The organism is Magnetospira thiophila, assembly GCF_054657015.1.
Genome location: NZ_BAAHXF010000001.1, coordinates 732,896 through 787,247 on the forward strand (window position 1 = coordinate 732,896; position 54,352 = coordinate 787,247).

Here is a 54,352-nt window from a genome sequence, read left to right on the forward strand (position 1 = left end):
AGATGAAGGCAAGGGGAAAATCGTCGACTGGTTGTCGCACCGGGCCAACGTGGTGGTGCGCTTCCAGGGGGGGCACAACGCCGGGCATACCCTGGTCATCGACGGTGTGACCTACAAGCTGCACATGCTGCCCTCGGGCGTCGTGCGACCGGGCACCCTGTCGATCATCGGCAACGGTGTGGTGCTCGATCCGTGGAACCTGCTCAAGGAAATCGACGCCCTGCGCCAACAGGGCATCGAGCTGACCCCGGACAATCTGAAGGTGGCCGAGAACGCGCCACTGATCCTGCCGCTGCACCAGAACCTGGACATGGCGCGCGAGGAAGCCCTGGGCAAAGCCAAGATCGGCACCACCGGACGCGGCATCGGCCCGGCCTATGAGGACAAGGTGGCCCGTCGCGCCATCCGGCTCGGCGATCTGGCCGAGCCCTCGGTAATCGAGGAAAAAGTCGAACGGATGCTGTTCCACCACAACACCTTGTTGCGCGGTTGGGGCTTCCCGGAATTGGAAGCGCAGCCGATCATCGACAGCCTCAAGGAACTGGCCCCGAAGATCCTGCCCTATGCCGATACGGTCTGGAAGCGCCTCGACGAAGCGCGCAAGGCGGGCAAGCGGATTCTGTACGAAGGCGCGCAGGGCGTCCTGCTCGACATCGACCACGGCACCTATCCCTATGTCACCTCGTCCAACGTGGTGGCGGCGCAGGCGGCCACCGGCTCCGGCCAGGGTCCGGGGGCCATCGACTATGTGCTTGGCATCACCAAGGCCTACACCACCCGCGTCGGCTCCGGCCCGTTCCCGACGGAACTGGAGGACGACGACGGCAAGCGTCTCGGCGAACGCGGGCATGAATTCGGCACCACCACCGGACGGCCGCGCCGCTGCGGCTGGTTCGACGCGACGCTGGTCCGGCAGACGGTCAAGGTGTCGGGCATTACCGGCATCGCCCTGACCAAGCTCGACGTGCTCGACGGGTTCGCCGAACTGAAGGTCTGTATCGGCTATACCATCGACGGTGTGCCCTATGACCATCTGCCCGCCTGTCAGATCAAACAGGCCAAGGCCAAGCCCGTTTACGAGACCATCGAAGGCTGGGCCGAAAGCACCCAGGGCGCACGGTCGTGGGCCGATCTTCCGGCGCAGGCGATCAAATACATCCGCCGCATCGAGGAACTGATCGAGGCGCCGGTGGCCATGCTGTCGACCAGCCCGGAGCGCGAGGACACCATCTTGGTGCATGATCCTTTCGCCGATTAATTCGGTCGCAAGCACCCTGCCATTTGCATCCCTGCGCGTCGGCGGATAGGATCATCGGGCATGTTCCGTGCTCCGGAGGGATTTGAAGCGCATGGCCCAGTCGCCAACACCGTCACGAGACGCCGACGACAATGCCGCAAGAGAGAAGGAGGCCGCGCCGCCCGCCAAGGGAGGCGGCGCCGCCCCCAGTCTGCTCAAGGGTCAGTATCTGATTCACCACAACACGCCGCTAGCCGATTTCGACTGCCCCACCGCCAAGGCGTTCCTGGCCGAAGACCGTCGGGAACCGGACCGGGCGCTGTTTGCCCTCATCGTGCCGCCCAATCTCCCCGACCGGGCGGCACGCGCCGAAAGCCTGCGGGTGTCCGGATTGGCCGGCGTGATGAAACCGGTTGAATGGGGGCCGGTGGAATGGCCGCCCCTGGGTCAGGTCTGCATGGTGGTCGTCTATGCCCAGCCCTCCGGCGGGCGCGTCATGCCCATCGGCGAGAGCATCACGCCCTTTCAGGAAGTGCAGGTCCTTCAGGAAGTCGTCATCGCCCCGTTGCTCAACACCATTCGCGAATTGCACAGCATGGGCTTCACCCATCGCGCCCTGCGCCCGGACAACATGTTCTATGCCGATGGCAGCAAGAAAACCATTCTGGTCGGCGATTGTCTGACCACGCCGCCCGGCTACGACCAGCCGGTGCTGTTCGAGACCATCGAGCGCGGCATGTGTCAGCCTGCCGGACGGGGCATCGGGGATACGCGCGAAGATCTCTATGCCCTGGGCGTCACCCTGGTGCTGTTGCTGGTCGGCAGTAATCCCGTCGCCCGCTATTCGGACGTGGAACTGATTGAGCGCAAGATCAGTGACGGCTCCTACGCCACCTTGTGCGGCAACGAGCGCATTCCGGTCGGGCTGCTGGAAGTTCTGCGCGGGCTGCTCAGCGATGATCCGGTCGAAGCCTGGGGATTGGATGAACTGCAACACTGGATCGACGGCCGCCGCCAGTCGCCGATTCAGCGCAAGTCGGCCAAGAAAGCCGACCGCGGCTTTATCTTCGTGGAGCGCGAATACGACAATCTGCGCACCCTGGCCCACGCCTTTTTCCTCAATCAGGACGCCGCGTTGAAGGCCCTCAAGGACGGCCATGTGATCCGCTGGGTACGACGCAGTCTGGAAGATGCCGAAATGGCCGGCTACCTGGAACGCACCCTGGAAGACCTGGAAGCGTCAAAAGGTAATCGGGACTTGGCGGAAAGTGCCATGATCGCCAACATCTGCATCGCGCTCGACCCGGCGGCCCCGATCCGCTATCGCGACCTTTCCTTCATGCCCGAGGGAATCGGGCCGGTATTCGCCGCCGAGATGATGAAAAACGAGGTGGCCAAGGTCATTCAGGTCATCGCACGGGGTATCCACCGCAACTGGTTTCATGCACAGCACGCCTCGTCAGCCTTCGAGACCCGCATCAAGGCGATGGAAAAATGGCTGGCCTCCACAGATCTGGGCATGGGGCCGGAACGGGTCTTGTACGAATTCAACTTCACCCTGCCCTGCCAGAGTCCCCTGGTGGCGGGCCGCCATGTCACCGATCCGAAGATGCTCATGCGGGCGCTCGACGATCTGGCCAAGGACAAGAACCCCACCTCGCCCCCCCTGGACCGCCATGTGGTGGCCTTCATCGCCACCCATCTGGGAGACAAGGCGGAGCCGCATCTGGCGGTGATGGCCGATCCCGAGCCGGCCCGTCAGGTCCTGGGCATGCTGTCCCTGCTGGCCCAGGTGCAGTGGCGGACCGGCATCGAGACCCTGTACGGGTTGACCCGCTGGATGGGGACTCTGGTCGGTCCGGCGCTGGAGGCCTACCATTCACGCAAACTGCGCAGAGAGATCGAGCGGGATATTCCCAAACTGGTCCGCAAGGGCAGTCTGACCGAACTGTACAACCGCATCGAGGACCCTGAAGCGCGGACCATCGACAAGCGCGATTTCGAACTGGCCCGCAAGGAATTCCTGGTTGCCGAGGAAGAGGTCAACCGGGTGCAGAGCCGCGCCGTCGATCGCGCCGCCATGGAAGAAGCGGCGCAGCGGGTCGCCGCTGTGACGGCCGTCGTGGCAACCCTGTTCATTTCGGTTATGATCTTTCTGTCCAACCAGTAACGGAAGCCGAGACCCGCTCCATGGCCCAAAAAGGCACCGTCCGACCTGTTGCACCACAACAAAAGAGGAAAGGCCCGAACCTCATCGTGATGGCCATCCTGTTTGTGCTCATCGTGATGATCGCGCTGCCCTTGGTGCTGATTCTGCTGGTCGGCATGCTGCCCACCTGGGTGGCGATCTTTCTGGTCGACCGATCCAAAGAGAAATACTCATCGTTCTGCGTCGGGGGGCTGAATTTTTGCGGCACCCTGCCCTACCTGTTGGACGTCTGGTACGGGGCCAATACGCCCGTTGCCGCCGTCAAGATCCTGACCGACGTGTTCGCCATGCTGGTCATGTACGGTTCGGCGGCCCTGGGCTGGATCTTGTTCATGGTGGTGCCGCCGGTGGTCGCGGTGTTCCTGCAAGTGCTCAACGAGCGCAAAATCCAGCAGCTGCGGGCACAGCAGAAACAACTGGTCGATGAATGGGGCGACGAAGTGACCGAAGGCCCCAAGGGCAAGCACGACGCGGAGGAAGAAGAAGAGAAATCCTCCGCGCCGCCCGAAGCGCCCGCTTAGATTATGCCGGAACCGCCAGCCGCTGGCTGATCGCCGCGTTGTGTACCGCTTTCTGCACCTTCTCGAACGCCCGCACCTCGATCTGGCGCACCCGCTCGCGGGAGATGCCATAGTGCTGGCTCAGGTCCTCCAGGGTTGCCGGGGACTCGCGCAGGCGGCGTTCCTCGAAGATATGGCGTTCGCGGGTATTGAGCGCCGTCATCGCCGAATTCAGCAGCATCCGCCGTTCGTCCAGCTCTTCGCGCTGTCCCAGGGTGGTTTCCTGGTCCTCGCTGTCATCGACCAGCCAATCCTGCCACTCGCCTTCGCCTTCCTCGCGCACGGCGGCATTCAGGGAATGGTCCTGGCTGCTCATGCGGCGGTTCATGTTGACCACTTCGGTCTCCGAGACGCTCAGGCGTTCGGCGATCCTGGTCACCGTCTCCGGCATCAGGTCGCCCTCTTCGATGGCCTGCATCTGCCCCTTGAGCTTGCGCAGATTGAAGAACAGCTTCTTCTGGGCCGCCGTGGTGCCGATCTTGACCAGCGACCAGGAGTGCAGGATGTATTCCTGGATGGCGGCGCGAATCCACCACATGGCATAGGTCGCCAGCCGGAATCCCCGTTCCGGGTCGAACCGCTTGACCGCCTGCATCATGCCCACATTGCCCTCGGAGATCAGTTCCCCGACCGGCAGGCCATAACCGCGATAGCCCATGGCGATTTTGGCCACCAGACGCAAATGGCTGGTCACCATTTTTTCGGCGGCCTGATCATCTTCATGTTCCCGCCAACGCTTGGCGAGCATGTATTCCTCTTCCGGCTTCAGCATCGGAAACTTGCGAATCTGCTGCAAATAACGTGTCAGATTCCCCGACGGTGAGGTATCGAGACCCAAAGTCAAAGCGGACATGGCTTAATCTCCTAAACGCGACGGCACCCAAATTGCCGGTCGCGTGATAATCAATATCACGGACTGGAATCGACAATACCTCACTCAATTAGTCAAGTAAAGGATTTAGTTAATTTCGTCTAATGAGCACATTAATTCATTGATATCATTATGTATTAGAGATTCAAAATGTAGGATATCCCGGGTCACAGGATGGGTAAACCCGATCAAATATGCGTGAAGCGCCTGACGCCCCAGCCGCTGCTGCGCTGCGGCCAATGGCGGCGGCAGGCGGCGCGGCGTCCGACCATACAGAGGATCTCCGACCAAAGGATGCCCAGCCTGCGACAGGTGCACCCGAATCTGGTGGGTGCGCCCGGTGGCCAGGCGGCATTCGATCAGGGCCGCCCACATGCCCAGGGCGCGCACCACCCGATAACGGGTCAGCGCCGTTTTGCCGCCTTGTTCGAGCACTGCCATTTTTTTGCGGTTGTGGGGGCTGCGTCCGATATTGCCACTGAGTTCTCCTTGGCGCGGACTGGGCATTCCCCAGACCACGGCCATATAGGCTCGCTCCAGGCTATGGGCGGCGAATTGGCCGGCCAGCCCGGCGTGCGCCACCTCGGTCTTGGCGGCGACCATCAGGCCGCTGGTGTCCTTGTCCAGGCGATGCACGATACCCGGTCGCTGCACGCCCCCTATGCCGGTCAGGTCCGCCCCACAGTGGGCCAGCAGACCATTGACCAGGGTGCCGTCCCAATTGCCCGCCGCCGGATGCACCACCAGCCCGGCCGGTTTGTCGATGACGATCAGATGCTCATCCTCATAGACCACCACAAGATCCATGGGTTGGGCCTGGGGAATCGCCGCCTCGGCCGCCGGTACCGCCAGCACGTAGACCTCGCCCGATTTGACCTTGGCCGACGGGCTGCGGGCCGGGGTGCCGTTTTGCAGCCGCACCGCGTCCCCTTCGATCAGCGCCTTCAAGCGAGAGCGCGACACATCGGGCAGCGCCTCGGCCAGAAACCGGTCGAGGCGCGCACCGCCCTTGTCGTCGGGCACCGGCACAGTGTATGTGGTGGGCGGACTGTTCATAATTCACACACTGGACCGAACCATGCAGGCACTCAAGGCCCTGGTTGCCGGAATGGGCGTTCTCATCGTCATCGCCATGACCGTCATCGGCTATGGCATGATCAAAAAGGCCGAAGACCCGAACTTCAAGTTCTTCGAACTGGCCGCCGAGGCCCCCACGGCACCGCCCCCGCAGGAACTCCCGCTGGCCCCGTTCGGCGAAATATCCCTTGGCCTGCCCGAGGACTGCCAAATCCAATCGACGCAGATGCCGTCGAAGGCGCAGATGCTGGTCCTGGTGGGTCCGAGCGGTCCCTGCAACAAGGCGTTGCTGGTGGATCTCGCCTCGGGACGGGTCCTCGGCAGCCTGCGGGCCCGCTGAGACCATGTTGATCCTGCCCCCCGACCTGCGCCGCCAAATCGTCCGCGAGGCCGAGGCCGCCTATCCCGACGAATGCTGCGGATTGCTGGTCGGATCGAAAAAACCGGGCGGGCGGGTGCTGGTTCAACAGGTGGTACCGACGGCCAATGTGGCCGAGGAAGACACCCACGACCGCTTCGAGATTGATCCCCGGGTTCATATCCGGTTGTTGCGCGAGCTGCGCGGCGGGCCAACGACCGTTGTCGGCCATTATCATTCCCACCCCGACCATCCCGCCCAGCCCTCGGCCCAGGACCTGGAACGGGCCCATGATCCCGCCCTGATTTGGCTCATCGCCGCCGTCGCCAAGGGCCGCGTCGCCGCCCTGACCGCGCATCGGCTCGACCCCGAGAAAGCCACCTTCCGCCCCCTCGAACTGCACGATTGGGATGCCCCGGACAACGCCTGAAATGCCTTGACCCCGCATCCCCTTTCCCGTAAACAACGGGCCTTGCTCCAAGTCCCCTTCGTCTAGAGGCCTAGGACACCGCCCTCTCACGGCGGCAACAGGGGTTCGAATCCCCTAGGGGACGCCAAGTTTTTCAAATAGTTAGCTCGCCAATCGGCGGGCTTTTTTCGTTTGTACGGATATTATACGGAAAAGGCGTTACTCAAAGCACATGAAACGGCCATGCCTGTATGCCCCTGTAGGGTGTGGCAAAATTTGCCTTAATCTCAGCCCCCCCGTCGAAGGCCGCAACAACCAGATTCTTCTCCTGGTTCGAAAACAGCATCCGAAAAACACCCAGTTTTTTTGAAGGTCCCATAAAAAACGTTATTGGTCATTCTGCAAAGGTTCCTGGCAGACGAACCACTGACGGTGTACCATGCACCCATTGGGCAAGCATATTATGCGATATGGAGTAACGGCTGTGGACGACAATAGAGATTACTTAACAGTGCATGATTTGAAGGCATCTTGGAGGGCGTGCGTATGGGTGCGTGATTGGCTATTGAAAGAATTGAAAGACCAAAATTTATTGGATGACGTTTCGAATATTGAGAAAAAAGCATTCCACGCTGCAAGAAAACTACGTATCTCTCGCGGGGAAAGCTATTTTGATATTGAGAGAGACAAGACTTTTAATTACAACGATGAAGGCTATGATCCAGACGATACAGAAACTAAAGTAGATAAATACGAGCGAAAATCTCGCGAAGTTCACAGACAATTATTAGGTGAAAAACCTGAACGCGATCCATTAGATGAAATATCTGTTGGAAATTTAAAAGAAGCATACCATAAGGCTATTTTTCTGTTAATTGAATTAGGTATTGATTCTGAAACATACAGCATAGAAGAGGCTATTGGTAAACTTAAAAACGCAGCATCCATTGTTGATGGCATACTGAATTTGCCGAACACATTAAACAAATAGAAGTATATTTCTGAGAGTTAATTTGGTTCAGTTCGTGATGAATATATTAGGTAGAGGCTTTCATCTCTCTCCAAGTTAGGGATTTTCCGATACCGCCTTTAGCCATGCGGACACCTCGAAGAACCGTTTTTTGCCAATCTGAGGAGAACGATTTGGTCGTTGCGGTCCTTTCGCCGTAACCCCTCGACGAGCCTTTCAATTACCCACAAGTGTTTTTCCATTACCATATGCGGCTTCGAAGCCCATGACGAGGTCGGCGAGGCGGGAGAATCCCCGCCACAGGACGGTGGTTCCAGGCGGAGGGTCGTGTCGTCGGGCGAGGTAGCCGCCAAGGCGGGCGACGGCGACGATATAGAAATCGAGGTTACGCGCTTGGCCGGGGCGAGTGGCGGGCGCGGTGCGATCCAGGAGCGCCAATTCCGTGTCTGTGAAGACGGCCCGCGGCGTGCTCGCCGGTTCGGTACGGCGAAGCCACGTCATCCAGGAGATCCTCCAGGCCGTCACGCTGGCAAGCGCGATGCAATTGGCCAATCGGTCGGCAGTGCTGAGACGGATGTCTTCGATCCGGCATCCGGTAATGAATGTTGCAAGGGGAACCCTGCTTGATTTAATCCCACTCCCGACGCATTATTTTTCCTTTGTTTATGGATTTTGACGCCTTTACGTCCTGTCAAAACCCTGGCCAGTTAAATCCGGCTATTTTAACGGGGCGAACATTTTGGGTCGCTTGCAAAGGTGCTTCACTAGGCTCCAGTAATCAAGTGAGCCTGCACAAGTTTCAGCTCCCCCCTATGGTTAAATATATATGTGTACCCAATAGAGGGACCGTTTTGGGGTAAAATTCGTCTCTTTGGTGTTCAGTGAAGGGACCGTTTTGGGGTAGATGGTCCCCAACAGAGGGACCGTATTTTTTCTTCTCTGGTTGCCACCGGGCATATTCTTTCGTTGCAGGAGTTGTAAGGCCCAGTCCAACAGGCTCATTTGTTATCCGCCAAGTTGACGCCAGTCGTTCCGTCTTGACGTGAAAACTTCCTACAGACGTGCGGACAATCCAGCCTTTTTCCTGAAGCTCTTGTATTGCCTTTTCTGCCCGATTTTTACCGCACCCAAGAAGGTACGCTGCCCGGCGTACGGACATCCCAATATCGCCGTTATTCCCAGGGTAATAGACCATGCGGAATTCTAATAGCAAAGCCCGCCCATACACGGATAAAAAGCGCCATGCGGGAAGGTTCATTTCCCATTCGTACATAGAGGTGGCCTGGGAAATTCAGACAGGGGGTTAAGTGGATTTTCTGCCTGAGAGCGGCGATGATGCCGTTGATCGGGAGGAACCATGACGAAGCGTACACGGCGGAACCACACAGCGGCTTTCAAGGCGAAGGTGGCTTTGGCGGCGATCAAGGGAGACAAGACGCTGGCCGAGTTGGCGCAGCAGTTTGATGTGCATCCGAACCAGATCACGACCTGGCGAGGGCAATTGCTGGAGGGGGCATCGGGGGTTTTCGGCGCGAGCCGATCCCAGGCGACGGTGCCGGTTGATCTGAAGGAGTTGCATGCCAAGATCGGCCAATTGACGTTGGAGAATGATTTTTTGGCCGGTGCGCTCGACAAGGCCGGCATGTTGAGCGTAAAGCGATGATCGACCGTGACCATGCCCTGCCGCTGAAACGGCAGGCGGAGGTGCTGCGGCTTAGTCGCGCCAGCCTCTATTACCAGCCCCGACCGGTGTCTGCCGCCGATCTGGCCATCATGCGTCGGATCGACGCATTGCACCTGGACTTTCCGTTCGCAGGCAGCCGGATGCTGCGCGATTTCCTGCGCAACGAGGGCGTTGAGATCGGCCGCGATCATGTCATCACGCTGATGCGGCGCATGGGGATCGAGGCCTTGTACCGGCGACCAAACACGTCAAAACCAGCAGCGGGACACAAGATCTATCCGTACCTGCTGCGCGGCCTACCCATCCTGCGTCCCAATCAGGTATGGGCGATGGACATTACCTACATCCCCATGGCGCGGGGGTTCGTCTATCTCTGAGAGCTGGCCGGGATTGACGGTGGCCGATTTCCACCTGCTTGTGCGTCTGAAGGTCTTCAATACCGAGCAAATGAATCAGACCGTGTTTGCGTTTCTCAGAGGCTTTAATTTTGCGGTACAGATAATCGCTCCCGCCACGAGATGCCAACTGCATGGAACAGGGGAATCGATGATCAAGGTCTGCCTGCGCCTGAGTGAGGGCGTCAGCACCCCCTCGCCGAGCACCGCCTTCCCATCTTGATCGATATCCATGATCCTGCCCATGCGGACGATAGATGTCCGTTTAAGGATAGATGGACATCAATGGCATGACGGATTGGCGGTCAGGCAAGCGGCGTCGTTACAGTGACGCGTTCAAGCGACAGGTTGTGGCGGAGGCTTCGGCTGGCCGGATTTTACTCCGCCGTTGACATTCAGATCGGGCTCTTATGTCGACAATGATGACTATGAGTTGATTTTTATTCAAAAATTATCGATAGCACCCCAGAGTTACTTGATCCTTTCCATGAATTAGATCCCATAAGAACAACCTCAAAAGACTTATCATATGGATTCACACCCCACAAAATCTCGACATCATCTCCTGGAATCCAGTATTTCTCCTTTAAATACATTAATAATATTATTTCTTTAGCTTTTTTTATATTCGAATTGTCCTCACTATCAGATAGCACCCCATTTCTGTTGCAAGAAATATTGTGTTCTTCAACCGAACAACCGATATGTGAGATGAGACTTGAGGAGCGATCAACTCCAAAATAATTGATTGCTTTATTTCTTAACTCTACCGCAAAAGCCAGTCCAATTGGTGTTTCAAGGGACTTTATAGTAGATTTAATGGCCTTGCTTTGCAGTTTTTTCGAAATCCGTCCGCGAAACAGGACAAAAGACCTGCCATTCGGTTTTTTATAAGTTGTCCATGTACCTTCATCAAAAGCAGCATCAAAGACTTTACCAATGGGAGTTGTTCCGTATGATGCCAATTTTCCGCTACGGATAAGTTCGACATTGGAATCACTGCAACCAGTTATGAAAAACACCAGCATGAAAGGAACAATGATCATACACAGCTTTTGTGCCCTTAATAGCTTCTCGCTCGCCATTCTAGTTTTGAATTGGGCAGCCCCCGAAACAGGGTGATGAAAGTGACTGATCATGTTGCCTCCTACAGATGTTTTAACGAGAATAGAAAATTTTTGGTGATGTAAGTCATACCTACATACAAACCACGTCATAAATTGACGTTTCTTGGTTTGTCTAGTAAATGCTTGGGAGAGTGGAAATTGTCAGAGAAAGCCGAAACCATTTTCAAGCTGGCATTGCGTATGCAGAGCACCAGCGAAGGCTTAAGCCTGGAAGAAATCATGCGGGAATATGATGTTTCACGCCGAACTTCCGAACGCATGCGAGATGCCATTGAACGGATTTTCCCACAAATGGAAGAAGCGCCTTCGGTCGGTCGCATAAAGAAATGGCGCTTACCCTCGGGCACGCTGAATCGTTTAACCGCGTTCAGTGTTGTAGAGGTGCTGTCTTTAGAGAATGCGATCAGGCAAGCGGAAAGGGATGGGTATTTAGATCAAGCCGAGAACCTGATGACCTTGCTTAACAAAATCCAGTCGCTTCAGACAAAACAACAAAAGCTTGTGGCAGAGCCAGACCTCGAAGCATTGATGGCCGCAGAAGGTTACGCGCTGAGACCTGGCCCTCGCCCCATTTCAAGCCCGGAGACACTGAAAAAAATCCGCCATGGAATTTTAGCCAGCAGCAAGATCAGGATCAAATATCTATCTAGAGAGACGGGAAAAGTTACAACGCAGAAAATCTGCCCCTACGGTATTATTTATGGAAATAGAAATTATTTGGTGGCATTCAGCCTGAATCCCAACGTTTTTGACTATCGATTATACAGCTTATCAAACATTCAGCACATTGAGATTCTAGCGGATAGTTTTGTCCGTGATCCAGATTTTTCTTTAGAACAATATATGATGAATTCTTTTGGCGTTTTTCAGGAATCCCCCTTCAATGTTGTCTGGAAATTTTCGCCTCAAGCTGCAACGGATGCAAAAGAGTGGCGCTTTCATCCCACCCAAACCTTTGAGCATATGGCAGATGGTTCTCTGATCGTACGTTTCAAAGCGGGAGGCCGAAGAGAGATGGAGTGGCATCTTTACACCTGGGGGGATCAGGTTGAAAACCTAACCAATTACGATGCCCCCCTTCAAAGTTAAGTGAACGCCACAGGGTGATGATCAATTAATTCCGCAACCACTGGATCAGCAATCAGGCCAAGGATGGACTTCGCTACGAAGCCGGAGGAAAAGGAATTGGGGTCAGGTCCGCTTTCAAGTAAAGGGGGTGTCTGGGTTGCCCACAGTTCGTGACCGCCAACGCCATGGGCACGACACCCACCTCCTCGAACCATTGCCGGACAACTTTGTCCTGTCCTTTGTACGTGCCATTGTTCCCCCACGCGCAGACCATAGGCCCACCACAGGCGGAAACAAGCTTGGCAACAGATTGAACATGTTCCTTGTTGTCAGGGCCAACTGGATCAATGGCTGCCTTCATCGACTCCGGATCGGTTGCCCGATAGGCAAATATGTTGACGACGATCAATCCCCCAAATCCCCAAGAGCGTGCATAATTGATGCAGCGTCGAATGGTCGGATCATCTTCGATAGAGTCCGCCGTCGAAGGATTGAGCATCACGAATCCACATGTTTTTCCTTCCCCCCATTTTCGGGTAAGGCGGTAACGATATTGTTCGCAGTTGGACATTACAGCGTCGGAGTGAATCATCTTTGTAATCTCCCTTGGCGTTGCATGAGTTATCTCTAATATAAATATGTGTAATTATTCGAATGAGATCCTTATAGAGCGTGTTTTATTTTTTTTACGACTTATCCATAATGATCTTAGGCTTCTTCTAATCAAGGTTATCAATGATCGGAGTTGCCTTCTCATAATGAGAGTCGGCAACAAAGCGAAATCGCCCTGGAGGAAGATCGAAAGCACGAACGATTTGCGCTTTTTTCTCCTCATGCCTGAGCAGGTTCCTGGATCCGTAAATCACAAAAGTTTTCGATGGCTCGTGATAGAGAACCCGCCCTCTTTCAAAATCGGTGAACTCGTGCGGCAAAAGCTCTGGCCTTGTTCTTTGGAGATTCCGCCAGTGCTGGAAATGACCATTTGGAGTGTCCCTCCAACCTTCTATGGCCGCACAGGTGTCAAACGGTATGGACGAAGGCACGACAATACCGTCAATGATCCACCAAAGCCCAATCTGTGACCGCAAGGCCATGAATGCCTCCATCTGCTCTTTTCGCAACGCGGGTGCCTTCGAAGTTAAAGTTATATCATCATAGCACGTCATAAATTGACGTTATTATGGATTAAATTAAGAAGTGACTGCTAAGTAGAGAGCTGGCCGGGATTGTTCAGACAGTTTTTGGCGTTGGATAAGTGGAGCCTCTGCCGGTTGCCGTGTTGTATCGCCGATGCGGGGCCTCACGCAGGGAGGGCGTAGCCCGACTGGAGTGGGGCCCCGCATCGGCAGTGAACGTCATGCTGCCACCGCCTGGGGCTGGTTGTCAAAGTAGATCCTATCCGGCGGCACCCGACCGAGGCTCGAATGTGGCCTCTTGCCATTGTAGAAGTCAAAATAGCGGCCGAGCGAGGTCCGCGCCTCGCCAACGCTGTCGTAGGCCCGAAGATAGACCTCCTCGTACTTCACCGAGCGCCACAGCCGTTCGACAAAGACGTTATCCCGCCAAGCTCCTTTGCCATCCATGCTGAGGGCGATGCCGTTGTCCAGCAGCAGGCCGGTGAATGGGGCACTGGTGAACTGGCTGCCTTGGTCGGTGTTGAAGATCTCCGGCTTGCCATACTTGGCCAGCGCGTCTTCGACCGCTTCCAGACAGAAATCCACGGTCATGGTGATCGACACCCGCCAAGACAGAACCCGGCGGCTGCACCAGTCGAGCACCACACAGAGATAGACGAACCCCCGCGCCATGGGGATGTAGGTAATGTCCATCGCCCATACCTGATTGGGACGCAGGATGGGTAGGCCGCGCAGCAGGTACGGATAGATCTTGTGTCCCGCTGCTGGTTTTGACGTGTTTGGTCGCCGGTACAAGGCCTCGATCCCCATGCGCCGCATCAGCGTGATGACATGATCGCGGCCGATCTCAACGCCCTCGTTGCGCAGGAAATCGCGCAGCATCCGGCTGCCTGCGAACGGAAAGTCCAGGTGCAATGCGTCGATCCGACGCATGATGGCCAGATCGGCGGCAGACACCGGTCGGGGCTGGTAATAGAGGCTGGCGCGACTAAGCCGCAGCACCTCCGCCTGCCGTTTCAGCGGCAGGGCATGGTCACGGTCGATCATCGCTTTACGCTCAACATGCCGGCCTTGTCGAGCGCACCGGCCAAAAAATCATTCTCCAACGTCAATTGGCCGATCTTGGCATGCAACTCCTTCAGATCAACCGGCACCGTCGCCTGGGATCGGCTCGCGCCGAAAACCCCCGATGCCCCCTCCAGCAATTGCCCTCGCCAGGTCGTGATCTGGTTCGGATGCACATCAAACTGCTGCGCCAACTCGGCCAGCGTCTTGTCTCCCTTGATCGCCGCCAAAGCCACCTTCGCCTTGAAAGCCGCTGTGTGGTTCCGCCGTGTACGCTTCGTCATGGTTCCTCCCGATCAACGGCATCATCGCCGCTCTCAGGCAGAAAATCCACTTAACCCCCTGTCTGAATTTCCCAGGCCACCTCTGTAGTTCCGTTATAGATTAAAAAATATCTTGGAGGGCTGTGAAATGATTCAATCATTAGAAAGCATTCAGTGTGCGATTTACGACTTTTTAGAAACTGCCAATGGTGCCTTGGAAGCCAAAGATCGGATGTTCTATGGTGGCCATTTCTTGACTGGTCGCATTGAGCAACCGAAGTTTTTGTTTCTTGGGATTAACCCCGGATTTGGGGCGAACGATTGGCCCCAACGTCCTCTCTCCATCCCGCGCAATTCGTTTTCGCCGATTCCGTGCAAATTCGTTGATGAACACAAAGACGGTGCGCGTTTGGCCCAGAAAATCGTCGATGTCGCACTGCAAGGCTATGCGGATAAGTTGGAAACTTGCGCAGAATCCAGCCTGCGCTCTTTTTTTGCCACACCTGACGAACCCACACTGAATGGGCAGTTGGCTGCTCTTGCTGCCAAAGACCTGCATAAGGAACATGACCGGCTGATGACAGATGCAGTGAAGACCATTGTGGAGACGACAAATCCGAAGCATATCGTCTGCATAGGCATGACGGCCTTCAAGCGTTTCATGAACGTATTCGGCGGCAATCCGGCGGATGTCACGATGAAGAGCGCCAAATCAGCTTCCGGCAAGTCTGATCCCGTGTACTACAAGCACACCATGATTAATGACCGACCAGTGCATGGCCTACTCCACTTGTCCGGAGGTCATCCATCGAAAGTGATGATTGAAGACCTGAAGCAAATATTTTCAGCTCTGGGGTAGGCACCGCTTCCCTCGCCCCCCCCCGGACAACGGGGTACTCGTAAAGCCTCCTGTACATGTGGAGATAACCGCCGCCTGCCGAAGAATGTCACTCTCGATATGGATTCCAGCGTCAGCCCAACCTATGGCGACCAGGAGGGCACCTCCTTATCACCCGCTATTCCTTGTTCATCACAAGGGCGACCCGGAACAGTCCTCTCTGTGTCTCGGCAACGTGCACGAATGCGGCCCGACTCCCGCAGATGAAGCGGAAGCTCAAACGAAGATCGGCCATCGTCGCCACCATCGGCCACATGAACACTGAAGGCAGGCTTGCTCGACGCCACCTCCTGGGACAGGCCGTCGACGCCCTCAGCGCGCTGCTGGCCGCCGCCGGGCACAGCCTGCGCCTCATACTCAGCTCCATCGCGCATTTTTTTAGCATAAATCCTGGCCGCAGCCTCCGTGCAATCCGCATAAAGAGATACTTCCCTGAAACCTGACCGCATCGCAACATCAAGCGAATAGACTTTTTTCAGGACGAACAAAATACTGAGGCTGAAAACGTCAAAATATGACGCATGCCTCCGTTAATCATGTATGTCGTTCCAAACTTGTCACGTCACCTTCGAGAAATTGCAGGGGAATGCATGAACACCCAATTGAACAAAATTATTCCAAGGATTGCAGCATTTTATATCCAATATAATGATTTGGTCAAATTCATGTATTAACTAAATAAACTATCACATCAATGAAGTTTGTATATAATATACAACAATTTGAATTAATAATAGTTGGATAATATGGAAACAAATAATACGAATAACCCTAAAGAAACAACAGCACCATTTAAGTCAATTGATAAATTGATGCATAATATTATAAAGTCTTCTGCCATAGCATTTGACTCAAAATCAGAAAATTCTGGGTTTTTGAGTGGAATAAATTCTCTAGATAAGGTGCTACATGGTTTTAGAAAATCTGATTTTATAGTTATTGCGGGACAGTCACATGAATCGCACTCGGTGCTTGCTTATCAAGTTGGGCTGAAAGCTGCTCAAGAACATCAAGGGGAGAAATATAATAAAGAAGGAGCAGAAGTTGCAATTTTTTCATTGGCAAAAAACGCAGACAGTGTTCTTAGAAGATTTATTGCACTACAATCTGGGGTGTCGGAATTTAGGTATAGAGACGGCAATGTTTCTGCTATTGAGTATAATCAGGCTTTGCAAGCTGCATATTCCATACAAAACTTACCTATATTCATTAACGATGCCCCTAACCTAAGTGTTCATGATTTATGTGCGCAAGCCCGTAATATGAAAAAAGACAGGGATATTGGACTAATAATAATCGATCACTTAGATAGATTAATTGCGAATAATTGTGCCAATATTACATCTAAGGATCGGGAAACACATTTTGTTGCATGTGAATTAAAAGCTTTAGCGATTGATCTAAACTGTGCGGTTTTATCATTATTTAATACTACAACAACATTAGGAGCGATGTGCAATGAATGCTCAAAGAAAGAGAATGAAGAAAATATTACACATCTAATAGATACTGCTGATGTTCTATTGGTATTTCATTCTGCATATGAGCATTATAAACATTCTGGTCCAACACAAGATAGTTTGAATATGCGATACGAACGGTGGCATAACGGGTTGCAGAGCTTTGATGGCATAATAGAAGTAGATATTATAAAAAATAAACATGGGCAGATTGGTGGCATTGATGTTATGAGCAAAACAGGAATGGGACTTCACGATTTTAACCCATTTTCCCCAGATGGTACCGCATATTAGTAACCTGAAGTCGTTATTATGATATAAGAATCAAAGTATTATTTTCTATTTAGAGGTAATTCTATGGCCCACCTAATGGGTGAAAGCAAAAGCGGGGCTTTGCGGTTCGATTTTAACCGCCGCTCGCCTAAGGACGTAGTCCTCGATATGGATTCCAGCGTAAGCCCAACTTATGGCGACCAAGAGGACTCTGCTTATAACGGGCACTTCGGCTGTAGCTGCTATCCCCCGCTGTTCCCGTTCAACCACATGGGCGATCTAGAACGATGCCGCGTCCGCGGTGCCGACGGCTGGCGGGATGTCCTGGTGCAGGTGGTCGAACGCTACAAGGATCGGCAGGTTCGAATTTACGTTCGTGGCGACGCGGCGTTCGATTCGAGTAATTTGTACGAACACCTTGAATCTGAGGGTATTCTCTGCGCGATCTACCTGCCCGCCAACAAGGCTCTCCAGGAAAGCATCGCCCACCTTCTGATCCAACCGGTCGGCCGCCCGCCCAATCTTGTCCTCCGCTACTACGCCAGCTTCAGCTATCAGACGGGATCTAGGGACAGGAAACGCCGTGAGGTCCCAAGGTCGAATGGCATTTCGGCGACCTGTATCTTCGTGTCGGCTTCATCTTGACCAACCTGAGCCGTCCAGCCGAACGGGTCGTCGCCCTCTATAATCAGCGGGGCACGGCGGAACAGTGGATCAAGGAAGGCAAGAACGCCAACAGGTGGACCCGGCTGTCGTGCCGCAGGTTCCGCAACAACGAGGTCCGGCTCCAGTTTTATGCTCTGCCGTGCAATCTGTCCAATTTCATGCGTACCCTGGCCCTGCCTCAGGAAGTCGAACACTGGTCGCTGACGAAGTTGCGGGAGAAGTTTGTCAAGATTGGGGCCAAGCTCGTCTCTCATGGTAGGTACGTCACCTTCCAGAAGGCGGATGGCGAAGTGTGCCTGGGGCTAAGGAAATGGGGCGAATGGCTTGTCAAAGCCGAACCGGCGGTTGGAAACGTGTTTGGCCTGACCGAGTGACTATGCACACTTCCGGGATGGGCCACCCTTTTGAAAAATCATGACTAGATTCAGGGCTTTTGGGGAATATTGTATGAAAAGTGTTTCATCATGAGTAACAAAACATTGCTGAACCGTCGAAAATTTCTATCCCTTGCGCTCGGCGGGGCGACCATGGCACCTTTTTCCGTTGTAGTAACATGGGGATACAGCCGGGCAGCAAGGAAAATGGTGACTGGTTATCATGTCTGTGATGGCATACAGCTTTACGCAGTTGGACAAGGCGGCGACGATTTAGTTCAAAATCATCGGTTGGCCACAGAATCTAGCGGCTACAAGGGCCATACAAATATTGATGGGACCGCGTACGATATTTCGCTGGATCTGATTGTGATGGATGGGGAGGACGAGGATACAATTTCCACTGTGCGTACTTTGGTCGCGCATTTGAACAGCGAACGCCTCCACATCTTATTTGTGTCCGGAATGATGGGCAATATAGCTTTCGGTGATCTGAGCAAGCACGTTGATGCCGTTATCCAATGCCCTGTTGTGGAGCAGGGCCTTAATTGTCTTTCCATATCCTCTAGACGTGAACCCAACTTCCCAACCCTTGATGCGGCCTTTAGTCTAGTGGCACCGTTACTTTGGCCAGGTCTTATCGCCTACGATTTTGAAGACATGAAGCATGTCTTTGCGAGTCACAAGCTCTATACTGCTTTGCCAGTGCGGATAGATGCGCCGCATTTGAATTCAAGGCTCAACAAGCAAAATACAGGAGAGTGCATGCCGACAGTGTCACGACGCGGGCGTGCAGAAGGCATTCTGTCGATTCTGTCTGGCATGCATGACTGCAATGCCCTCTATCTAATTGATGCAGCGGCTTCTAACATTCAAAGACTCTTGAATATCGACTTGCGTTTTCCGCATGCATTCATCAAAGAGCAAGTGGGGTGGGGCGGTAGTTACTTGTTTAAACCCACCGACGCTGCAAGTTTGAGGTCAACTTGCTCTGTATGATGAGACGATAGCGTCCATTATTTTTAGCATTGACGGGTCCGTCGAGTTCCAATCTGTAAGCGTTATGGACGATGCGATCAAGGATAGCGTCGGCGAAAGTGGGCTCACTGATGACGTCATGCCACTTGTCGACCGGAAGTTGGCTGGTCATAAGGGTCGAAGCATCCTGGTATCGTTTCTCGACGATTTCCATGAGACCGCGGCGCTGGTCGGCATTGAGTTTTTCCGGCTCCCAATCGTCGAGGATCAATAAGTTTGGTTTTGTCAGGGCACGGAACAGGCGTGGGTAGCAACGCTCGTGCCCTTGTGAAAAATTTCGACACTACGTTCCGTGATTCGCGCCCAAAAGGTTTGTTTGATTAACGAATGGGGAACTGAGTAAAAATTCTTGGCAACCTCCACATGATAATCGACCCCCGAACAGGCCGAGGCCAAGGCCCTGCATGAGAAGCTGTATTTTTCGTTGTCTGGAGATAGGTAAGCGGTGTCCCGCTTACACGCCGGCCTGATAATTCCAGGGCAGCAATTCCTTGATGTGATTTTGCTTATGGCCGTTGACGATGGCTTTCAGCGTATGCTCGATGTAGGCGAAGGGGTTGATGCCGTTCAGCTTGCAGGTTTCGATGAGCGAGGCGATCGCCGCCCAGTTTTCGGCGCCCGCGTCGTGACCGGCGAAGAGAGCATTCTTGCGATTAAGGGTGATGGGCCGGATCGTCCGCTCGACGGTATTGGAATCCATTTCGACGCGACCGCATGACCATGCACTTTTTATTGGAGCAGCCCGAAGAAGCCGGACTGACCCGGGGACAGAAGCACAAACGGACAGGTGCCGATTACCTGAAGATGCTGCGCGGTTGGTCGTTCGATGCCGACAGCCGCGAGGGGGCGGTGCTGAAGGGCTGGGCGGAAAGCCGTTTTGGGCTGCTGCCGCGCCATCATCTGGAGCCCCTGGGCGACGGCCCCTCCCCCGCCCACCAGGCCTATTTGGCGGCCCGCGCCGAGGGGTTGTACAACACCAACGCCCTGGAAGCACAGCTCGATCTGTTGTTTCATTATTGTCAGTATGAACTGGCGCGGCGTGCGCCGCTGGCCCGGCACCTCACCTTGTATCGGGGCATCAACCGGCTCCAGGAGGCGGAAATCCTCGATGATCTGGACCGCCGTCACAAGGTCATGCTGTTCAACAATCTGAACTCCTTCACTGCCGATCTTGAGCGGGCCGACGAATTCGGCGACACCGTGTTATGTATCGAGGTGCCGGTGCCGAAGATCTTCTGTTATTCGGGCCTGCTGCCCGGTCGTTTGCGCGGTGAAAAGGAATTCATCGTCATCGGCGGGGCCTATGAGGTGGAGATTGTCAGCCTGTGAATTGTCGCCTTACCGACAAGCCGCACGTCTCCTAACCGCTTGATCTCCTGGCATTTGGCACTTGGACCGGTTCTTGCTTCTCAAGCCGAAAGGTTTGTGAAGCAACATGAGGATTCGATCCATGACCGATTTCGGCGACATTCTGACCGGCGTGCGCGATGGCGTTATTGTTCCCTATCTGGGGCCGGGGGTGCTTTCAGGGGTGACCGAGGTTGGCACCGGGCAGCCCATGCCCGCCGATTCCGACAGCCTGATCCTTGCCATGAACGACGGCAAGCCCATGGCCCCGCGTCTGATGTATGAATTCCCGCGCGCTGCCATGAGCCTGGAACTGAAAAAGGGTCGGACGTTCCTGACCAAGTTTTTCACCGAACTCTACGGCGAACGCCAATGGACCCGCAGCCCGGTGCATGACTGGCTGGCCGCCGTGCGTCCGCCCTATGTGATCGACGTCAACCGGGATACCCAGCTTCAGGATTCCTATGCCGACACGCCGCATTTGTTGATCCATGGCGTCGCCCGCATCAGCGGCACGGCCTTCCGCTATCGTCTGTATACCTACGACGGCACATCCTATACCGAAATCCTTCAGGAAGAGGCCGATACCAGTCTGCCGGTGCTGTTCAAGCCCATGGGCAGTCCGCGACCGGACGCCAACTACGTGGCCTCGGACGCCGACTATGTGGACTTCATCACCGAGTTGATGGGCGGTTTCGCCATTCCGAGTTTCCTCAAGCAGGATCGCCAGGGGAAAAAGTATCTGCTGCTCGGCCTGCCGCTGAACCGCGATACCGAACGGATGGTCTTATCGGACATGATCCATGGACATGCCGAGCCCACAGGCTGGGCCTTGATCCCGCACCCCACCGACAAGGAAAAACGTTTCTGCGCCAAACTGGGCCTGGAGGTGATTGAGTCCGATTGCGCCGCCCTGTTGGCCCAAATGGAACAGGCCGCATGAGGTTCCGTCCCTGTCGTGGCAAGTCCGCCTGCCGGGACGACGGCGAGGTCTGTCTGACCTGCGGCCGCAACCTGATTGAAGTGGAAAAGACCCGGCTGCTCATCGAGGCGGTCACCGAGCACCTGTTGGGACAAGGCTATGAGAATCCCGAGGACTTTACCGCCTACCTGTCGGACAAGGCGCTCAAGAAGCTCAAATCCCGGCAGCAGGCCGCCCTATGAGCGATCTGTATCAGCCGCTCGGCCATCCACAGATGGACCAGACCCACCGGGAGTTTGTGTCCCTGCTCGACCTTCCAATCAGGCATACGGCGATCATCTGGGGAAGCCGGACACCCCCCGCACCAGCGCTTCCGCCTGATCGGCGCAGGCGGTGGCCGTTGCGCTCTCCAGCTTTCTGAGCCAGCGGGCCGGGATGGCCGTCTCGCCAAGGCTGGCCCCGGCGATCATGCCGGCGATGGCGCCGGTGGTGTCGGCGTCGCCGCCCCGGTTGACCACGTCGATGAGAATATCCTCGAAGCTGGTTTCGGTCTCCAGGGCTTGGAACACCGCCTGTAGGGTTTCGACGATGTAACCGCTGGGATTGTCTCGGCGGCGTTTCGACCAGTCGAATTCCCGGTGGCGGCGCAGCAGATCGTCCGCATGATTGAGCAGCACCGCCGGGGGCGTGCCATGCACCAAGGCATCCTGGATCATCGCCACCACGCATTCGGTGCCGCTGTCCGACAGGGGGGTGTTGTGAGTCACATGGGCCTGGCAGCGCACGGCGGCGGAGATGTCTTCCCACCATCCCCCGAGGGTGAACAGGGCCACCGGCAGCACCCGCATGCAGGCCCCGTTGCCCGCATCTTGTTCGTTGGGCGGCATCTCGGTCAGTCCGTGGGTGCGAAAGCGCAGCAGACCCCGGCGCACCGTATGGCCGATATCCACCGGCTTGCTGGCCATCCAGTCGCTGAAGGCCCGGGCCACCGCCGTCGGATCAACGCCGCCGCAGGCCAGAATGGAGTCCCCGAGGGCCAGACTCATTTCCGTATCGTCGGTGACCCGACCGGGTTTCAGGTTCAGCCAGCCGCCGCCGATGATTTCCCGGTGCACCCCGTATTTGGCGCGGATTTCGCGTGGGGTCATGAATTCAACGGTGGCCCCCAGGGCATCGCCGACGGCGAGACCGAGATAGGCGCCCCTGGCCCGGACCAGAAGCTCATTCATCGGCTGCGAAGCATACGTCATAATCCACACAGACCTCACAAGACGGCGACCGGCAGACATAGATGCCCTCGGCCTCACAGAGCTGTTTATAGAGAAATTTCTTCCATTTCATGTTTTTGTTGTTGCGCAGCGACAGGTTGGGAAAATTGCGCGCCATCAAGGCCGTCAGATCGGCCCGCGACCACAGTCCCAGATCCTCCCACAAATGATTCTGTCCCATGCAGGCGGCGGCGATGATTTCCGCCACCCAGATTTCCGAGCGGTGCCTGCCCGCCCGATGGGTCATCAACAGCCAGCGCAGATCGTGGCGCTCCCAATCCCGTTCCGGCGGGACGAGTTCGGTTATGGCGGTGCCGCAGCGCATGGGAAATCCGGGAAAGTGTCCCTGGATCAATCGCCTGAATTCAGTGGATGGCAGCCCCATCCAGCGCGGCAGAATGCCTCGCCGAAAGCGCCAGGAGGCGAGCATCCGAGCCAGGATCAAATCGTTGCCGTCGCCCCGCGCGCGCGCCAACAGACGCCCGGCGGTGGCCCGGCAGGCGCCGGGAACCGGCCTTCTGATTTTTGATTCCGACATCCTCATGGCCATCGGACTCCGCCCTTCGACAGGCTCAGGCTCAGGTTGAGGTCCTCATGCCGAGCCTGTCAAAGCATGAGGACCCCGTTCCCGGGTCAGTACTCGACCAGCACGTCCTCGTCGCGGACGATCATCTGGCAGGCCAGCCGCCATTCGCTGGGCAGGTCATCGACGATCATGCGGTCGATTTCCGATTTCGACAACTTGCCGATCTCCTTGAGCACGGTCTGCTCCTTGTCGGTCAGGTGGCAACCCATCTTGGGCTTGTCGCCCAGCGGGGTCACCCGGATGACACAGTTGCCGCACTGCCCGTCTTCGCAGTCAAAACTAATGGGAATGCGGTTGGTTTTGGCGATTTTCAGGATGGTTTCGGTATGGCTTCCGGCCACCGCGTACACGGTCTTGTCCTTGTACTCGGGACTGCTGAAAGTAATGAGGGCCATCGTTGCTGCTCCTTCTTAAACTCTATCGTTGATCACGCGGGCTTCAGGGTCACGTCGCCCAGCACCTGCGCCTGGCAGGCCAGCCGGTAATGGCGTCCGGCCATGTTTTCCTTGAGCACCTTGTCTTCCAGCACCGACGGCTCGGACAGATTGTTCCACCCTTCCTCGACTTTCATGATGCAGGTGCCGCAATCGCATTCGCGGCAGCCATAGATGATGCCGGACCCGACCTTCTCGGAGACCTCAATGATGCGGGTACCGACCGGAACGTTGACGCTCAGGTTGATGTCGGAAAATGTCACTTTCGCTTTCGGCATGGGAGGGTTCCTTTCTCTGTTTTCTCTCGTGCTCAGTTATCCGAGGGCGGCAAAGTCGATCACCCGACCGGCCTTGGCCCCCGTCAAATGCTCGCCCACCGAACGGCCAAAGGCCCGGCAGTCGCTCAATTCGTCGTCATTGGGAATCAGTTTGATTTTCAGTCCCGCCTGGGGAACGCGCATCTTCAGGCCGCGCATTCGGGCGTCGATCATGTCAATCGCCTCGCCGGTCCAGCCATAGGAACCGAAAGCCGCCCCCAGCTTGCCCTGGGTCTTGATGGAACACAGCGACGACAACAGATCCCAGATCGGCTTTGCCGCGTCGCCGTTGATGGTTGGACTGCCGAACATCAAGCCGTCGGCATCCTCCACCAGATCAATGAACGGGGCCGTTTCGCCGCCTTGAAGATCAAATAACGAGGCCCGCACGCCGGTGATTTCCTCCGCCCCGTGACGGATTTCCTCGGCCATGCGGGCGGTGCTGCCATAGGCGCTGATATAGAAAATTAGCAGGCTCTTTTCGCCCTGGGTCAGCTCACTGCGCAGGCGCGGGCTCGACAATTCACGATAACGCCGGATGTAGTCCATCGGCTGATCGCGCAGGAGGGGGCCATGGGCCGGGGCGACCAACCGGGGCCGCAGGGGTTCGATGAGGGTCAAGGCCTCCAGCACATGCTCCTTGAACGTAATTGCTCACCCCCTTGGGTGATGTCCGTCACGTTGCCACCGGCAGGGCGGTACCGTCAAGGGTGAGTCTGATGGCGGGGAGGATTCCGATTCCTCGTCGTCGGGCGGTTTCGAGGACGGATCTGACGTTGGCGTAGAGGGTGGCGCCCCACTCGGATCGGAAGCAATTGGTGACCTTGCGGAAGATGACGCATGGCCGGAGCGCCTGTTCGGAGCCGTTGTTGGTGGCCGGGATGGCGCGGTTGGTGACGAAGACGAAGAGGTTCTGGCGGAAGCGCTTGATGGAACGGAGCAGCTTCTCTCCGGCCGTGGTGGCGGGGACGATCTTCAGCAATTCGTCGAGCCGGGACTGGAGGCGGGAGTGATAGGCCGCCAGGGTCGCATCGGCCAAATCCGGTCGGCGCCGGCCGATGCGGGTGGCCCGCTTCAGCAGGGCCCCGAGGCCGGGAGCCAGGGCATCGTCGCCCGCGTCGATGGCATATTGGATGTCGCGCAGCAGGTGGGCGAGGCAGGCCTGATGGTCCTTGGCGGCCCACCCCATCTGCGCCGCCAGCCGGTCGGATACCCAGAAATCGGGGCGAACCTCGCCGAGGAATTCCTCGACCACCGCCTTGCCGCGCGAGGGTCGGATGACGAAGCAGGCGCTGTCGCCGTGGTGGAAGACCCAGTTCCAGAAGGTCCGCTTGCCGACGCGGACGGATGTCTCGTCGGATTCGATCGCGGTGCCGGACAGCAGCCGCTCCTTGATACGGCTGGTCTGGGCCGCGAAGGCGGGCGCGCTGTCCTGGAGCATGTTGGCCAGCGCCCCTTCGCTGATCTCCAGGCCGAACAGGTCGCGCAGCAGGCGCTCCAGCCGTTCGAACGGAATCGCCTGACCGAAGCGCAGATAGAGGACGAAGGCCCGCAGGTTGGGGCCGAACGGCGAGCCCGGTTCCAGCCCGGCGGGCGCGGGCGCCTTGAACCGCTTGGCGCAACAGGGGCAGGTGCCACCGAACAGCGTCACCCGTGTCACGTCGGGCGCGATCTCGGGGATTTCGATGCGGTCGTAAGCCTGGACCTCGGCCTGTGTGACGCCCGTCACGTCCGCTCGGCAGTGCGGGCAGTGGTCGGCCAGCACGTCGCGCCGTCGTGTCGGGTTGGGGTGCAGCGGCCGATGTGCTCCCGCATGGGCCTTGCCCTTCGGCTTCGCCTTGCCCTCGCCATTCGGCTTGTGCCCTTGCGACGGCGGCTTGCTCGAATTGTCCGGCGTCTTCGGCGGCAGGTTCAGTTTCTCCCGCAGATCCGCGTTCTCGGCCTTCAGCGTGGCATTCTCGGCCTCCAAAGCCGAGACCCGCGATTCCAGCGCGTCCAATCGCGCCATCAGCGAACCGATCAGCGTGTCCTTCTCGGACGGGGAAAGCGTGGTGATGTCGGGCAGCGGAGTCATGGAAAGGTTGACTCATATTCGCCCATCCAGCGCAACAGAAATCTGCATTTCGGAGCCGGATATCGTCACGCCGCCCCAGCGCTCCCCCGGTCAAGCCGTCGGGGTCGGTGAGCAATTACCCTTGAACGGGCGCATGATGTGGGCGTGGTAATATTCGAACGAAAACCGGAAATCACCGACCAGATCGTTAAACAGTCGATCATCGCAAAAATGACAGCCGAACAGGTCGCCGGGAAACAACACCCCGGCCCCTTCGAGCCAGGTGCATTGGGTGTCCGGCCAATGCAGGAACGGCGTATTGAGAAACATCAGTTGCCGTCCGCCCAGATCCAGCCGGTCGCCCGTGTCCACCGGCGTGTAATGGAAATCTTCCATGTCCGGCTTCAGCAAAGCCTTCAACATGCCCGGCGCGCGGCGCGAAATATAGACCTCCGCATTGGGCGCCCGGCGCAACAATTCCGGCAGCGCCCCCGTATGGTCGGGCTCCAGGTGGTTGAGCACGATGGCGGTGATTTCGTCGTAGCGTGCCACCTCTTCCAGATTTTTGAAGAAGGTGTCGGAAAATTCCTGTTTCACCGTGTCGATCACCGCCACCCCGCGCAGGCCGCGCACCACATAGCTGTTGTAGGTGGTGCCGTTGGCAGTCTTGAGGATGATGTCAAAGGTGCGCAGGGTCGGATCGAGCGCCCCGATCCAGTGCACCCCCTCGGCGATGGAAACGGCGCTCATGTTCCGGTTCCCGAGGCCGTCCGGGGGCAGGTTTCCACATCTTCACTGCCCGTGCTCAGGTCGATGCCCAGTCGCTCCAGATCGTCGAAACCGACGCCGCAGCCGCGGGCGGTCTCCAACAGCGGCCGACGGATCAACAGCGGATCGTCCACCATCAGTTCAAGAGCCAACGTGGCACTCAGGCAGTCCGGGTCGATTTCCCCGGATTTGATTCGCGGCGCGGTCCGATTGAAGCATTGACCGATGGGGCGTCCGACGAAAAAACGGGCCAGTTCCAGCGGCGTCCAGGGATAGCTCAACAGGTCGTGCACATGCAATTCATAGCCCGCCTCACGCAACAACGCCTTTTGACGGGTGTTGTTGATGCAGCCGGTTTTTTCGAAGAAGCGCACGAGGGTCATTACCCACCTACCTCGCCTGCATCTCGGCCATAGCAGCGGCCATCTTTTCCGGCGGAATGCCGGTCAGCGAGCCGGGCGGATTCAGCGCTACACCCAGCGCGTCGAGGATTGCCCCTTCGATCGGGCAGATGCTGGCGCATTGCGGGTCGGCAAAGTCGCCCTCGCATTCGGTGCATTTCTTGGTCTCGATCAGAAAATGCGGCTTGGCCTCCACAATGGCCTCACTGGGACAAAGCGGCAGACAGGCCCAGCAGTTGGTGCAGCTCTCAATAATTTGCAGGGACATGATATTAATCCTCAGGCGCTGATTTGAGCTTTCTGGAGCGAAACGGCCAGACGGCCATCCTCATACATTTCCAGGTACACGGCCTTGATGGCGTCTTCGATGGGCTCCATGGCATGCTCGCCGTTGGGCAGGATGCCTTCGGCTTCCAGCCGTCCCCAGGGTTCGATGCCGATCTTGGCGGCCAGCACGGTCTCGCAGTCGTCCAAGGCGGCAACAATCTTGTCCATGATGCTCTCGCCGTTTTCGTCGCAGGTATCGGCCCCGGTGCAGTACTGGGGCACCTTGCGATGACTGATGAAGCGCACGCCCGCCGGGGAGGCTTCGTAGACCAGGAATTCGGAGGCATGGCCGAAATGTTCGTTGATCACCCCGGCGCTCTTGGTGGCGACAGCCATCTTGACCGGGCGGGCTGTCGAATCAGGGAAATTGCTTTCCGGCATGACTTTGATCTTGTCGGCTTCGCGATGGGCCTCGATGGACTCATGCAGCTTGGCGCGTTTTTCCATGGCGGCCTGGTAGTCGATCTCCATGACCTCGACCTTTTCCATGGTAAATTCGTCGCCCCGGTCCTCGCCCAACAGGCCGACCGCATCGGCCCGGCACTGGCGGCAATGGCGCATCATATTCATATCGCCGGAGCAGGAATCCTGAAGCTCCTGAAGCTCGGTCTTGTTGGGGCCGCGCTGCCCCATGACCCCATAGAAGGTGCCATGCTCGGCCTCGGCAATCAGCGGCATCACGTTATGCAGGAAGGCACCCTTTGACTTGACGACCTTAGACACTTCTTGCAGGTGTTTGTCGTTGACCCCGGGGATCATCACCGAGTTGACCTTAACCAGAATGCCGCGCTCGACCAACATTTCCAGCCCCAACTGCTGCCGTTCGATGAGGATTTCAGCGGCTTTTCGGCCATGAATGCGGCGGTTTTTCCAGAAGATCCAGGGATAGATCTTGGCCCCCACGTCCGGATCGACGCAGTTGATGGTAATGGTCACATGATCCACATTGACCTCGGCCAGAGCCGCCACATGGTCGGGCAGGGACAGGCCGTTGGTGGAGACGCAGAGCTTGATATCCGGGGTCTCGGCGGCCAGTCGGCGGAAGGTCTCGAAGGTGCGTTCCGGGTTGGCCAGCGGGTCGCCCGGACCGGCGATGCCGAGCACCGTCATCTGCGGCACATTGGCGGCCACCGCCTGCACCTTGCGCACCGCCTGATCGGGGGTCAGCAGTTCTGAGACCACCCCGGGCCGGGATTCGTTGGCGCAGTCGTATTTGCGATTGCAGTAATGGCACTGGATGTTACAGGCCGGGGCGACCGCCACATGCATGCGGGCGTAATGATGGTGGGCCTCCTCGGAATAGCAGGGATGATTATGAACCTTTTCCCGAATATGTTCCGGCAAGTGGCTCATCTGGTCCGAGGGGGTCCCGCAGGCACTGGTCGAACAGCCGCTCTTGGTCTCCCCCTCGGGAGTCTGTCCCAATACCGTCAATTCCATGTCGGGTCTCCCGCTTCGAAAAAGGTCCTGGGGAGGCATCTGCAAGGGCTGTGCCGATTTACGACCGCCCCTCAACCTGTTGAAATCACGAAGAGTCTAACCATTAGTGCGGTGCGGGAAAGGTGACAGCGCAGGGCCTGGGGATGTCGGGAATGCGACAAATCCTTCGACAAGCTCAGGATGAGGAAATAAGCAATACCCGCATCCTCATGCTGAGCTTGTCGAAGCATGAGCTTGTCGAAGCATGAGCCTCCTCCGCAGTGTCCTTCAAAGTCTCAAATCTGCCGCATCTTGATATTCAGCGTTTTGATTCGGTAGGCGATCTGGCGGGGGGTCATGTCGAGCAGGCGGGCCGCCTTGGCCTGCACCCAACCGGCTTCTTCCAGCGCCGCGATGACCTGTTCCCGTTCGTCCAGGTCGGGGTCGTGGGGATCGAAGCGCGGGGTTTCGGTGGGCACCTGGGTGGGCGGGATCGGGGCACGGTGCAGGCCGGACTCCCGCAAGCCGGACAATTCGATCACATCCCGGTCTATGGCCCCGGTCTCGCACAGAATGGCCGCCCGCTCGATGTAATTCTCCAGTTCGCGCACGTTGCCCGGCCAGTCGTGGCGCATCAACAATCGGATGGCGGAATCGGTGATACTCAACTCGCGGCTCTGCTTGGCCGCCACCTTGGCAACCAGGAAGGCGGCCAGATCGGGTACGTCCTCGACCCGGTCGCGCAGGGCTGGCAGGGTGATCGGCATGACGTTCAGCCGGTAATAGAGATCCTCGCGGAAGGCTCCGGATTCCACGTCGGCCTCCAGATCGCGGTTGGTCGCCGCGATGACCCGCACGTCCACCTTGAGGGTCTTCATGCCGCCGATGCGTTCGAATTCACCTTCCTGCAACACCCGCAGCAGCTTGGCCTGGAAGGTCGGTGTGATTTCACCGATTTCGTCGAGAAACAAGGTGCCGCCGTCGGCCTGCTCGAAGCGCCCCTTGCGCTGCACGGTGGCTCCGGTGAAGGCCCCTTTCTCATGACCAAATAACTCGCTTTCGAGCAATGTATCGGGCAGCGCGGCACAGTTCAGCTTGATGAAGGCCCCGGCGTGGCGCGGGGAGTTGTAGTGAATGGCGCTGGCGATCAGTTCCTTGCCGGTGCCGGACTCGCCCCGAATGAGCACCGTGGTGTCCCACTTGGAAACCAGCCGTACCTGTTCGAAAATCTCCCGCATGGCCGGGGCGTGACCGACGATCTGATCGAAACCGTGTTGATTCTTGACCGCCCGGCGCAGCTTGTCCCGCTCGTCGCGCAATTCGCTCTGACGGCTCTCGAAGCGGCGACACAGGCGCACCGTCTGGGCAAAAAGGGTGGCGATCATTTCGAGGAACCGCCGCCATTCCTCCAGCAGTGCCCCGCCTTCCGGCGGCTGCGCGGCGACCACCCCGATGACATCCTCGCCGCCGAACAGGGGCACCCCGATGAACGGCAGATTCATATCACAGATGCCCCGCTTATGCAGAAAGCGCGGCTCATCGGAGACCTTGGGCACCACCACGGTCTCGCCCCGCTGCATGATCATGCCGACGATGCCCTCGCCCTGCCGGTAGCTGACCGGATGGTCGGAATCGCCGCTGACCACCACCCGGATGGTGGTTTCTCCGGTGTCGGAATCGAGCAGGCTGACCATGCCATGCAGAAACACGTTTTTCTCGTGCAGCATGGTCAGCACCTCGCGAATGGTCAGTTCCAGATTCAGCGAACGGCTGAGCATCTGACTCACCTGATAAAGGGTGGCCAGTTCCATTTCCAACAGGTCCTGACGATCGGAGATCCGCAGGGGTATTTCCGTCTCGGCCTTCATGTCAAAACTCCTAGTCGGCAGTCTGCGACAGCCGCGTGCTCAGGGTCACTCTGACCCGGCAGCCCCCGGCCGACCCTCGTTCGATGACAATCCCTCCCCCTTGATCGAACACCACTTGTTGGGCAATGGCCAACCCCATCCCGGAATGGCCCTGCGCCCGTCGCCAATTGCAATAAAACGGCTCAAATACCTTGATCCGCAGATCTTCAGGCACGCCCGCGCCGGTATCCTCGACGACGATTTCCACCATGTCGTCCACCGTTGTGCCGGTGTGTATGTTGATATCGCGCCGCGACGACCCGCTTTCGGCCAGGGCGTCCACCGCGTTGTCGAGGACATGTTTGATCAACGCCCGCAAGGCTCCAGCCCGCCCGGGAACCGTCGGCAGGACCGATGTGGGCTGCCAGTTGACCACCGCTCCGGTGACCAGGAAGCGTTCGGTCGCCACGTCCAGCACGTCGCGCACCACCTCGTTCATGTTGACCCGTTCGATGCCCTCCATTTGTACGGCGGGCATGGCCTTGCGCAGGCGCTCCAGGGATTTCTTTCCGGAGCCAATGGCGTCCTGCAGGGCCTTGGCCAGGGCACTGCCGCCCTCGCCCTGCCGATGCAGCATGCCGACTGCGGCCCCGATCATGTTGAGCGGGCCTTGCAGTTGAAAAATGGCCGCCGCGATGGTCTCGCGCACCGCGTTGATTCGGGTCTGGTCGGCCATCAGCGCCCGCACCATGGCGGTCCGGGCCTCCTCGAAGCGGCGCCGTTGCAGGGTGATGTCGTTGCAGGTCAACAACAAGCCGGTGCGACGCTGTTTGCGAAAGAAGTGATCCGCCGTGGCGTCGTATTCGTGAACCCAGGACCCGGAGCAGGACAGCCAGCGCGGCTCGCTGCCCCCCCGGAATCGATGCGGATTTCCACATGGGAAAAGTCGATTTTTTGATCGAAAATCTCTTTCAAATCGCACTTTTTGCTCTCGGCGACGGCGGCCAGAACCCGCTCGGCGGGCTCGGCTATCCTGAGATCCGCCGTCAACAGCTTGTAGGCGTGGTTGTCGAGCACCACGCCTCCGTCTGGGTCGAGAAACACCATGGCCACCGGCGCCGCCTGTAGAACGGATTCGATCAGCGTCTTCTGATTGCGAACCTCCTGCTCCAATTGATGCAGCGCCGTCACGTCCCGGTGAATGCCAACATAGAAAGCCACCCGCTGATCTGCATCCTTCACCGGCACCACGGTCAGGTCGGCCACATAGGGGTCACCGCATTTCTTGCGATTGACCATGATGCCACACCAGACATCGCCACCGCCGATGGTCGCCCACAGGTCCTCGTAGACATGGGTCGGCGTCGCCTTGTTGGACAGGATCGATTCATTGCGATCCACCAATTCCTCCGGCAGGTAACCGGTAATCTGGGAAAAAGCCTTGTTGGCATAAATGATATTGGCCCAGGTATCGGTGATGGAAATGGCCAGGGGAAGCTGTTCCACCGCCTCAAGAAAAATCCGTGGCGGCAACCCGGCTCCCCGCTCATCGGAGGCCATGAGCAACAGGTCCCGGACCTCCTGCGGGATCTCGGGAGGCAGGGAAGCGAGGAATTCCTGCAAAGGCCGGGTCTGGGCCGCTGCCGATTTGGATGTCAGCATGGTTCGTCCTCATCTTTTGAATGGGAACTAGCAAGTTCCATGCCTTGTTGGTTTTCGTCGGGAATTCCGCCCGCAAGCCGTTGCGTCTTTTGTCGGTTTTGCGACAGAAGCGCGCCTCGGAGGGGGCCGGTTGTCGCAACGCCAACACGAAAACCTGCTTATCTAATGAGCAGGCCAAACGGGACCGATTGAAAAAGCAGCAGATCCAGCCATTGCCCAAAACTGGTATGGGAAATGCAGTTCTTCAGGATGAAAGGAGCCGACACCATGGAATCCTATTTCCTGCTGATCCTGGGTACCGTGTTGGTCAACAACGTCGTGCTGGTCAAGTTTCTCGGCCTGTGCCCCTTCATGGGGGTTTCCAACAAGGTTGATACGGCCCTGGGGATGGGTTTTGCGACCACTTTCGTGCTGACCCTGTCGGCGGCGGCCAGTTGGGTGGTGGAGCATTTCGTATTGGTGCCACTGGACATCGGCTTTCTGCGCATTCTGACATTCATTCTGGTGATTGCTGCCGTGGTGCAGTTCACCGAAATGACCATCCGCAAGTTTTCGCCGACCCTGTATCAGGTGCTGGGCATCTTCCTGCCGCTGATCACCACCAATTGCGCTGTGCTCGGCGTGGCCCTGCTGAACATTCAGGAAGACAACGATTTCACCCAAAGCCTGCTGTACGGCTTCGGCTCGGCGGTCGGCTTCACCCTGGTCATGGTGATTTTCGCCGGGCTGCGCGAACGGCTGGCCCTCGGCAATGTCCCCCTGGCCTTTGCCGGATCTCCCATCGGCTTCATCACAGCAGGGCTGCTGGCCCTGGCCTTCATGGGCTTTACCGGCCTAACGGCGAACTAAGCGCGAGGAGACATAACATGTTGACCGCCATTGGAAGCCTGACTGTTCTGGGGGTAACCCTCGGGGCCTTGCTGGGGGTTTCCGCTCGCTATCTGCGGGTCGAGGGTAATCCGCTGGTGGGCACTCTGGAGAGCCTGTTGCCGGGCACCAACTGCGGCCAGTGCGGATTTCCCGGATGTAGCGCGGCGGCCCAGGCGTTGGCCGACGGACAGGCCGAAATCAGCCTCTGTCCGCCCGGCGGGCGCACCCTGGTCGGCGCCCTGGCCGATACCATGGGAGTTGTCGCGGATCTGTCGGCGATGGAGGAAAAGGAACCCCTCATCGCCTTCGTCAACGAGGACCTTTGTGTCGGCTGCACCCGCTGTTTCAAGCGCTGCCCGACCGACGCCATTCTCGGCAGTTCGAAGCAGATTCATGTGGTCATCCAGGACGCCTGCACCGGCTGCGAAAAATGTGCCGAGGCCTGCCCGACCGAATGTATCGACATGCGGCCTATCCCGGAAACATTGCAAACCTGGCATTGGCCGAAACCGGCCTTTGCGGCCTGAGGAGCGCGCGATGAAACTGTTCAGCATCCGCGGTGGTGTTCATCCGAAAGGGTACAAGGAGTTGGCAGCTCACGCCCCGATTCAGGCAATCGGTCTGCCCGCCCTGCTGCGCATTCCGTTGCAGCAGCATATCGGGGCCCCCGCCGAACCGGTAGTCAAGAAGGGGGACTGGGTCAGGAAGGGACAGCTTCTGGCGGTCGGTCAGGGCATGGTCTCGGCTCCGGTCCACGCCCCGACATCGGGCCAGATCAAGGCCATCGGTCGCTATGTTGCGCCCCATCCCTCGGGCCTGCCCGGACGCACCATCACCCTCAAGCCGGATGGCAAGGAAACCTGGACCGACGATCTGCCGCCGCCGCTCGACCCGGAACGGGCGACCGCCGAAGAAATCGCCGAGCGGGTGGCCCAGAGCGGCATCGTCGGCTTGGGCGGCGCGACCTTTCCTTCCGCCGTGAAGCTCAATTTGGGGCAGCGCTACGAGCTGCATACCCTGGTCATCAACGGCTCCGAGTGCGAACCCTATCTGACCTGCGACGACCGACTGATGCGCGACCGCGGGCCCCAGGTGGTCGAGGGCATCGCTCTCATGCGCCGCGCCCTGGGGCTCAAAAAGGTGATTGTCGCCATCGAGACCAACAAACCGGAAGCCCTGAAAGCCATGAAGGCGGCTGCGGCGGAATTGGCGGATTTTCATGTGGTCGGCGTGCCGACCCGCTATCCCATGGGGTCGGAAAAACATCTGGTGCAGACCCTCACCGGCCTGGAGACCCCGGCCCGGGGACTGACGGCGGATATCGGCGTGGTGGTCCATAACGCGGCCACCGCCTATGCCGTCCATGAGGCCGTCCGTCATGGCCGTCCGCTGATTTCCCGCATCGTCACCCTGTCCGGCGGGGCAATGGCCCGCCCCGGCAACTTTGAAGTACTCATCGGCACCCCGATTCAGCATCTGATCGACGCGGCGCAGGGCCTGACCGAGGCGGATGCCCGGTTGATCCTTGGCGGACCGATGATGGGCCAGCCGCTGATTTCCACCAAAGCTCCCATCATCAAGGGCACCAATGGAGTGCTTGCCCTGTCTTATGCGGAATCCAACGCCGATAACGCCCAACCCTGCATCCGTTGCGCCTCCTGCGTGGAGGCCTGCCCCTGCGGCCTGATGCCGTTGGAAATGGCGGCGCGCATCCGCAAGGAACAACTGGATGCCGCCGTCGAGCAGGGACTGATGGATTGCGTGGCCTGCGGCTCCTGCTCCTATGTCTGCCCGTCGCGTATTCCGCTGGTGCAGTTCTTCAATTATGCCAAGGGACGGCTGACCGTCGTCCAACGGGCCAAGCACAAGCAAGGCGAGACCAAGCGTCTGGCCGAGGCCCGCAATGAACGCATGGAGGCCATCGCCCAGGCCAAAAAGGAAGCGATGGCCAAGCGCCAGGCGGAACGGGCGGCGAAGAAAAAAGCCGAGGCATCGGAAAAAGAAGACGCACAAGAAAGGATCAGCGCATGAGCGGCAAACCCGCTCCCCTCGGCGGTCCGTTCGCCCATGGCGGCAACACGGTCGGCCGCACCATGGGGCTGGTCATGCTGGCCCTGCTGCCGGCCACCGGTTACGGGCTTTATCTGTTCGGCTGGCCGGCCATCAATCTGTTCGTGGTGACCGTTCTGGCCGCCGTGTTGAGCGAGGCGGCCTGTCTGAAAATCGCCGGCAAGCCGGTGAAACGCACCCTGATGGACGGTTCGGCGGTGCTCAGTGGCTGGCTGCTCGCCCTCACCCTGCCGCCTTGGGCTCCCTGGTGGATCGGCGTCGTGGGGGCGGTCATCGCCCTGGTCTTCGCCAAGCATGTCTATGGCGGCATCGGACAGAACCTGTTCAATCCGGCCATGGTGGCCCGGGTTGTCCTGCTGATTTCCTTTCCCCTGGAAATGACCCGCTGGCTGGCCCCGCTGCCGCTGCTGTCCGACGGCGCGCCGGGCTTCAGGGCGGGCCTGGAGATCACCTTTCTGGGCATTTCCAATACCGATGCGGTGTCCAGCGCCTCGGTCCTCGGCCACGTCAAGACCGAGCTGATGTTGGGCCACACGGTCTCCAGCGCCCTCGAAACCCTGCCCGACTGGATGGATCAGGCCGTCGGCAACGCGCCGGGCAGTCTGGGCGAGACCTCGGCCCTGTTGATTCTGATGGGCGGTTTGATGCTGCTCGCCTTGAAGGTCATCCGCTGGCATATTCCCCTGGCGATGATCGGCACCCTGGCCGTCCTCGCCACCCTGACCCACACCCTCGACCCGGCCCGCTATGCGGATGCCTCGGTGCATGTGCTATCCGGGGCAACCCTGCTCGGGGCCTTTTTCATCGCCACCGACTACGTGACCTCGCCGCTGACGGTGCGCGGCCAGTTGCTGTTCGGTTTCGGCACGGCGGTGCTGGTGTTTGTCATCCGCACCTGGGCCGGGTATCCCGAGGGGGTGGCTTTTGCGGTGCTGCTGATGAATGCCTGTACCCCGCTGATCGACCGGTACATGAAGCCCCGGGTCTTCGGACGCACCGGCAAAGGCAAGCCGATCGAATACGCCCCGGCACGAATCAAGGAGCGGGTCGGTGGCTGACGAACCCAAAAAAAATCCGCCCGGATTGCTCAAGACCCTGGCCCTGCCCGCCTTGATGCTCGGGGTGTTTGCGTTGGCAGCAGCGGCATCGCTGGCCTTTGTCGATGACCAGACGCGCGGCCCCATTGCCGAACGTCAGGCGAAGGATCTCAAGGCCTCGCTGATTCAGGTGGTGCCCGCCGATTTGCATGACAACGATCTGCTGGAAGCTCCCCTCACTCTCGATGGGCGGACCGTCTATCGCGGCACTCGCGATGGCACGGTGACTGCCCTGGCCTACGAGATGCAGGGTTTCGGCTACGGCGGCGAAATCCGGGTGCTGGTCGGCCTCGACCCGAGCGGGCGGCTGCTCGGCGCGCGGGTGCTTAAACATGCCGAGACCCCCGGCCTGGGGGACAAGATCGAGGCGGCCAAGGATGGCTGGATTTTACAATTCGCCGGACTCTCCCTGGGTCAGCCGCCACGCGAAAAATGGCGAGTCAAAAAGGATGGCGGACAGTTCGACCAGTTCAGCGGCGCCACCATCACCCCGCGCGCCGTGGTCGCGGCCATCCGCCAGGGATTGGACTATTTCGAAACCCACAAAAGCGCCCTGCTGGAGGTCGGATCATGAGCGATGCATCCTACAAGACCATTGCCCAGGACGGGCTGTGGAGCAGCAATGTGGTGTTCGTCCAGATGCTGGCCCTGTGCCCGCTGTTGGCGGTGACCGGCACGGCGACCAACGGGCTGGGCATGGGGTTGGCGACCACGGCGGTGCTGATGCTGTCAGGACTCTCGGTCTCCCTGTTGCGACGGGCGATCCTGCCCGAGGTGCGCATTCCGGCCTTCGTCCTGGTCATCGCCGCTCTGGTGACCATCGTCGATATGGCGATCAATGCCTGGCTGCATGAACTCTACAAGGTGCTCGGCCTGTTCATCCCGCTGATTGTCACCAACTGTGCCATTCTCGGCCGCGCCGAGGCTTTCGCCTCCAAGGTTGATCCCCTGCGCGCCGCTTTTGATGGCTTGATGATGGGGTTGGGCTTCACCTTCGCACTGGTGGTGCTGGGCGCGACGCGGGAAATTGTCGGTTCGGGCACCTTGTTTGCCAATGCGGCCCTGTTGCTCGGTGAGCATATGGCGTTCCTGGAAATCACGCTTATTCCCGATTACCGGGGTTTCCTGCTGTTCATCCTGCCCCCCGGAGCGTTTTTGATGCTCGGCCTGTTGCTGGCGGGCAAGCGGGTGCTGGATGCCCGTTTGGAACATGCCCGCCGGTCCCGCACGGCGGCGGCATTAAAGGAGGCTTAAATGAACGTCAGCGTCGCCTATGGCAAGGCCGTCCGCCAGGTTTGGTTGAAGCTGGATGTGCCCGACGGCAGCACCGCCCGTCAGGCCATTGAGCTGTCGGGTATCCTTGAGATGTTCCCGGAAATTGATCTGGAAACCCAGACCATCGGCATTTTTGGCAAGATCTGTAAGTTGGACAAGCAACTCGCCAACGGCGAGCGGGTGGAAATTTACCGCCCCATCACCGCTGATCCAGACTTGGTCGAACGGGTGGATACCAGCGGCGGCGATTGACTTTGCAATCAGGCCTTGCCCTCGACCAGCAATTGAACGCGATCACTGGCGAAACTGGTGGTCCCGCATTCGATGGGCTGGCCTTCCATGTCCACGTCGATGTTTTCGGTGACCAGAACCGGACGGATTTTCGGTTGGTGCAGCAGTGCCGCGATGCGACGGGTCGGCAACTGCGCGGTGATTCGGGTTTCCCGGCGCTGATAGTCGGTCACGCCATAACGGACGAAGGCCTCGGTCAGCGAGCCGGTTTCTGAAAAAATGTCGGCCAGTCCCGCGAATCGATCCGCCGGAAGAAAGCTCTCGCTACAGGCCACCGGCACGCCGTCCGCCTCGCTGACTGAAAACAGCCGCAACACCTTGGTCTTTTTCTTCAATTGGAGATTCTGGGCAATGCGCTTTTTGGCCGGCAGGATTTCCCATTCGATCAGCCGCTTGCGAGGCAGTTTTTGACGTGAACTGACGATTTGCGAGAATCGGGTGCGCTGACTGAGGTCGTAATCGAGCAGGCTTTCCTGAACGAAGGTGCCGCGTCCCTGCTCGACCCGCACCACATTGGCTTCGGCCAGCGCGCCGACGGCCTGCCGGACCGTATGGCGATTGACCCCGAAGCGCCGGGCCATGTCCATTTCCGTTGGCAATCGCTGGCCGGTCGGGAATTGTCCCTGGCTGATCTCCAGGAGCAAGATCCGTTCGATCTGCCGCCACTTGGCTTCGCCCGCCTGCCATTCCATCGCGGAACCCCCTGCCCCAAAAGCCATCATGTAAACTTCATGATAAAGACATTGTGCCCCATCAAGGAAACCCACTATAACGATGGAATGATATAGATGTCTAGACAAATATGGCATTTGTCCTGATTGGAGGTAGTGGTGTTGCAGACGACCGCTCAAGGCGACGGCAAAACCCCGCGCCAGCGCTGGATGGGGGTGCTGGCCCGGGCCAGTGGAGCCCAACTGGAAGGTTACTGGAAAACCCATGGCGATGGCGTTTCCTACAGCTTTTTACGGCGGCCGGAAAATGGGTTGGTGATGGTTCGCTGTCGCCCTGGCGGCCAGGGCCAACCGTTCAATCTGGGCGAAATGTCGGTCACCCGCTGCACCGTTCGGCTCGACAACGGCACCGTCGGTCATGCCTATGTGGCCGGACGGGATGCCCGTCAGGCCGAGTTGGCCGCCGCCTTCGACGCCCTGTTGCAGGACCCTCAACGGCAGGACCAATTGACCCGCGACATGATCGCTGCCCTGGAAAGCCAATATCTCGACGCCCGTGACACGCGGTCGAAAAAAGCCGCCGCGACCAAGGTCGATTTCTTCACTCTGGTACGCGGAGAGGACGAATGAACGTGATGACGGAAACGCCCATTGCCGCTGGTTTTGACTCGCCGGTGTTTGGTGCCACTGCCTGCTTCCGGGTGATCCTGGATGCCCTGTCGCGTCCGGCCACGCTGCGCCGTCTGCCGTTGGATCTGGACGCCCCCGCCGGGTTGCGTCCGGGGACGGTGGCGGTCCTGCTGACCCTGGCCGATCACGACACGCCGGTATGGCTGGCCCCGGGCTGTGATACGGCGGAAGCGCGCGCCTATCTGCGCTTTCATGTGGGCTGTCCGATGATCGACACGCCGTCACGGGCGACGTTCGCCGTGTTGACTCCCAATGACGACCTGAGCGCCCTCGACGCCCTGCCGCTGGGCACATCGGATTATCCCGACCGTTCGGCGACGGTGATCCTGCAAGCCGAAACCCTGGCCGAGGACGACGGCCCGACCTTCACCGGCCCGGGGATCGAAATCCGCCACCGGTTGCAGGTGCTGCCGACGCCCGACGGCCTGTGGACGCGGGTCGCCGCCAATCATGCCCTGTTCCCTTGTGGTCTGGACTGGCTGTTCACCACCGACACTCATCTGGCCGCCGTGCCGCGCAGCAGCGCACTGGAGATCTGACATGTATGTTGCCGTCAAGGGGGGCGAGCGGGCCATCCAAAATGCCCACCGCTATTTGGCCGAGGAACGGCGGGGCGATCGGGAGGTTCCCGAATTGTCGCTGACCCAGATTGCCGAGCAATTGAGCCATGCGGTGAGCCGGGTGATGGCCGAAGGTTCGCTCTATGACCGAGAGTTGGCGGCGCTGGCCATCAAGCAGGCGCAGGGCGATCTGATCGAAGCGATCTTCCTGATCCGCGCCTACCGGACCACCCTGCCCCGGTTCGGTTATACAGTTCCCTTGGACACCCAGGCCATGGCCGTGGATCGTCGGGTGTCGGCCACCTTCAAGGATCTGCCGGGCGGACAGGTGCTCGGCCCGACCTTCGATTATACCCACCGGCTGCTCGATTTCGCCCTCGCCGCCGAGGGTCACGCGCCGGACGAGGCGCTCCAGTCCGAGACCCCGCTGGAAGACCGTTTGCCCCGGGTGCTGGATCTGCTTAACAGCGAGGGACTAATCGAAAGCGCCACCGCCGAAGATCCCGACGCACCGGTCGGCGACCTGACCCGCGAGCCATTGGAATTCCCCGCCGACCGCGATCTGCGGCTGCAAAACCTGGCCCGTGGCGACGAGGGATTTCTGCTCGCCCTGGGCTATTCCACCCAGCGCGGTTATGCCCGCAACCATGCCTTTGTCGGCGAGGTGCGGGTCGGCCATGTGGCGGTGGAACTGGTGCCCGAGGAACTGGGCTTCGCCATCGAAATCGGTGATATCCAGGTCACCGAATGCGAGACCGTGAATCAGTTCAAGGGCTCCAAGAAAGTGCCGCCGCAATTCACCCGCGGCTACGGCCTGACCCTGGGTCATAACGAGCGCAAGACCATCGCCATGGCGCTGGTGGATCGGGCCTTAAGGGCGCGTGAGTTGGGCGAAGATCAAGTCGCCCCGGCGCAGGACGAGGAATTCGTGCTGTCCCATAGCGACAACATCCAGGCCACCGGCTTCGTCGAACATATCAAGCTGCCCCATTACGTGGACTTCCAGTCGGAACTGGAACTGGTTCGCCGTCTGCGGCGCGGTTTTGTCCCTTCCCAGAACGCGGCGGAGTGAGACCATGACCCCTCAGAGTTACAATTTCGCCTACCTGGACGAACAGACCAAGCGCATGATCCGTCGCGCCATCCTCAAGGCGGTGGCGGTGCCCGGCTATCAGGTCCCCTTCGCCAGCCGGGAAATGCCTATGCCCTACGGCTGGGGCACCGGCGGTATTCAGGTCACGGCGGCGGTGATCGGCCCCGACGATGTGCTCAAGGTCATCGACCAGGGCTCCGACGACACCACCAACGCCGTCAGCATCCGCAGTTTCTTCGCCAAGACCGCCGGGGTCAAAACCACCGAGGCGACCGAGGAAGCGACCCTCATCCAGACCCGCCACCGCATCCCGGAAGCGCCGCTGAAGGCGCACCAGATTCTGGTCTATCAGGTGCCGATCCCTGAACCACTGCGCTTCCTCGAACCGCGCGAAACCGAGACCCGCAAGATGCACGCCCTGGAAGAATACGGGTTGATGCATGTGAAGCTCTACGAAGACATCTCCCGCCACGGTGAGATCGCCACCACCTATGCCTATCCGGTACAGGTGGCCGGGCGCTACGTGATGGACCCCTCACCGATCCCCAAGTTCGACAATCCGAAAATGCACCGCATGGCGGCCCTGCAATTGTTCGGTGCCGGGCGGGAAAAGCGCATCTACGCCATTCCGCCCCATACCCCGGTGCATAGCCTGGATTTCGACGATTATCCGTTCGAGATTCAGCAGTGGGACGAACCCTGCGCCCTGTGCGGGGCCACCGACAGCTTCCTCGACGAGGTCATTCTGGACGATCAAGGCGGCCGCATGTTCGTCTGTTCGGACAGCCACTTCTGCCAGACCCGCCGCGATGAGGGGCATCGCGGACACCTGTCCCCGGACACCCTGCATCCCCTGACCGAGGCCGCCCAATGATGACCGATGACCGCCTGCTTGATGTGACCGACCTGACCGTGATGTATGGCGACCGGATTGGCTGCCGGAATATCAGTTTCGATCTGTTTCCCGGCGAGGTGCTGGGCATCGTCGGCGAATCCGGGTCCGGGAAATCGACCCTGATGAACGCCGTGGCCGGGCAAGTACCGCCCCATTCGGGCCGCGTGCTCTATCGCACCCGTCACCACGGCTGCCGCGACCTGTTCACCATGAGCGAGCCGGAGCGACGCTTCCTGATGCGCACCGACTGGGCCTTTGTGCACCAGAATCCGCGCGACGGGCTGCGTATGTCGGTCAGCGCCGGAGGCAACATTGGCGAGCGGTTGATGGGGGTCGGCGGACGTCATTACGGTGAGATCCGCGCCTCGGCCCAAACCTGGCTGGGCCATGTGGAAATCGACGCCGAGCGCATCGACGACCTGCCCACCACCTTTTCCGGCGGCATGCAGCAGCGGTTGCAGATTGCCCGCAATCTGGTCACCGGCCCGCGCTTGATCTTCATGGACGAACCGACCGGCGGGCTCGATGTGTCGGTGCAGGCCCGGCTGCTCGATCTGTTGCGCGGACTGGTCGCCGATCTGGGGCTGTCGGCCATCGTGGTGACCCATGATCTGGCCGTCACCCGACTGCTGTCGCACCGGCTGATGGTGATGCAGAATGGTGAAGTTGTCGAAAGCGGCCTCACCGATCAGGTGCTGGACGACCCGCAGCATCCCTATACCCAGCTTCTCGTTTCCTCTATTTTACAGGTCTAGGAGCCGCCCGATGACGGAGATGTTGCGCGCCGAAAAGGTCGGCAAGGATTTCACCTTGCATGTGCAGGGCGGTCTGGTCATTCCGGTGTTTCGGAATATCGACCTGACCCTGGAGGCCGGGGATTGCGTTGCCCTGACCGGCGCCTCGGGGGCCGGAAAAAGCACCTTCATGCGCATGGTCTATGCCAATTACGTCTGTCAGCGGGGCCATATTCACGTGCGCCATGACGACCAATGGATCGACATGGTCTCGGCCACGCCGCATCAGGTCCTCGACGTGCGGCGGCGGACCATGGGCTATGTCAGCCAGTTCCTGCGCGTCATCCCCCGGGTTTCCACCCTCGACATCGTAGCCGAACCGCTGAAACCCATGGGGGTGCCGGTGGACGAGGCCCGCGACCGGGCGCGGGACATCCTCTCGCGGCTGCATATCCCCGAAACCCTGTGGCAACTCTCGCCGCTGACCTTTTCCGGCGGCGAGCAGCAAAGGGTCAATATCGCGCGCGGCTTCATCGCCCAATATCCGGTGCTGCTGCTCGACGAGCCCACCGCCTCGCTGGACGCCGGAAACCGGGCCACGGTGCTCGACCTGATTGAAGAGGCCAAGGCCCGGGGATCGGCCATCCTCGGCATTTTCCACGACGAGGCGGTTCGCGATGCCATCTGCAACCGCGCGTTCGATATCACCCCTTACCGAGTCTCCCCCGATGCCTGAACAGATTTTCACCAACGCCCGAATGGTTCTCGCCGACCGCGTAATCACGGGCAGTCTGGTCGTCACCAACGGCCTCATCCGCGACATATCCGAGACCCCGTCCCGGCTCCCCGGCGCGCTGGACCTGGAGGGCGACTATTTGATGCCTGGGTTCATCGAACTGCATACGGACAATCTCGAAAAGCACATGACGCCGCGTCCCAAGACCGACTGGCCGACCTTCGCTGCGGTTATCGCCCATGACAGTCAGGTGGCGGTGTCCGGCATCACCACGGTGTTCGATGCCCTGGCGCTGGGCGATGTGAACCAGGGCAGCACCCGCATCCGCAAGCTGGGCGACATGATCAAAGGGATCGGCGACGCCGCCGACGATGGCCTGCTGCGGGCCGAACATTTCCTGCATTTGCGCTGCGAGGTCAGCTATCCTGAACTGCCGGAAGCCCTGGATGGCAATGTCGGGAACCCCCGGGTGCGCATGTTGTCGGTCATGGACCATACCCCGGGCCAGCGGCAGTTTGCCAAGCTGGAGGCCTATTACATCTATTACCAAGGCAAATACGGCATGTCGGATTCTGATATGGAAATCTTCATTGCCGACCGTCGCCGGGATCAGCAAACCTATGGCGAGAGACACCGCCGTCATGTGGTCGCGGCGGCGCGTCAACACGGTCTCGCCCTGGCCAGCCACGACGACGCCACTCCGGACCATGTGGCCGAGGCGGTGGCCGACGGCATGACCGTGGCCGAATTCCCGACCACCGTCGAAGCGGCCCGGGCGGCCCATCAGGCCGGGTTGCATGTGCTGATGGGCGGCCCCAACATCGTGCGCGGCGGCTCCCACTCGGGCAACGTCTCGGCCCGCGATTTGGCCGCAGCGGGCATTCTGGACGTGATTTCCAGCGACTATGTGCCCCATTCCCTGTTACACGGCGCCATGCTGCTGTTCGACGACATGGAAGCGATCACCTTGCCCCAGGCCATCGCCATGATTACCCGCCATCCGGCGGAAAGCGTCGGCTTGACCGATCGCGGCGAAATCGCCATCGGCAAGCGGGCCGATCTGGTGCATGTGCACCACTCTCTCCATCATCCCGTTGTCCGTGCTGCCTGGTCCCAGGGACGGCGGATTGCTTAGGGTGGCCGGGCGTCTGATTTTGGTGGTCGGCCCCAGCGGTGCGGGCAAGGACACGCTTCTTGCCGCCGCCCGTATCCGACTGGCCAACCACCCGGATATGGAATTTCCACGGCGGATCATCACCCGCCCCCAGGATGCCGGAGGGGAAGATCACATCGCCGTTTCGGAGGCCGAATTCCAGCACATGCAGGCGACCGGAGCCTTTTTCCTGGCATGGCATGCCCATGGCCTGTCCTACGGCGTCCCACGCACTGTGGTCGCCAGTCTGGACCGGGGAAAGACGGTGGTGGTCAACGTGTCGCGCGGGGTCATCGACGCCGCCCGGTCTCGGTTTCCCGCGACTCTGGTGGCCCATGTCACCGCCGCGCGGGAGGTGCTGGCCGAACGGCTGCGCGCCCGGGGCCGAGAGACGGAAGCGGACATCGAACGGCGGCTGGATCAGGCCGCCGCCTACCGCCTGGAAGGGTCCCATATCTTCGAGATCGACAATGGCCGCCCGCTGGAACAGAGTCTCGGCGCGTTCCTGGCGCTGCTCACCCCTGGAACGGAAAACGTTTGAGCAATCGAAACCGCGCGCCGTTCCCCGGATCGCCGAACAGGCAGATATCCCGCACCAGATAGGGCGTCCGGGCGAAGGTCTGCGTTGCCGCTTCGAGCCGCTCTTGCAGCGGGGCGCGTTGATCCACCGGCAACGGCCCGGTCAGGGTCAGGTGAAAGCGGAATTCTTCCAGCACATAGGGATATCCCCAGCGGCGCAAAAAGGCATCCTGACGCGGGGTCAGTCCGGCCATCCGGCGGCGTTCCAGGGCGGCGGCACTGAGCGGGGCGCGCAACGGGTCCAATTCCTTCACACAGGAAGCGGCGAGCGCGGTCAGGGCCAAGGGCTCCGGGTCGGGCACCAGGGCGATGAAAGACCCGAGGGCGATGATTTTCAATGCCGGGATCTCGAATGGGCCGAGGGTTGCCGCCAATTGTTGGATGGCCGCCTCCAGATCCTCGACCGTCGTCCCGACCTGGAGTACGAACGGCGGCTTGAGGGTGCCGTGAAAACCATAACGGGCCGGGGCCACGGTGATTTTTTGCAGTTCTTCGGTATCCAATCCAGGCAGATCGGGTCGGGCCAAATCCTCACCGCTGGCCGGATCAAAGCCGAGCCAGCTATTCCCGAATCGTCCGAGGGCGCTGTCGGCCTCGGGGGCGAAATAAAGGGCATATCGTATGTAGTCGGTCATCACACAGCCGGGTCATATTTCTCACAGAAGGCTTCCGTCGACAGGGTCCGGAAGTCGTCCATTCTGTCCTTTATTTGCGCGTGTGACCAGTCCCACCAGGCGATGCGCAGCAGGGCCTCTTGAAGGGGCTTCGGAAAGCGTTCCTTTAACGGGGCCGCAGGGACCCCAACCACGATTCCGAAATTGGGCACGTCATGGGTTACCACTGCGCCCGAACCGATCACCGCGCCGGTGCCGATGGTCACGCCGCCCATGACGATGGCCCCATGGCCGATCCAGCAGTCATGACCGATGATCACCGGTGAGGACCGTCGCCAATCGAAGAAGGCAGCATCGTCCTCGCCCAGGTCATAGGCGGCGCTGCGGTACTGGAAATGGTGCAGGCTGGCCCGCGACAGGGGGTGCTGTCCGGGATTGATCCGCACATGGGAGGCGATGTTCACGAACTTGCCGATATGGGCGTAGATGATATCGCTGTCGTTGACCACGTAGGAATAGTCGTCCATCGCCGTTTCGGCGATTTGGGTCCGCGCCCCGACCTCGGTCCAGGCCCCCAGACGGCAATCGCGGACCGACGCGCTGGGGTCGATGGTCGGCTCAATGCTCAACTGTTTCATCGGCGTCAGGTCACCATTTTGCGCAGCCGCTGGGACAGCAGGTCGAGCAGACTGACCGAGATGATGATGAGGATCATCACCGCCGCCGTTTCAGCATAGTAGAAACCCCGGATATATTCCCACAACAGCATGCCGATACCACCGGCCCCGACGATCCCCAGCACCGTGGCCGAGCGGACATTGGATTCGAAGCGATAGAGGGAATAGGAAATCCACAACGGCATGACTTGCGGGATGACCCCGAAGATCACCTCGTGCAGGGCATTGGCTCCGGTGGCGCGAATGCCCTCGACCGGGCGCGGGTCGATGGATTCCACGGCTTCGGAAAACAGCTTGGCCAGAATGCCCGTGGTATGGACCCACAGGGCCAGCACCCCGGCGAACGGCCCCAGGCCGACAGCCACCACGAACAGCATGGCGAACACCATTTCATTGATGGCGCGGGCGGCATCCATCAGGCGGCGGGTCGGCTGGCTGACCCACCAGGGCACGATATTGTCGGACGACAGGATCCCGAAGGGAATGGAACAGATGATAGCCAGCACCGTGCCCCAGATGGCGATCTGAATGGTGATCCAGATTTCCCGGACATACATTTTCCATTCAGTGAAATCGGGCGGAAAGAACCCGCCGGCGAAGGTGGCCATGTTGGCCGCGTCGTTGACCAGGGCCATGGGACGCATGTCCGCGCCCTCCCAGGACAGACTCAACAGGGCGAGCAGGGTGGCCCAACCGAGAAGGTTGATCAGCGAGCGTTTCAGGTCGCGTGGCGGAACCTGTTCGTGGAACGTCTCTTGGGATGCGGCGCTGCTCATGGGCTGGAGTCCTTGCATCAAGCAACGAGGCACCGGAAGGAATCCGATGCCTCGCTTCTTGTCGGGTTGGTTATTGATGGGCGACCAGGATATCCAGGTCGGCCAATTGCTTGTCGATGGCCGAGATCTTTTCTTTCTTCTCAGCCTCGGAGGCGCCTTCACTGCCTTCGATCTTCAGCTTGTCCTTGAACAGGGCGAGCTGACGGATCGGATAGAGCTGGGTGTTGTTGCTCTCCATGAAGAAGCCCTGACCGTCGCTGATGTGGGCCAGAACCTGCTTGGCGCGTTCGGTGTCGCCGAGGCGGCCGTAGCCGAGGAAGAAGGCCTTGATCTTGGACTTCAGTTCCTTGGACATGTCCTTGCGATAGACCATCGGGTCGGACGGGATCAGCGGCGAGGTCCAGATGACCTTGATCTTGGCGGCGGCGTCCGGGGCCTTGATCTGGGAACGGCCGATCTGCTCGGAATTGTTGGCCGCGGCATCCACCTGCATGTTGGCGGTGGCCATCAGGTTGGTTTCGTGGTTGGCGTTACGCACGGTCTTGAAGCATTTCTTGGGGTCGATGCCGTTCTTGGCGAACACGTAGTAGGACGGCACCAGGAACCCGGAAGTGGAGTTCGGATCGCCGATCCCGAAGTTCAGGGACTTGTCGCACTTGAACAGGTCCTTGAGTTCGTTGATGTCCTTGTTGGCCACGTTGGTGATGATGTGGGAATAATAGCCCTGCGTGCCATCGGCCTTGGAGGTCTGCACGAAGACTTCGCCCCCGGCGCGGTCAACCGCTTCCATGCCCGACTTGTTGCCGAACCAGGCCACATGCACCTTGCCGAAGCGCATGCCTTCGATGATGCCCGCGTAATCCGGCGCGAAGAAGGGATTGACCTTCATGCCCAGGGCTTTTTCCATGTCTTCCATCAACGGAATCCACTGTTCCTTCAGATTGACGGTGGACTCGGTGGAGATGATGCCGAAATTGATTTCTTTGGGGTCACCATCCAGCGGCTTGTAATCAGCCAGGGCGGCCGTGGTGGCCAGGGCGGTTGCCGCGACGAGGGCAGCCGAAAACATTTTGCGAACCATGTCTTTGTTCTCCGTGTGAGGTTTTCTCGATAGGAACGGGGTAAAATTGCGGGCCGATGTTTGCTTATCCGGCCCCGAAAGCCAGGGCGGTTTCCCCCTCGAACGCGCCCGGGTGACCCGGCTTCGACTTGGCCGAAGTCAGCTTGCGAACCTTCTTTTTCGACCCGGTCAGGGCCGCGCCGTCGGACCCGTAGAGTTCCTGGAGGAACTCCGGCGTCAGCATCTCGCTTGGTCCGTCGAAGATAATTTCCCCGTCACGCATGGCGATGGTGCGGGGGCAGTATTTGATGGCGTAGTCCACCTGATGCAGGGAGACCAGGACGGTCACGCCGTCGTCCTGATTGACCCGGGCCAAGTTGTTCATGACCTTGCGCGACGACGCCGGGTCCAACGAGGCAATGGGCTCATCGGCCAGAATCAGCCGTGCCCCCTGCACGATGGTGCGCGCGATGGCGGCCCGCTGCTGCTGACCGCCCGAAAGGTTGGAGGCCCGCTGCGTCGCATGATCGGCGATGCCGACCCGCGCCAGGGCGGCCATGGCGGCCTGACGTTCGGCCTGGGTGAAAATGCCGAACCAGGTGCGCCAGACCGGCGCCCGGCCGAGCACTCCCATCAGCACATTGGTCAGCACGGACAACCGTCCGACCAGATTGAACTGCTGAAACACCACGCCGATTTCGCTGCGATGCTTGCGCACGCCGCGGGAAATCCGGCCATTGTCCTGCACCGGGCAGCAAAAAACCTCGATCATTCCGGAATCTCGGTCGCCCGGCACCAGCCCGGCAATGTGCCGGATCAGTGTCGATTTGCCGGAACCGGATGCCCCGATCAGGGCCACCATCTCACCCTTGTCCAGGGTCAGGCTGACATTCTTTAATGCCTTTTTTTGCTTCCCGAACGTCTTGTGCAGATTGCGAACTGTGACCGCGACCAAAGCAGGCTCCTTCCTTGAGCAACGCAGGACTTGTGCATTGTCTAGAAGGAAAAGCTGTCAGGAAGATGTGAGATAAATGACGGTTTTCTGAAGGTTCGGGGAAAACATGGACCTTTGCCGGGAGTCGTCCATAACCTGGACGACGCCACGACGGCAGGCGGTCACCGTTTGATCGCCCGGTGGCTGGCGAGGATTCCGCCCGGTGCCCTTTGCGAGGTCACCTCAGAAAAGCCGACCCCCTTGAGCAACTGGGTCAGTTCCGCTTCGGAATAGAACATTTCGATGGCGCGCACGAAATAGTCCCGGCAACTCCAGGCGGCCGACCCGCTGCGGAAAGCCAGCGCGGTGCCCGACAGGCAGGCCTTCAGATAGGCTCCATACAGCTTGGCCACCACGGGATTTTCCGGGCGCAGCATGTCGCTGTGATAGAACGACCCGCCAGGACGCAGGACGCGGCGGATCTCCGAGGCCAGTTCAATCATCTTGAGATGTCGAGAGGCGAATTGCAGGGTAATCACGTCGAAGCTGTTATCGGCAAACGGCAGTTCATGCACATCGCCGATATGGGACTCGATCTCGAATCCCCTGGCCCGCGCCCGCTGCTGTCCCACGCTCTGCATCTCGGCGCTGCGATCCATGGCGCTGACCCGCAGGTCGGGCTGGCGCTTCAACAGGGCGATCCCGACCCCGTTGGTTCCGGCGCAAACATCAAGAACCTGATGGCCCGGTTGAACCTCAATCCATTTGATGAAGGTTTTGCGCCAGCGGCTGCACATGCCGAAACTGGCGAAATCGCTGGCCACGTCATAGTAGGGGGCGACGTCGGCGAAGACGTCTTGCAGGGTGTCCTGCCAAATGGGTGAAAAGGCGTCACTCCGGGCCTGTTCCCGTTGTTGAAAATCGAGATTGGGTTCGCGGTCGTGAGCATAGTTCATCTAACTTCCCCCGTAAGCGCATGATGACTGGTTAATTTCGAAATTTTCCAGTTGATACTTGTTTTAACTGAGACGGCCATGTCCCACCAGCGAAAACGATCCGATCCGGATGCCGCGCTTTCCCCGACGCCTGACGCGGCTCATCCCTTTCCTTGGACCAGGGGGGCGACACTGCCCAGCGGCTTGCCGTGCTTGACCCGCGCCTCGCGGCGAAACACCAGATTGGCCCCGAGAAAGAAGGCCGCCCGATGCAGGTTCTTCAGGTTGGTGCGGCGGTCCCAGAATCGACGGTTGATGGAGCTCAAACTGTTGAACTGGGTTCTGGCCCAGTGGCATCCCTCGGTCAACTGGTCGGCGGTCATGCCGCGCGGCTCGAACGCCGCGTCGCCGTAGCGGAAATTCGGGTCGAGCCACCATTTGTCGTGCAGCAGCCGTTTTTCGTCGCGGAGACGGTCATAGAGTTGGGTGCCCGGTGTCGGCATCAGGGCAGCGAAACTGCCGAGGAAAAACCGGTTGCGGATGGCGAATTCAACCGTTTCCTCGAAGCTGTCGGGGGTGTCGGCGTCGTAGCCGAAGACGAACGATCCATAGATCATCACCCCGGCGTCTTGCAGGATTCGAATGGAGGTCTCGTAGTCCTGCCGCTTCAGCCCCCAACCCTTTTTCATCTGTTTCAGGTTGATCGGATTGAGCGACTCGAAACCGACCAGCGCCCCGTTGCAGCCGCTTTTCTCCAACAGGCGAACCAGTTCGGGGTCCTGGGCGATGTCGATGGAAATCTGGCACGACCAGGTGACCTTGAGCGGCACCAGGGCGTTGAGCAGCTCCTTGGCCTTGTCGCGATCAACGAAGATATTGTCATCGACGAAAAAAACGTGCCGGTGTTTGAGCGCCTCGATTTCGGCGACCACCTCGCGGACCGGACGCTGACGCAGGCAGGAGCCATAAAAGGCGCGGATGGAGCAGAACTCGCAGGTGAACTTGCAGCCGCGTCCGTACTGGACGACGCTGGCCGGGACGTAGCCCTTGCCCCGATACAGGCTGCGGTCCATCCGGAGACCGGCCAGTTCGCCGACCTCCTTTCTGCGATAGGTGGATTTGAGCGTCCCGGCCCGAAAATCCGCCAGCAGGTCCTCCCAGGCCCCCTCGGCGTCCCCGAGCACCACCGCATCGCAATGCTGCAAGGCTTCCTCGGGCATGAAGGTGGGGTGATGCCCGCCGAAAACCACGGTCGCCCCGAGCGCCCGATACTGGTCGGCAATCTGGTAGGCCCGCCGCGCGGTATGGGTTTCCACCGTGACCGCCAGCAAGGAGACCGACGGATCGAGCGGAATGACCTCCTTGCGCTCGTCCCAGAACACGGTCTCCATATCCTCCGGCGTCCGGGCGGCGAGAATGGAGAAAACCAACGGTTCTATGGCGTCATAGGCGCGGGACTGAAACAGATTGGGCACCACGAAAGCAATCTTCATTTCACCCGCTTTTCTTACCGTGTCGCCGCGGCCCGCCCGGTCGCCCGTGACGTTTCAGGCTGACCTTCCCGGAGGGCTTGGCTCGTTGCGCGCGCATGTTAAGCCGCTTTTGGACCCTGTGGAAGCACCTCTCCCGGAACAACGTCATTGAAAAGGATCGTCCCCCCGACGGCAAAATGAGCGTATAAACGAACTGGCGCTACATTTTCAGCGCGCTTGGCGGTAAAGTTGAATGGGCCGTTGGACAATGAGCTTATGCGGGTCGCGGTCGTATTTTCGATGGGAACAATGGGATGCAGCTTGAAGTCATCACCACTCCGGGCCGTTCGCCGAGTCGGGACACCCCGATCCTGTTGGTCCACGGCCTGTACTCCAGCGCCCGGATCTGGGAGCCCTATTTCCAACCGTTTTTCGCGGAACACGGCTACACCACCCACGCCATGAGCCTGCGCGGACACGGAACCAGCGAAGGCGTGGAGCAGATTCCCTATACCCGGCTGGCCGATTATGTCGCCGACGTGGCCCATGTGGCGGCGGAGATCGACCCCGCCCCGATCCTCATCGGCACCTCCATGGGCGGCATGCTGGTCCAGCACCATTTGCACAATCACAAGGTTCCGGCCGCCGTGCTGCTTGGCTCCGGCCCGCCGCACGGGATGATCCCGAGTCTCATGTCGATGGTGGCGAGCAATCCCTTCCTGGCCACCGAGTTGTCGATGGCGGCCTTTTTCGGCCCCCAGATGATGCAGATCTGCCAACGTGCCCTGTTTCGAACGGACACGCCGAGCGACTACATCCAAAGCCATTTCTTCAAGCCCCGACGCGAGTCCCCCATGGCCATGCTGGATATGCTGGCGTTCGACCTGCCCCCCTCGCGACCGCGCAAGGACGTGCCGGTTCTGGTGCTGGGGGCGGAGAAGGATGCTTTCGTAACCCCACAGGCGGTGCGCGAAACGGCCCGGGCGTTCGAGACCGAAGAGGTGATCTTCCCCGGCATGCCCCACGCCATGATGCTGGACCCGGAGTGGGAAACCGTCGCCCGCCACATCCTGGACTGGCTTGACCGGGTGCTGCCCGCAAAGGCCTGACCGGCCCTCCCGCCCTGTTCCGGAATGTGGATAACTTTCACGCCTGCGACGGGAATTCAATTCCGTCGGTGCGCTTGTAAAATAACATGAATTGGATTATTATTTACTCCTTAAAAAATAGGTGGTTAATCGGCTTGGGAGGTCGGATTGACTACGCCAATTGGGACCCTGCGACTGAACGTGCCCAAACCGGCGCCCTCCTCTGTGGCGCTTGCGATTTTTGACATTCTGATGGCTTTCCCGATGGCTGGGGCCTGCGATCCGAGACCGGCGTGGCGCACCGCTGCGGTCGGGTGCGGCGGAACCCTGGCATGGTTCGACATGGGGGTCATGGTGCATTCCCGCTAATCCGCCGGGTTCTGGTGCCCGACTCTAAGGATCGTGGTTCGATGGAATTGGCTGACTATTCACTCATTGGCAATGCCGCAGCATTCATGGCGGTGCTGGGCGTGCTTCTGGCGAGCGTGCTGGCCTTCGCCAACAAACTGCTCTGGGTTTACGAGGACCCGCGCATTCATGAGGTCGAATCGCTGCTGCCCGCCTCCAATTGCGGGGCCTGTGGACTGGCGGGCTGCCATCCCTTCGCCGAGGCCCTGATCGAGGGCAAGATCACCCCCTCGGCCTGCACGGTATCGTCTCGGGAGGCGACCGAGGAAATCGCCGCTTATCTCGGGGTTGATGCGGGAGAAGCCGAAAAGCGTCTGGCCTATCTGGCCTGCGCCGGGGGCAAGCATGTCGCCCGCCTACGCGCCTACTACGTGGGTATGGGAAGCTGCCGGGCCGCCGCGCAGGTGGCCGGGGGACCGAAGGCCTGCGGATGGGGCTGCCTGGGACTGGGCGACTGCGTCGTGGCCTGCGATTTCGGAGCCATCAGCCTGAACCGCAACGGACTTCCGGGCGTCAAGGCGGACCTGTGCTGCGCCTGCAATGACTGCGTCGAGGTTTGTCCCAAGCACCTGTTTTCCCTGCATCCGGTCAGCCACCGGCTGTGGGTGGCCTGCGCTAACCTGCTGCATGGGGATTCCGCAGAGGCCGACTGCGAAGTGGCCTGCACCGCCTGTGAGCGCTGCGCCAAGGACGCGCCCGAGGGTCTGATCGAAATTCGCAACAATCTGGCGGTGGTCAATTACGCCCTCAACGAACTGGCATCGCCCGACGTCATTGAGCGCTGCCCGACCGGGGCCATTGTCTGGCTGGACCCGAAGTCCGGCGTACGCAAGGGCAAGGCCGCCAAACCCATTTTCCGTACCGAATCCCTCCCCGCCCGGCAAGCCTATCAAACCGTAAGGATGTGACGATGATTTTTATGGGAAAGTCTGACAACCGCCCGAAGTATCCCGGCACCCGCATGGCGTTGGATGGAAATTCGGCTGTCATCATGTGCGAACGGGAGGCCTCCGATGCTGCGGGGGCGTATCCCATCACGCCTTCGACCCAAATGGGAGAATTCTGGGCCGAGGAGACGGCCAAGGGGCATGTCAACATCTCCAACAAATCCCTGGTCTTCATCGAACCGGAATCCGAACATGCCGCCGCCGCGGTGACCGCCGGGATGTCCATGTCCGGCCTGCG

62 protein-coding genes, 1 tRNA gene and 5 pseudogenes (2 of these 68 cut by a window edge) are annotated in these 54,352 nt (G+C 59.2%); 37 read left to right on the top strand and 31 right to left on the bottom strand.

Annotated elements, in window-relative coordinates; genetic code table 11:
* From ACYQ1P_RS03495 to ACYQ1P_RS03505, 3 genes are all read left to right on the top strand, one after another.
* On the top strand, positions 1-1,258 hold the 3' portion of the coding sequence (locus tag ACYQ1P_RS03495) for an adenylosuccinate synthase (protein ID WP_460018990.1). It extends 35 nt beyond the left edge of the window; only the last 1,258 of its 1,293 coding nucleotides appear in the window; its start codon lies beyond the left edge, outside the window; its stop codon occupies positions 1,256-1,258.
* Positions 1,259-1,349: 91 nt separating this feature from the next.
* A complete protein-coding gene (locus ACYQ1P_RS03500) occupies positions 1,350-3,407 on the top strand; it encodes a hypothetical protein (RefSeq protein ID WP_460018991.1) in 2,058 nt (685 codons plus the stop codon).
* Positions 3,408-3,496: 89 nt separating this feature from the next.
* A complete protein-coding gene (locus tag ACYQ1P_RS03505; protein ID WP_460018992.1) occupies positions 3,497-3,967 on the top strand; it encodes a hypothetical protein in 471 nt (156 codons plus the stop codon).
* A gap of 1 nt (position 3,968) precedes the next feature.
* Here ACYQ1P_RS03505 and rpoH read toward each other — a convergent pair whose 3' ends face one another.
* Positions 3,969-4,859, bottom strand: a complete 891-nt coding sequence (gene rpoH / locus ACYQ1P_RS03510; RefSeq protein ID WP_460018993.1) for an RNA polymerase sigma factor RpoH — start codon at positions 4,857-4,859, stop codon at positions 3,969-3,971.
* A 105-nt stretch (positions 4,860-4,964) separates the two neighbouring features.
* A complete protein-coding gene (locus ACYQ1P_RS03515) occupies positions 4,965-5,933 on the bottom strand; it encodes an RluA family pseudouridine synthase (protein WP_460018994.1) in 969 nt (322 codons plus the stop codon).
* 22 nt (positions 5,934-5,955) lie between these two features.
* Between ACYQ1P_RS03515 and ACYQ1P_RS03520 the strand changes: the two genes are divergently transcribed.
* From ACYQ1P_RS03520 to ACYQ1P_RS03535, 4 genes are all read left to right on the top strand, one after another.
* On the top strand, positions 5,956-6,294 hold the full coding sequence (locus ACYQ1P_RS03520) for a hypothetical protein (protein ID WP_460018995.1): 339 nt from the start codon (positions 5,956-5,958) through the stop codon (positions 6,292-6,294).
* Positions 6,295-6,298: 4 nt separating this feature from the next.
* Entirely contained in the window at positions 6,299-6,742 is a 444-nt protein-coding gene (locus ACYQ1P_RS03525; protein WP_460018996.1) for a M67 family metallopeptidase, read from the top strand.
* Between the two features lie 51 nt (positions 6,743-6,793).
* Positions 6,794-6,869, top strand: a tRNA-Glu gene (locus tag ACYQ1P_RS03530).
* A gap of 336 nt (positions 6,870-7,205) precedes the next feature.
* Positions 7,206-7,712 (top strand): hypothetical protein, encoded by a 507-nt coding sequence (locus ACYQ1P_RS03535; protein WP_460018997.1) that lies wholly within the window; start codon positions 7,206-7,208, stop codon positions 7,710-7,712.
* 195 nt (positions 7,713-7,907) lie between these two features.
* Here the strand turns inward: ACYQ1P_RS03535 and ACYQ1P_RS03540 are convergent, their stop codons facing one another.
* Positions 7,908-8,216: an IS4 family transposase gene (locus ACYQ1P_RS03540; protein WP_460018998.1), complete on the bottom strand. Its 309-nt coding sequence runs from the start codon at positions 8,214-8,216 to the stop codon at positions 7,908-7,910.
* 832 nt (positions 8,217-9,048) lie between these two features.
* On the opposite strand from ACYQ1P_RS03540, the pseudogene ACYQ1P_RS03545 reads away from it, so the two are divergent.
* Both ACYQ1P_RS03545 and ACYQ1P_RS03550 read left to right on the top strand, forming a co-directional pair.
* Positions 9,049-9,749: pseudogene (locus tag ACYQ1P_RS03545) on the top strand (IS3 family transposase); the annotation flags it as partial.
* 22 nt (positions 9,750-9,771) lie between these two features.
* Positions 9,772-9,993: a hypothetical protein gene (locus tag ACYQ1P_RS03550; RefSeq protein WP_460018999.1), complete on the top strand. Its 222-nt coding sequence runs from the start codon at positions 9,772-9,774 to the stop codon at positions 9,991-9,993.
* Positions 9,994-10,210: 217 nt separating this feature from the next.
* Here ACYQ1P_RS03550 and ACYQ1P_RS03555 read toward each other — a convergent pair whose 3' ends face one another.
* Positions 10,211-10,909: a hypothetical protein gene (locus tag ACYQ1P_RS03555; protein ID WP_460019000.1), complete on the bottom strand. Its 699-nt coding sequence runs from the start codon at positions 10,907-10,909 to the stop codon at positions 10,211-10,213.
* Between the two features lie 126 nt (positions 10,910-11,035).
* On the opposite strand from ACYQ1P_RS03555, the gene ACYQ1P_RS03560 reads away from it, so the two are divergent.
* Positions 11,036-11,986, top strand: coding sequence for a helix-turn-helix transcriptional regulator (locus ACYQ1P_RS03560; RefSeq protein WP_460019001.1), 951 nt, complete (start codon positions 11,036-11,038; stop codon positions 11,984-11,986).
* 73 nt (positions 11,987-12,059) lie between these two features.
* On the opposite strand, the gene ACYQ1P_RS03565 is transcribed toward ACYQ1P_RS03560, so the two are convergent.
* The 3 genes from ACYQ1P_RS03565 to ACYQ1P_RS03575 form a co-directional block, all read right to left on the bottom strand.
* Positions 12,060-12,557 carry a DUF1643 domain-containing protein gene (locus ACYQ1P_RS03565; protein ID WP_460019002.1) on the bottom strand — a complete coding sequence of 166 codons (498 nt, stop codon included), beginning with the start codon at positions 12,555-12,557 and terminating at the stop codon, positions 12,060-12,062.
* 127 nt (positions 12,558-12,684) lie between these two features.
* Positions 12,685-13,059, bottom strand: a complete 375-nt coding sequence (locus tag ACYQ1P_RS03570) for a hypothetical protein (protein ID WP_460019003.1) — start codon at positions 13,057-13,059, stop codon at positions 12,685-12,687.
* A 261-nt stretch (positions 13,060-13,320) separates the two neighbouring features.
* Positions 13,321-14,450, bottom strand: a protein-coding gene (locus ACYQ1P_RS03575) for an IS3 family transposase (RefSeq protein ID WP_460018929.1) whose coding sequence is annotated in 2 segments (ribosomal slippage) — positions 13,321-14,189 and positions 14,189-14,450 — 1,131 coding nt in all. Because the reading frame shifts where the segments join, the coding sequence is not laid out codon by codon here.
* Between the two features lie 127 nt (positions 14,451-14,577).
* Between ACYQ1P_RS03575 and ACYQ1P_RS03580 the strand changes: the two genes are divergently transcribed.
* The 6 genes and pseudogenes from ACYQ1P_RS03580 to ACYQ1P_RS03605 all read left to right on the top strand — a co-directional run bounded on the left by ACYQ1P_RS03580 (position 14,578) and on the right by ACYQ1P_RS03605 (position 19,099).
* Positions 14,578-15,288 carry a hypothetical protein gene (locus ACYQ1P_RS03580; RefSeq protein WP_460019004.1) on the top strand — a complete coding sequence of 237 codons (711 nt, stop codon included), beginning with the start codon at positions 14,578-14,580 and terminating at the stop codon, positions 15,286-15,288.
* A gap of 81 nt (positions 15,289-15,369) precedes the next feature.
* Positions 15,370-15,508 (top strand): annotated as a pseudogene (locus ACYQ1P_RS03585) (IS1380 family transposase); the annotation flags it as partial.
* A gap of 16 nt (positions 15,509-15,524) precedes the next feature.
* Positions 15,525-15,710: pseudogene (locus ACYQ1P_RS03590) on the top strand (IS5/IS1182 family transposase); the annotation flags it as partial.
* Positions 15,711-16,073: 363 nt separating this feature from the next.
* Complete coding sequence (locus ACYQ1P_RS03595; RefSeq protein ID WP_460019005.1) at positions 16,074-17,081, top strand: DnaB-like helicase C-terminal domain-containing protein; 1,008 nt, start codon at positions 16,074-16,076, stop codon at positions 17,079-17,081.
* 117 nt (positions 17,082-17,198) lie between these two features.
* Positions 17,199-18,010, top strand: a pseudogene (locus ACYQ1P_RS03600) (IS1380 family transposase); the annotation flags it as partial.
* A 180-nt stretch (positions 18,011-18,190) separates the two neighbouring features.
* Complete coding sequence (locus tag ACYQ1P_RS03605; RefSeq protein WP_460019006.1) at positions 18,191-19,099, top strand: hypothetical protein; 909 nt, start codon at positions 18,191-18,193, stop codon at positions 19,097-19,099.
* On the opposite strand, the gene ACYQ1P_RS03610 is transcribed toward ACYQ1P_RS03605, so the two are convergent.
* The 3 genes and pseudogenes from ACYQ1P_RS03610 to ACYQ1P_RS03620 form a co-directional block, all read right to left on the bottom strand.
* Entirely contained in the window at positions 19,053-19,349 is a 297-nt protein-coding gene (locus ACYQ1P_RS03610) for an ATP-binding protein (RefSeq protein ID WP_460019007.1), read from the bottom strand. The two genes, ACYQ1P_RS03605 and ACYQ1P_RS03610, sit on opposite strands and share 47 nt — an antisense overlap.
* 14 nt (positions 19,350-19,363) lie before the next feature.
* A complete protein-coding gene (locus ACYQ1P_RS03615) occupies positions 19,364-19,648 on the bottom strand; it encodes a Mu transposase domain-containing protein (protein ID WP_460020127.1) in 285 nt (94 codons plus the stop codon).
* Positions 19,593-19,850: pseudogene (locus ACYQ1P_RS03620) on the bottom strand (transposase domain-containing protein); the annotation flags it as partial. The pseudogene ACYQ1P_RS03620 and the gene ACYQ1P_RS03615, both read right to left, overlap by 56 nt.
* 2 nt (positions 19,851-19,852) lie before the next feature.
* Here ACYQ1P_RS03620 and ACYQ1P_RS03625 point away from each other — a divergent pair.
* The 3 genes from ACYQ1P_RS03625 (at position 19,853) to ACYQ1P_RS03635 (ending at position 21,649) form a co-directional block, all read left to right on the top strand.
* On the top strand, positions 19,853-20,467 hold the full coding sequence (locus ACYQ1P_RS03625) for an NAD(+)--dinitrogen-reductase ADP-D-ribosyltransferase (protein ID WP_460019008.1): 615 nt from the start codon (positions 19,853-19,855) through the stop codon (positions 20,465-20,467).
* Positions 20,468-20,588: 121 nt separating this feature from the next.
* Positions 20,589-21,428: an SIR2 family protein gene (locus ACYQ1P_RS03630; protein WP_460019009.1), complete on the top strand. Its 840-nt coding sequence runs from the start codon at positions 20,589-20,591 to the stop codon at positions 21,426-21,428.
* Positions 21,425-21,649, top strand: coding sequence for a hypothetical protein (locus ACYQ1P_RS03635; RefSeq protein WP_460019010.1), 225 nt, complete (start codon positions 21,425-21,427; stop codon positions 21,647-21,649). Before ACYQ1P_RS03630 ends, ACYQ1P_RS03635 begins: the two co-directional genes overlap by 4 nt.
* A 93-nt stretch (positions 21,650-21,742) precedes the next feature.
* Here ACYQ1P_RS03635 and draG read toward each other — a convergent pair whose 3' ends face one another.
* The 13 genes from draG to nifL (ACYQ1P_RS03700) form a co-directional block, all read right to left on the bottom strand.
* On the bottom strand, positions 21,743-22,657 hold the full coding sequence (gene draG, locus ACYQ1P_RS03640; RefSeq protein WP_460019011.1) for an ADP-ribosyl-[dinitrogen reductase] hydrolase: 915 nt from the start codon (positions 22,655-22,657) through the stop codon (positions 21,743-21,745).
* Positions 22,629-23,219: a nitrogen fixation protein NifQ gene (locus ACYQ1P_RS03645; RefSeq protein ID WP_460019012.1), complete on the bottom strand. Its 591-nt coding sequence runs from the start codon at positions 23,217-23,219 to the stop codon at positions 22,629-22,631. The genes draG and ACYQ1P_RS03645 overlap by 29 nt, the downstream gene beginning before the upstream one ends.
* 89 nt (positions 23,220-23,308) lie before the next feature.
* Positions 23,309-23,656 carry a 2Fe-2S iron-sulfur cluster-binding protein gene (locus ACYQ1P_RS03650; RefSeq protein ID WP_460019013.1) on the bottom strand — a complete coding sequence of 116 codons (348 nt, stop codon included), beginning with the start codon at positions 23,654-23,656 and terminating at the stop codon, positions 23,309-23,311.
* Positions 23,657-23,688: 32 nt separating this feature from the next.
* Entirely contained in the window at positions 23,689-23,973 is a 285-nt protein-coding gene (locus tag ACYQ1P_RS03655; RefSeq protein ID WP_460019014.1) for a 2Fe-2S iron-sulfur cluster-binding protein, read from the bottom strand.
* Positions 23,974-24,009: 36 nt separating this feature from the next.
* Positions 24,010-24,645, bottom strand: coding sequence for a flavodoxin domain-containing protein (locus ACYQ1P_RS03660; RefSeq protein WP_460019015.1), 636 nt, complete (start codon positions 24,643-24,645; stop codon positions 24,010-24,012).
* A gap of 43 nt (positions 24,646-24,688) precedes the next feature.
* Complete coding sequence (gene tnpC, locus ACYQ1P_RS03665) at positions 24,689-26,020, bottom strand: IS66 family transposase (protein ID WP_460019016.1); 1,332 nt, start codon at positions 26,018-26,020, stop codon at positions 24,689-24,691.
* A gap of 156 nt (positions 26,021-26,176) precedes the next feature.
* Positions 26,177-26,815: an oxygen-binding di-iron domain-containing protein gene (locus ACYQ1P_RS03670; protein ID WP_460019017.1), complete on the bottom strand. Its 639-nt coding sequence runs from the start codon at positions 26,813-26,815 to the stop codon at positions 26,177-26,179.
* Positions 26,812-27,216, bottom strand: coding sequence for an ArsC/Spx/MgsR family protein (locus ACYQ1P_RS03675; RefSeq protein ID WP_460019018.1), 405 nt, complete (start codon positions 27,214-27,216; stop codon positions 26,812-26,814). The genes ACYQ1P_RS03670 and ACYQ1P_RS03675 overlap by 4 nt, the downstream gene beginning before the upstream one ends.
* Before the next feature lie 7 nt (positions 27,217-27,223).
* Positions 27,224-27,502 (bottom strand): 4Fe-4S dicluster domain-containing protein, encoded by a 279-nt coding sequence (locus ACYQ1P_RS03680; RefSeq protein WP_460019019.1) that lies wholly within the window; start codon positions 27,500-27,502, stop codon positions 27,224-27,226.
* An 11-nt stretch (positions 27,503-27,513) separates the two neighbouring features.
* Positions 27,514-29,001, bottom strand: coding sequence for a nitrogenase cofactor biosynthesis protein NifB (gene nifB, locus ACYQ1P_RS03685; protein WP_460019020.1), 1,488 nt, complete (start codon positions 28,999-29,001; stop codon positions 27,514-27,516).
* Between the two features lie 275 nt (positions 29,002-29,276).
* Positions 29,277-30,848: a nif-specific transcriptional activator NifA gene (gene nifA / locus ACYQ1P_RS03690; protein ID WP_460019021.1), complete on the bottom strand. Its 1,572-nt coding sequence runs from the start codon at positions 30,846-30,848 to the stop codon at positions 29,277-29,279.
* A gap of 10 nt (positions 30,849-30,858) precedes the next feature.
* A complete protein-coding gene (gene nifL / locus ACYQ1P_RS03695) occupies positions 30,859-31,719 on the bottom strand; it encodes a nitrogen fixation negative regulator NifL (RefSeq protein ID WP_460020128.1) in 861 nt (286 codons plus the stop codon).
* Positions 31,632-32,489 carry a nitrogen fixation negative regulator NifL gene (nifL, locus tag ACYQ1P_RS03700; RefSeq protein ID WP_460019022.1) on the bottom strand — a complete coding sequence of 286 codons (858 nt, stop codon included), beginning with the start codon at positions 32,487-32,489 and terminating at the stop codon, positions 31,632-31,634. Before nifL (ACYQ1P_RS03700) ends, nifL (ACYQ1P_RS03695) begins: the two co-directional genes overlap by 88 nt.
* Before the next feature lie 267 nt (positions 32,490-32,756).
* Here nifL (ACYQ1P_RS03700) and rsxA point away from each other — a divergent pair, with 267 nt between their 5' ends.
* Genes rsxA through ACYQ1P_RS03735 form a run of 7 tightly spaced genes read left to right on the top strand, consistent with a single transcriptional unit; the run spans position 32,757 to position 38,053 of the window.
* Positions 32,757-33,338: an electron transport complex subunit RsxA gene (gene rsxA / locus ACYQ1P_RS03705; protein WP_460019023.1), complete on the top strand. Its 582-nt coding sequence runs from the start codon at positions 32,757-32,759 to the stop codon at positions 33,336-33,338.
* 17 nt (positions 33,339-33,355) lie between these two features.
* Positions 33,356-33,886, top strand: a complete 531-nt coding sequence (locus ACYQ1P_RS03710) for an RnfABCDGE type electron transport complex subunit B (protein WP_460019024.1) — start codon at positions 33,356-33,358, stop codon at positions 33,884-33,886.
* 10 nt (positions 33,887-33,896) lie between these two features.
* A complete protein-coding gene (gene rsxC / locus ACYQ1P_RS03715) occupies positions 33,897-35,390 on the top strand; it encodes an electron transport complex subunit RsxC (RefSeq protein WP_460019025.1) in 1,494 nt (497 codons plus the stop codon).
* Positions 35,387-36,487, top strand: coding sequence for an RnfABCDGE type electron transport complex subunit D (locus ACYQ1P_RS03720; protein WP_460019026.1), 1,101 nt, complete (start codon positions 35,387-35,389; stop codon positions 36,485-36,487). Before rsxC ends, ACYQ1P_RS03720 begins: the two co-directional genes overlap by 4 nt.
* On the top strand, positions 36,480-37,100 hold the full coding sequence (gene rsxG, locus ACYQ1P_RS03725; protein WP_460019027.1) for an electron transport complex subunit RsxG: 621 nt from the start codon (positions 36,480-36,482) through the stop codon (positions 37,098-37,100). Before ACYQ1P_RS03720 ends, rsxG begins: the two co-directional genes overlap by 8 nt.
* Positions 37,097-37,780: an electron transport complex subunit E gene (locus ACYQ1P_RS03730; protein WP_460019028.1), complete on the top strand. Its 684-nt coding sequence runs from the start codon at positions 37,097-37,099 to the stop codon at positions 37,778-37,780. Before rsxG ends, ACYQ1P_RS03730 begins: the two co-directional genes overlap by 4 nt.
* Positions 37,781-38,053 carry an RnfH family protein gene (locus tag ACYQ1P_RS03735; protein WP_460019029.1) on the top strand — a complete coding sequence of 91 codons (273 nt, stop codon included), beginning with the start codon at positions 37,781-37,783 and terminating at the stop codon, positions 38,051-38,053.
* 8 nt (positions 38,054-38,061) lie between these two features.
* On the opposite strand, the gene phnF is transcribed toward ACYQ1P_RS03735, so the two are convergent.
* Positions 38,062-38,784 (bottom strand): phosphonate metabolism transcriptional regulator PhnF, encoded by a 723-nt coding sequence (phnF, locus tag ACYQ1P_RS03740; protein WP_460019030.1) that lies wholly within the window; start codon positions 38,782-38,784, stop codon positions 38,062-38,064.
* 138 nt (positions 38,785-38,922) lie between these two features.
* On the opposite strand from phnF, the gene phnG reads away from it, so the two are divergent.
* Genes phnG through phnN form a run of 8 tightly spaced genes read left to right on the top strand, consistent with a single transcriptional unit; the run spans position 38,923 to position 45,165 of the window.
* Positions 38,923-39,393: a phosphonate C-P lyase system protein PhnG gene (phnG, locus tag ACYQ1P_RS03745; RefSeq protein WP_460019031.1), complete on the top strand. Its 471-nt coding sequence runs from the start codon at positions 38,923-38,925 to the stop codon at positions 39,391-39,393.
* Positions 39,390-39,992, top strand: a complete 603-nt coding sequence (gene phnH, locus ACYQ1P_RS03750) for a phosphonate C-P lyase system protein PhnH (RefSeq protein WP_460019032.1) — start codon at positions 39,390-39,392, stop codon at positions 39,990-39,992. Before phnG ends, phnH begins: the two co-directional genes overlap by 4 nt.
* Position 39,993: 1 nt before the next feature.
* The gene (locus tag ACYQ1P_RS03755; protein ID WP_460019033.1) at positions 39,994-41,085 is read left to right on the top strand and encodes a carbon-phosphorus lyase complex subunit; all 1,092 of its coding nucleotides are present in this window, start codon (positions 39,994-39,996) and stop codon (positions 41,083-41,085) included.
* A gap of 4 nt (positions 41,086-41,089) precedes the next feature.
* Positions 41,090-41,980, top strand: a complete 891-nt coding sequence (locus ACYQ1P_RS03760) for an alpha-D-ribose 1-methylphosphonate 5-phosphate C-P-lyase PhnJ (RefSeq protein ID WP_460019034.1) — start codon at positions 41,090-41,092, stop codon at positions 41,978-41,980.
* Positions 41,977-42,756, top strand: coding sequence for a phosphonate C-P lyase system protein PhnK (gene phnK, locus ACYQ1P_RS03765; protein ID WP_460019035.1), 780 nt, complete (start codon positions 41,977-41,979; stop codon positions 42,754-42,756). The genes ACYQ1P_RS03760 and phnK overlap by 4 nt, the downstream gene beginning before the upstream one ends.
* 10 nt (positions 42,757-42,766) lie before the next feature.
* On the top strand, positions 42,767-43,471 hold the full coding sequence (gene phnL / locus ACYQ1P_RS03770) for a phosphonate C-P lyase system protein PhnL (RefSeq protein ID WP_460019036.1): 705 nt from the start codon (positions 42,767-42,769) through the stop codon (positions 43,469-43,471).
* Complete coding sequence (locus ACYQ1P_RS03775) at positions 43,464-44,606, top strand: alpha-D-ribose 1-methylphosphonate 5-triphosphate diphosphatase (RefSeq protein ID WP_460019037.1); 1,143 nt, start codon at positions 43,464-43,466, stop codon at positions 44,604-44,606. The genes phnL and ACYQ1P_RS03775 overlap by 8 nt, the downstream gene beginning before the upstream one ends.
* Before the next feature lies 1 nt (position 44,607).
* Complete coding sequence (gene phnN / locus ACYQ1P_RS03780) at positions 44,608-45,165, top strand: phosphonate metabolism protein/1,5-bisphosphokinase (PRPP-forming) PhnN (RefSeq protein WP_460019038.1); 558 nt, start codon at positions 44,608-44,610, stop codon at positions 45,163-45,165.
* On the opposite strand, the gene ACYQ1P_RS03785 is transcribed toward phnN, so the two are convergent.
* The 7 genes from ACYQ1P_RS03785 to ACYQ1P_RS03815 all read right to left on the bottom strand — a co-directional run bounded on the left by ACYQ1P_RS03785 (position 45,140) and on the right by ACYQ1P_RS03815 (position 51,692).
* A complete protein-coding gene (locus ACYQ1P_RS03785) occupies positions 45,140-45,838 on the bottom strand; it encodes a DUF1045 domain-containing protein (protein WP_460019039.1) in 699 nt (232 codons plus the stop codon). The two genes, phnN and ACYQ1P_RS03785, sit on opposite strands and share 26 nt — an antisense overlap.
* Complete coding sequence (locus ACYQ1P_RS03790) at positions 45,838-46,455, bottom strand: DapH/DapD/GlmU-related protein (protein ID WP_460019040.1); 618 nt, start codon at positions 46,453-46,455, stop codon at positions 45,838-45,840. Before ACYQ1P_RS03790 ends, ACYQ1P_RS03785 begins: the two co-directional genes overlap by 1 nt.
* A gap of 5 nt (positions 46,456-46,460) precedes the next feature.
* Positions 46,461-47,270, bottom strand: a complete 810-nt coding sequence (phnE, locus tag ACYQ1P_RS03795; RefSeq protein WP_460019041.1) for a phosphonate ABC transporter, permease protein PhnE — start codon at positions 47,268-47,270, stop codon at positions 46,461-46,463.
* 70 nt (positions 47,271-47,340) lie between these two features.
* On the bottom strand, positions 47,341-48,351 hold the full coding sequence (phnD, locus tag ACYQ1P_RS03800; RefSeq protein WP_460019042.1) for a phosphonate ABC transporter substrate-binding protein: 1,011 nt from the start codon (positions 48,349-48,351) through the stop codon (positions 47,341-47,343).
* Between the two features lie 64 nt (positions 48,352-48,415).
* Positions 48,416-49,285 carry a phosphonate ABC transporter ATP-binding protein gene (gene phnC / locus ACYQ1P_RS03805; RefSeq protein ID WP_460019043.1) on the bottom strand — a complete coding sequence of 290 codons (870 nt, stop codon included), beginning with the start codon at positions 49,283-49,285 and terminating at the stop codon, positions 48,416-48,418.
* A 161-nt stretch (positions 49,286-49,446) separates the two neighbouring features.
* Positions 49,447-50,220: a class I SAM-dependent methyltransferase gene (locus ACYQ1P_RS03810; protein ID WP_460019044.1), complete on the bottom strand. Its 774-nt coding sequence runs from the start codon at positions 50,218-50,220 to the stop codon at positions 49,447-49,449.
* 140 nt (positions 50,221-50,360) lie between these two features.
* Complete coding sequence (locus tag ACYQ1P_RS03815; RefSeq protein WP_460019045.1) at positions 50,361-51,692, bottom strand: B12-binding domain-containing radical SAM protein; 1,332 nt, start codon at positions 51,690-51,692, stop codon at positions 50,361-50,363.
* Positions 51,693-51,985: 293 nt separating this feature from the next.
* On the opposite strand from ACYQ1P_RS03815, the gene ACYQ1P_RS03820 reads away from it, so the two are divergent.
* From ACYQ1P_RS03820 to ACYQ1P_RS03830, 3 genes are all read left to right on the top strand, one after another.
* Positions 51,986-52,780, top strand: a complete 795-nt coding sequence (locus ACYQ1P_RS03820) for an alpha/beta hydrolase (protein WP_460019046.1) — start codon at positions 51,986-51,988, stop codon at positions 52,778-52,780.
* Between the two features lie 389 nt (positions 52,781-53,169).
* Positions 53,170-54,075 carry an RnfABCDGE type electron transport complex subunit B gene (locus ACYQ1P_RS03825; protein WP_460019047.1) on the top strand — a complete coding sequence of 302 codons (906 nt, stop codon included), beginning with the start codon at positions 53,170-53,172 and terminating at the stop codon, positions 54,073-54,075.
* Positions 54,076-54,086: 11 nt separating this feature from the next.
* On the top strand, positions 54,087-54,352 hold the 5' end (the start) of the coding sequence (locus ACYQ1P_RS03830) for a 2-oxoacid:acceptor oxidoreductase family protein (protein WP_460019048.1). The gene runs 4,672 nt beyond the window's last position; the window shows 266 of its 4,938 coding nt (coding positions 1-266); it begins with the start codon at positions 54,087-54,089; its stop codon lies off the right edge, out of view.

Coding starts and splice junctions, on each gene's coding strand:
- ACYQ1P_RS03730 (WP_460019028.1), top strand. CDS start 37,097: ATGAGCGATGCATCCTACAAGACCATTGCCCAGGACGGGCTGTGGAGC.
- ACYQ1P_RS03605 (WP_460019006.1), top strand. CDS start 18,191: ATGAGTAACAAAACATTGCTGAACCGTCGAAAATTTCTATCCCTTGCG.
- ACYQ1P_RS03570 (WP_460019003.1), bottom strand. CDS start 13,059: ATGGCCTTGCGGTCACAGATTGGGCTTTGGTGGATCATTGACGGTATT.
- nifA (WP_460019021.1), bottom strand. CDS start 30,848: ATGAAGGCCGAGACGGAAATACCCCTGCGGATCTCCGATCGTCAGGAC.
- ACYQ1P_RS03675 (WP_460019018.1), bottom strand. CDS start 27,216: ATGACCCTCGTGCGCTTCTTCGAAAAAACCGGCTGCATCAACAACACC.
- ACYQ1P_RS03710 (WP_460019024.1), top strand. CDS start 33,356: ATGTTGACCGCCATTGGAAGCCTGACTGTTCTGGGGGTAACCCTCGGG.
- ACYQ1P_RS03680 (WP_460019019.1), bottom strand. CDS start 27,502: ATGTCCCTGCAAATTATTGAGAGCTGCACCAACTGCTGGGCCTGTCTG.
- phnK (WP_460019035.1), top strand. CDS start 41,977: ATGATGACCGATGACCGCCTGCTTGATGTGACCGACCTGACCGTGATG.
- ACYQ1P_RS03825 (WP_460019047.1), top strand. CDS start 53,170: ATGGAATTGGCTGACTATTCACTCATTGGCAATGCCGCAGCATTCATG.
- phnD (WP_460019042.1), bottom strand. CDS start 48,351: ATGGTTCGCAAAATGTTTTCGGCTGCCCTCGTCGCGGCAACCGCCCTG.
- phnL (WP_460019036.1), top strand. CDS start 42,767: ATGACGGAGATGTTGCGCGCCGAAAAGGTCGGCAAGGATTTCACCTTG.
- ACYQ1P_RS03650 (WP_460019013.1), bottom strand. CDS start 23,656: ATGGCCCTCATTACTTTCAGCAGTCCCGAGTACAAGGACAAGACCGTG.
- ACYQ1P_RS03500 (WP_460018991.1), top strand. CDS start 1,350: ATGGCCCAGTCGCCAACACCGTCACGAGACGCCGACGACAATGCCGCA.
- rsxC (WP_460019025.1), top strand. CDS start 33,897: ATGAAACTGTTCAGCATCCGCGGTGGTGTTCATCCGAAAGGGTACAAG.
- ACYQ1P_RS03555 (WP_460019000.1), bottom strand. CDS start 10,909: ATGATCAGTCACTTTCATCACCCTGTTTCGGGGGCTGCCCAATTCAAA.
- ACYQ1P_RS03565 (WP_460019002.1), bottom strand. CDS start 12,557: ATGATTCACTCCGACGCTGTAATGTCCAACTGCGAACAATATCGTTAC.
- ACYQ1P_RS03505 (WP_460018992.1), top strand. CDS start 3,497: ATGGCCATCCTGTTTGTGCTCATCGTGATGATCGCGCTGCCCTTGGTG.
- rsxA (WP_460019023.1), top strand. CDS start 32,757: ATGGAATCCTATTTCCTGCTGATCCTGGGTACCGTGTTGGTCAACAAC.
- ACYQ1P_RS03790 (WP_460019040.1), bottom strand. CDS start 46,455: ATGAAACAGTTGAGCATTGAGCCGACCATCGACCCCAGCGCGTCGGTC.
- ACYQ1P_RS03625 (WP_460019008.1), top strand. CDS start 19,853: ATGACCATGCACTTTTTATTGGAGCAGCCCGAAGAAGCCGGACTGACC.
- ACYQ1P_RS03670 (WP_460019017.1), bottom strand. CDS start 26,815: ATGAGCGCCGTTTCCATCGCCGAGGGGGTGCACTGGATCGGGGCGCTC.
- ACYQ1P_RS03760 (WP_460019034.1), top strand. CDS start 41,090: ATGACCCCTCAGAGTTACAATTTCGCCTACCTGGACGAACAGACCAAG.
- ACYQ1P_RS03810 (WP_460019044.1), bottom strand. CDS start 50,220: ATGAACTATGCTCACGACCGCGAACCCAATCTCGATTTTCAACAACGG.
- ACYQ1P_RS03525 (WP_460018996.1), top strand. CDS start 6,299: ATGTTGATCCTGCCCCCCGACCTGCGCCGCCAAATCGTCCGCGAGGCC.
- ACYQ1P_RS03520 (WP_460018995.1), top strand. CDS start 5,956: ATGCAGGCACTCAAGGCCCTGGTTGCCGGAATGGGCGTTCTCATCGTC.
- ACYQ1P_RS03655 (WP_460019014.1), bottom strand. CDS start 23,973: ATGCCGAAAGCGAAAGTGACATTTTCCGACATCAACCTGAGCGTCAAC.
- ACYQ1P_RS03785 (WP_460019039.1), bottom strand. CDS start 45,838: ATGACCGACTACATACGATATGCCCTTTATTTCGCCCCCGAGGCCGAC.
- ACYQ1P_RS03515 (WP_460018994.1), bottom strand. CDS start 5,933: ATGAACAGTCCGCCCACCACATACACTGTGCCGGTGCCCGACGACAAG.
- phnF (WP_460019030.1), bottom strand. CDS start 38,784: ATGGAATGGCAGGCGGGCGAAGCCAAGTGGCGGCAGATCGAACGGATC.
- ACYQ1P_RS03595 (WP_460019005.1), top strand. CDS start 16,074: ATGGAAACAAATAATACGAATAACCCTAAAGAAACAACAGCACCATTT.
- rpoH (WP_460018993.1), bottom strand. CDS start 4,859: ATGTCCGCTTTGACTTTGGGTCTCGATACCTCACCGTCGGGGAATCTG.
- ACYQ1P_RS03720 (WP_460019026.1), top strand. CDS start 35,387: ATGAGCGGCAAACCCGCTCCCCTCGGCGGTCCGTTCGCCCATGGCGGC.
- nifB (WP_460019020.1), bottom strand. CDS start 29,001: ATGGAATTGACGGTATTGGGACAGACTCCCGAGGGGGAGACCAAGAGC.
- ACYQ1P_RS03815 (WP_460019045.1), bottom strand. CDS start 51,692: ATGAAGATTGCTTTCGTGGTGCCCAATCTGTTTCAGTCCCGCGCCTAT.
- ACYQ1P_RS03635 (WP_460019010.1), top strand. CDS start 21,425: ATGAGGTTCCGTCCCTGTCGTGGCAAGTCCGCCTGCCGGGACGACGGC.
- ACYQ1P_RS03755 (WP_460019033.1), top strand. CDS start 39,994: ATGTATGTTGCCGTCAAGGGGGGCGAGCGGGCCATCCAAAATGCCCAC.
- ACYQ1P_RS03775 (WP_460019037.1), top strand. CDS start 43,464: ATGCCTGAACAGATTTTCACCAACGCCCGAATGGTTCTCGCCGACCGC.
- ACYQ1P_RS03735 (WP_460019029.1), top strand. CDS start 37,781: ATGAACGTCAGCGTCGCCTATGGCAAGGCCGTCCGCCAGGTTTGGTTG.
- phnH (WP_460019032.1), top strand. CDS start 39,390: ATGAACGTGATGACGGAAACGCCCATTGCCGCTGGTTTTGACTCGCCG.
- ACYQ1P_RS03630 (WP_460019009.1), top strand. CDS start 20,589: ATGACCGATTTCGGCGACATTCTGACCGGCGTGCGCGATGGCGTTATT.
- phnE (WP_460019041.1), bottom strand. CDS start 47,270: ATGAGCAGCGCCGCATCCCAAGAGACGTTCCACGAACAGGTTCCGCCA.
- ACYQ1P_RS03645 (WP_460019012.1), bottom strand. CDS start 23,219: ATGAGGATGTCGGAATCAAAAATCAGAAGGCCGGTTCCCGGCGCCTGC.
- ACYQ1P_RS03580 (WP_460019004.1), top strand. CDS start 14,578: ATGATTCAATCATTAGAAAGCATTCAGTGTGCGATTTACGACTTTTTA.
- nifL (WP_460019022.1), bottom strand. CDS start 32,489: ATGCTGACATCCAAATCGGCAGCGGCCCAGACCCGGCCTTTGCAGGAA.
- draG (WP_460019011.1), bottom strand. CDS start 22,657: ATGACGTATGCTTCGCAGCCGATGAATGAGCTTCTGGTCCGGGCCAGG.
- tnpC (WP_460019016.1), bottom strand. CDS start 26,020: ATGGCGCGATTGGACGCGCTGGAATCGCGGGTCTCGGCTTTGGAGGCC.
- ACYQ1P_RS03820 (WP_460019046.1), top strand. CDS start 51,986: ATGCAGCTTGAAGTCATCACCACTCCGGGCCGTTCGCCGAGTCGGGAC.